Source organism: Streptomyces sp. NPDC002671 (assembly GCF_053592475.1).
Window position 1 is genome coordinate 1 of record NZ_JBSFVU010000005.1, and the last position, 54,047, is coordinate 54,047.

Sequence of the window (54,047 nt, forward strand, 5' to 3'; positions counted from 1 at the left end):
CGGTTACATTCCGAACCCGGAAGCTAAGCCTCACAGCGCCGATGGTACTGCAGGGGGGACCCTGTGGGAGAGTAGGACGCCGCCGAACTCCTTTTGAGAAAGAGCCCCAACTCCGGGTATGAACCCGTGAGTTGGGGCTTTTTCGCGTTCACGGCACGGTCATGCGCACTTCACTGAGGAGCCGCGGTCTCGTTGACGCTGCGTGCCAGCGTCGTGACCCATGGTCCTCAGACGCAGAAATCGACGTCGAGTTGTCACTGTGCTGGCTGGTACCGCCGTGCTCGCCACCGGAGCCGCCGTAGCGCTCGCGGCCGTCGGTGGGCAGGGCACCGCAGGTCCCAAGGGCGACGGGACCGCCGTAACTCCCGTCGGCTACAAGGTCACCCCGGCCGGCCACCAGGTCCAGTTGGGCAATCTCCCCCTCAACGCCGTTCTCTCGCCCGACAAGAGCATGCTCCTGGTGAGCAACGCCGGTCAGGGCACCCAGTCCCTCCAGGTCGTCGACCCCGCCGACTCGGAGGTCGTGCAGACCATCTCCTACCCGAGCCCCCAGGCCGTGTTCACCGGGCTCGCCTTCAGTCCCGACGGCAAGCGGGCCTACGCCAGCGGTGGTGGGCGCGAGATCATCCACACGTACGACGTGAGCGGTGGCCGGCTCACCGAGACCACCCCCATCAAGCTGCCCACGAAGAACCCCGACGGGCAGGCCGTGAACATGTATCCGGCCGGGCTCGCCGTGACGCCCGACGGGCAGCGGCTGGTCGTCGCCGACCGGCTCGCGGACGCGGCCACCGTGGTGAATCTCGCCGACGGATCCATGTCGACCGTGGCCGTGGGGCACGCGCCGTACGCCGTCGCCCTCGCCGAGGACGGGAAGACCGCGTTCGTCACCAACCAGGGCGGCGACACCGTCAGCGTCCTGGACCTCAGCGGGTCCGCGCCGGTGGTCTCGACGACCGTCAAGGTGGGGACGCACCCCAATGCCGTCGTCGCCGACGCGGGACAGCACACGCTCTACGTGGCCAATGGCGACAGCGACCAGGTGAGTGTCATCGACGTCGCCACGCGGAAGGTCACGCGGACCATCTCGCTCGCGCCGTACCCGAACGCGCCTGTCGGCAGCAATCCGGATGCCCTCGCGCTGTCCGGGGACGGCCGGCGGCTGTATGTCGCCAACTCCGGGAACAACGACCTCGCTGTCATCGACCTGAAGACCGGCCGGACCGCCGGGCTCATTCCCACCGCGTGGTATCCGACGGCCGTCGTCCCGCTGGACGACAAGCTGTACGTCACCAACGCCAAGGGGCTGGGCGCCGGTCCGAACAACGGGCCCGGTTACCCGAATCCGACCTCGACCTCGCCTCAGTCACCGGACCAGTACTCGGGCTCGATGATCAAGGGCACGCTGTCGGCCATCCCGCTCGACGGCGGGTGGAAGCAGTTGGAGCGCTGGACGCGGACCGTCGTCCTCAACAACGGTTTCGAGGACGGGAACAGCCCGCGGGCCGTGGGGGCCGTCGTGCCCCGGCGGGTCGGGGAGCGGACGCCGATCAAGCACGTGATCTACGTCGTCAAGGAGAACCGCACCTACGACCAGGAGTTCGGGTCGCTGGGGAGGGGGAACGGGGACGGCTCCCTGAACCTTTTCGGGGACGACTCGGCGCCCAACGCCCGTGCGCTGCAGCGGAAGTTCGTCACCCTCGACAACTTCTATGCCGACGCCGAGGTCAGCGCCCAGGGCTGGAACTGGACCGTGGCCGCCAACTCCAACCCGTACAGCGAGGAAGGGTGGCCGGCGAACTACTCGGGCCGTAACCACAGTTACCCGTCCGAGAACGGCGACCCGGCGATCGCGCCCAACAAGGACCCGGAGCACGCCTACATCTGGCAGCGGCTGGGCGACAAGGGCGTCTCCTTCCGCAACTACGGCTTCTACGTGAACACCGACGCGAGCGGGAAGTCCGTTGCCGCCGATCCCGTGCTCAACGCCGCCACCGACCACGACTTCGGGCCGTACAACCTGAGCTGCCCGGACTCGGCCGGTACCTTCACCGCGCGGTCGAAGACCTGTGGCGGGCCGCGGATCGAGGAGTGGAAGAAGGAGTTCGCCCAGTACGAGCAGAACGGGAGCCTGCCCGCCTTCGAGATGGTGCGGCTGCCCAACGACCACACCTCCGGCACCAGGGCCGGCATGCCCACCCCGCAGGCCTACGTCGCCGACAACGACTGGGCGCTGGGGCAGCTGGTGGACACGGTCTCCCACTCGAAGTACTGGAAGTCGACCGCGATCTTCGTGACCGAGGACGATGCGCAGAACGGCCCGGACCACGTGGATGCGCACCGGACGATCTCGCAGGTCATCAGCCCGTATACGCAGACCGGGCGGGTCGACTCGACCTTCTACTCGACCGCGTCCATGGTGCGCACGATCGAGCTGCTGCTGGGGCTGCGGCCCATGACGCAGTTCGACGCGTAGGCGACCCCGATGGTGAACTCCTTCACCGCCGAGCCGGACGCCGCGCCGTACACGGCCGTGAAACCGGGCACCGATCTGACGGCTGTGAACACGGTCAACTCGCCGATGGCCGGGGTGTCGGCGAAGCAGAACCTCACCAAGGAGGACCAGATCGACGAGCGGACCTTCAACGAGGCGATCTGGAAGAGCGTGCGCGGGGCCCGGAGCCGGATGCCCGAGCCGCGGCACGAGCTGTACGGGGCCGTCCCCGACGACCGGGCGCAGAAGCTGGACGCTGACGACGACTGACCGCTAGCCGGCGGTCGTGAAGTCGACGTCCGCCGTCTTCACCGTCCCGCCCCGGCGGCCGGGTACGTGCTGCCCGCTCCAGTAGAGGTTGGTGTGGGCTATCACCTGCTCCGGGGCGGGCGCGCCGTATTCGCCGAGGTCCTCCGTGGTGTGGGCGTCGGCGACCAGCGTGGCGTCGTACCCGCGGGTCTGGGCGCCCTGCAGCGTCGAGCGGATGCAGAAGTCGCTCTGGGCGCCCGTGACGACGAGCCGGCCCACGCCGTGCTCGGCCAGGACGGACTCCAGATCGGTGTCCTCGAAGGAGTCCCGGTAGCTCTTGGCGACGAGGGGTTCGATGTCGAGCCGTTTCAGCTCCGGGACGTACTCCCAGGCCTCGGTGCCGGCCACCAGTTCCTCGTCCTGGTGCTGCACCCAGACGACCGGCACGCCGGCCGTGCGGGCCTTGCCGAGCAGGGTGTTGATGTTCGCGATGACGCCGTCGCGGTTCGGGGAGCCCGGTACCACCACTCCGTTCTGGACGTCGATGACGAGCAAAGCCGTGTTGGGGCGATCGGGAAGCGTGGTCATGCGCCCACGGTAGGCCCCGCCGCTGACAGTCGGCCTCGTAGGCCGGCCCGTATTTCGGATGAGCGGGCCCGCGGGTGCGGGCTACGGTGGCCCCATGACCACCCTGACCAGCGACGACTACGTCGTCCGCGCCATACGCCCCGAGGACTGGCCCGCCGTGAAGCAGCTGCGGCTCGACGCGCTGCGGGACCCGGTCGCGCACATCGCCTTCCTGGAGACCTACGAGGACGCCGTGGGCAGGCCGGACTCGTTCTATCAGGAGCGGGCCATCGGGTCCGGGGTGGGCTCGACGGCGGCTCAGCAGTTCATCGCCGAGGCACCGGACGGCACTTGGGCCGGCAGCGTCACCGTGCTCGTCGAGGAAGCCGGGACGAAGGACTGGGCCGGGTATCCGGTCGAGCGGCGGCAGGGGCATGTCGTCGGGGTGTTCGTACGGCCGGAGCACCGCGGGAACGGGCTGATCCAGGAGCTGTTCGAAGCCGGTGTGGCCTGGGCGTGGGAGCGTGGTGCGGAGCGGGTACGGCTGCTCGTGCACGCGGACAACCCGCGGGCGCAGGGGGCGTACCGCAAGGCGGGGTTCGTGCCGAGCGGGGTGGTCGTGCCGTTCTTCAAGGACGAGGCGGAGAACGAGGTGGAGTTCGTGCGGGAGAGGTAGCTAGACCGGCAGTTCCCGGTGCGGCCAGCGGGAGCGGGCCTGTTCGCGGGAGCGGAGCAGGGCCAGGGTCGGCAGGCCCTGGTCGGTTCCCGTGGTGAGCAGGTCCGGGAGCTGGGGGACGGGGGCCACGGCCGCGATGTCGTCCAGGACCAGGGTGAGTGGTGGGTCGAGCCGACCGGAGGATGACCGTTCGGCCATGCGCCGGCCGCGCTCGACCACGCTTGCGGCGAGGGCCGTCAGGAGGGGCATCGCGCCCGGATTGGTCCTGGGGTCCTCGATGGATTCACCGACCACATAAAGCGTGCCCCCTTCCTGGACAAAGGAATCCAGGGCGAGCGCGTCGGTTCGGTTGGGATTGCAGGCTTCGCGGATGTTGACCGTGAAGAGGGCCGACAGGGCACGGCTCGTCAACTCCTGGGCCATGTCCTTGCGCTCGGGGTGCGCGGTGAGCGCGGCCTCCAGCTCGCCGGCGGCTCCAGGGGCGGCCTTGGGGTGCGTACGGAGGGTACGTACGGCCTCCTGGATCTGGGTGCCCTGGGACCAGCGGTGGACGTGGCGGATGGTGCGGTTCTCCAGGGCGGCGGCGTGGAGATAGCTGCGCAGAAGCGTTGTCGCGGTGTCGGCCACCGCCTGGTCGATCTTGGCTGTGGGCTGGACGGGGCTCAGGAGGGCGGTGGCCCTCTGCAGGGCTGTCTGCTTGTCCTCGCAGCCTGTGGTCGGGGACCAGTGGAGGCGGGCCGGGGTGTCGCAGAGATGGGTGGGGTCGTAGAGGAGGGTGGGGCCCAGTTTGGCTCTGGCGTCCTTCGTCTCCGCCCAGAGGGCCGGGTTCGAGGTGACGACCAGGGCGGGGCCCGAGGCGTCCTGGATGGCCTGGATCGCGGTGGCGTGGCGGCTTTCCCTGGGGGCGATGAGGATTTTCGCCCACCCGCCCGTCCGTTCACCGGTGGCGGGGAAGTGGCCGCCGGCCGGCTCCTGCGGTGCAGGTGCAGGCGCAGGCGTAGTTGCAGACGCAGTTGCAGGCTCAGGCTCCTGGCGAGGCACGGGTACCTCGTGCTGGGGCTGCGGGTACGGCTGGGGCAGAGGTTGTGTGTACGCCTGCGGCTCCGGCGCCGGAGTGGCGGCAGGAGGCTGTACTCGGCTGCCGTCCACCGCCTCCGTCTCGTAAGCCCGTTTCGCTCTCCCCGCCCGCCACCGCGCCAGCGAACCGATCGCGAACACGGTCAGGACGAACAGGATCATCAGCTGGCCGATGAACAGGCCCCAGAACAGGCCCCAGCCGGAAAGCTGCCCCGCAGGGGTGTTGGGCCAGGCTCCGGTGATGTCGTGCGGTTGGCCGATGAGGTGGCGCATGGCCAGCGGGGTGCGGGTGAAGCTGACGCCGTCGGGCCAGGCGCCGTTGGCGAACCAGGCCGCCAGGCCTGTGGCCGTCCACACCAGCAGGGTCATGCCGAGGAGGAAGGCGAGGATGCCGATCAGCAGGCCGTCCGGGATGCCGCCCTGGCCGCCCTGGCCCTCGCGCCGGTCCGCACGGCGATCGTGGCGCTCGTCCGGTCTCACGCCTCTCCCTCCCCTGCTCCTACGCCACCGTCGACTCGGAGTCGCCCAGGTGCTGTTCCACGAAGGCCGCCGCCCGCTGTTCAGCCTCCAGTTCGGCGGCGCGCAGCGCGTCGTCGGCCGTGAGGTCGCTGGAGGACTCGGTCATCGCGCGGTCGGTGAAGACCAGCGGGCGTTCGGTCTCCGTGATCAGGTGTTTGACCACCTGGACGTTGCCGTTGACGTCCCAGACGGCGATGCCGGGGGTGAGGGTGGGGATGATCTCCACCGCCCAGCGGGGCAGGCCGAGCACCCGCCCGGTCGAGCGTGCCTCATCCGCCTTCTGGGCGTAGATCGTCCTGGTGGACGCCATCTTCAGGATCGCCGCGGCCTCCTTGGCCGCCGCGCCGTCCACGACGTCGGACAGATGGTGGACGACCGCGACGAAGGACAGACCCAGCCGCCGGCCGAACTTCAGCAGGCGCTGGAACAGCTGGGCCACGAACGGGCTGTTGATGATGTGCCAGGCCTCCTCGACCAGGAAGATGCGCTTCTTCCGGTCGGGGCGGATCCAGGTGTGCTCCAGCCAGACGCCGACGATCGCCATCAGGATGGGCATGGCGATGGAGTTGCGGTCGATGTGGGACAGGTCGAAGACGATCAGCGGGGCGTCCAGGTCGATGCCGACCGTCGTCGGGCCGTCGAACATGCCGCGCAGGTCACCGTCGACCAGGCGGTCCAGCACCAGGGCGACGTCCAGGCCCCAGGCCCGTACGTCGTCTATGGCGACGTTCATCGCCTCCGCCGACTCCGGTTCGGGGTGGCGCAGTTGCTCCACGATGTCCGTCAGGACCGGCTGGCGGTCGACGATCGTCTCGTTGACGTACGAGTGGGCGACCTTCAGCGCGAAGCCGGAGCGCTCGTCGAGGCCGTGGCCCATCGCCACTTCGATGATGGTGCGGAGCAGGGCCAGCTGGCCGGTCGTCGTGATCGACGGGTCCAGCGGGTTCAGCCGGATCCCGTGGTTCAGGGCGGCCGTCGGGTCGAGCCGGATCGGCGTTATCCCCAGCTCTTCCGCGATCAGGTTCCATTCGCCGACGCCGTCCTCGCCCTGGGCGTCCAGAACGACGACCTGGCGGTCCCGGAAGCGCAGCTGGCGCAGGACGTACGTCTTCTCCAGGGCCGACTTGCCGTTCCCGGACTCGCCGAGGACGAGCCAGTGCGGGGCCGGGAGCTGCTGACCGTACAGCTGGAAGGGGTCGTAGATGTAGCCCTTCCCGGAGTACACCTCGCGGCCGATGATGACACCGGAGTCGCCTAGGCCGGGCGCGGCGGTCGGCAGGTAGACCGCCTGGGCCTGGCCGGTGGAGGTGCGCACCGGAAGCCGGGTGGTCTCGACCTTCCCGAAGAGGAAGGAGGCGAAGGCGTCGGTGAGGACGGACAGCGGATCCCGCATCGGCGAATCAGCCCCTACCTTCGGATGCCGGTGGCGAAGGGAAGTGTGTTCACGAAGGCCCGGTGGTGCTCGCGGTCGCACCACTCCAGCTTCAGATACGACTTGCCTGCGGAGGCCCTTATGGTGCGCTTGTCGCGGTTCAGTGCCTCCGGGGAGCGGGCGGAGACGGTGATGTAGCCGACCAGGTTGACGCCGGCGGCGCCGCTGGCGAGGTCCTCGCCGCGCTGGTCGAGGCGGGAGTGGGCGGCCACGTCCCGGGGGTCGACGGTGCGGTTCATCTTGGCGGCACGGGAGGCCTCGGCCTCGTCGTTGGTCTTCTCGGTCAGCATGCGCTCGATGGCGATCTCGGTGGGTTCGAGGTCCATCGTGACGGCGACCGTGCGGATGACGTCCGGGGTGTGGACGAGGAGGGGCGCGAGGAAGTTGACGCCGACGGGCGTCATCGGCCACTCCTTCACCCAGGCCGTGGCGTGGCACCAGGGTGCGCGGGTGTTGGACTCCCGGGTCTTGGCCTGGAGGTAGGTGGGCTCCATGGCGTCGAGCTCGGCCGGCCAGGCGTTGCGCTGGGTCATCGCCTGGATGTGGTCGATGGGGTGGTCGGGGTCGTACATGGAGTGGATGAGGGAGGCGAGCCGCCCCTGCCCGAGGGGCTGGCGGACGCGGATGTCCGCCTCCTGGAGGCGCGAGCAGATGTCGGTCAGCTCGCGGGCCATGACGACGGCGAGCCCCGCGTCCCGGTCCAGCTTGCGGCCGGCCTGGGGGCGTGCGGCCCGGGCCATGGCCTGGGCCTCGGCGGCCAGTTCACGGGTGTAGTGCATGCAGGCGACGAGGTAGGCGCGGTGCTGCTCGCTGCTGGTGGACACCATGGACTGGAGCTGGTCGTACGACTGCCGCAGCCACTGCGGTGAGCGCTCGTCGCCGCGCTGGGCGACGTCCTTGGCGTGCGCGTCGGGGTCGGCGGGCAGCGTACGGGCGAGCATCTGCAGCCGGGTGACGAAGCCGTCGCCGTTGGCGACGTGCTTGAGCAGCGTGCCGAAGCGGTCGACCAGGGCCTCCTGGTCCTCGGAGTCGCGCAGGCCGACGCCGGGGCCTTCGATCTCGATGGCGGCGGTGACGGTCCTGCGGTCGGCGTGCAGCAGTACGGCGATCTCGTCGGGCCCGAAGGGGGCGGCGAGCCAGCTGATCCGGCCGATGCCGGGCGGCGGTCCGATCTCGACCTCGCGTCCGTCGAGGCGGGTGCCGGCCTCCGTGGCGGTGGAGCGGTAGACGGCCGCGCGCTTGACGGTCCGCTTGTAGGAGCGGTTGATCTCGAACCACTTGTAGAAGGTGCGGCGCTTGTACGGCACGTACACGGCGGCGAGCGCGAGCAGCGGGAAGCCCGTCAGCAGCACGATCCGCAGGGGCAGCACCGGGACGAGGAGGCCGCACATCATGCCGAGGAACGCGCCCGCGATGATCAGCGCGATCTCGCCGGACTCGCGGTTCCGGCCGACGATCGCGTTCGGCCGGGCGCGGCCGATGAGATACGTACGGCGGGGCGTGACCGGATGGGACAGATGGGACTCGGTCGTCAACGCCCTTCACCTCCAGTGCGGTTGTTGCGGGTGTTGCCGGCGTGCGGGGTGTTGACCGGGCTGGCCGCGCGGGGCGCGGGCGTGGCGGAGGGGACGGCTCCGCCGTTGCCGCCCGGACGGCTGCCGTGGGCGGCGACGCCGCCGGAGGCGGGGTTGGCGGGGCGCGGCGTGCTGCTGCTCTGCGCTCCGCCGCCTCCGTTGTTGTCGGCGCGGCTGCTGTGGGTCTTGATGCCCTGGGCGACCAGGGTGGCGGGGGAGCTGATGACGGCGGCGGCCTTGCCCTCGGCGCCCTGCATGATGCGGTTGTTGCGGGAGCCGGCGATCTCGTCGCCGAAGCCGGGGACGAAGCGGTAGATCATCGCGCTGGCGAAGATGGCGAGCAGGATGATGGCGAGACCGGAGACGACGGCGGAGAAGGCGTCGGGGCCGTTGTCGGAGGACAGTGCTCCTGCCAGTCCCAGCACGATGACGATGACCGGCTTCACGAGGATGACAGCGATCATGATCCCGGCCCAGCGGCGGACGTGCCCCCACAGGTTCTTGTCGACCAGTCCGGCGTAGACGACGGTGCCGAGGAGGGCGCCGACGTAGAGCAGGGCGGCGCGGATGACCAGCTCCAGCCAGAGGATGCCGGCGGCGAGGATGCTGACGAGGGACACCACGATCAGCATGATCGGTCCGCCGCCGATGTCGTTGCCCTTGTTGAGGGCGCCGGAGAAGGTGCCGAAGAAGGTGTCCGCCTGGTCGCCGGTCGCCTTCGCGAGGACGTCGGTGACGCTGTCCGTGGCCGAGACGACGGTGTACAGGATCAGCGGGGTGAAGGCGGAGGCCAGCACCGTCAGCCACAGGAAGCCGACGGCTTCGGAGATGGCGGTGGTGAGCGGCACACCGCGCACCGCGCGCTTGGCGACGGCCAGCAGCCACAGCAGCAGCGTCAGGATCGTGGAGGCGGCGAAGACGACGGCGTACTGCTGCAGGAACTTCTGATTCGTGAAGTCGACGTTGGCGGTCTCCTTCACGGCGGCACTGAGCTTCGTGATGGTCCAGGAGGCGGCGTCGGCGCAGCCCTTGGCGAGGGAGGTGAGGGGGTCGAGGGTGCCGCCGAGAGGGTCGCCGGTGACGCCGCCCTTGGAGCCGTTGTCCTTCTCGCAGAACTTCTTGGCGGCGTCGCGGATCAGCGCACACGTGTCGCCGCTCTTCTCAGGAGACGGTGAGGGCGATGGAGAAGAGGGCGGAGTGGGGGCGGCGAAGGCTCGGGAGGCGAGCAGCACCGTGGCTGTCTGGACGGTTCCGAGGACTGCCGCGATCTTGAGGCCGCGGTGGTTAGCGGGCATACGTGAACCCTCCGTACTCCTCGACGGCCTTCGTCATGTCGTCGGCGGTGGACGCCTGCTGATCACGGCCCACGGGGACGGGACCGTCCTTCTGTCGATCGTCGGTGATCTTCCAGTCGTTGCCGGCCCACTTCAGTGCGTACGTCGTGGTGTACCAGCTCTCCGTCACCGGGTTTTTGGAGGCCTCACCGGAGAGGCCGAAGAGCTGGGTGTACCAGACCTCGACCGTGGCCGTGCTCGATCCTGACGAGGTGACCTTGGTGCCGACCGGGACGACCCTGGAGACGAACGTCTGGCCCTTCGGCGTGGTGCCATCGCTGGCCAGGCCGATGTTGGAGAGAAAACCTTCGTTGGAATAGGCGCTGTCCAGGGCCGGTTGCTTGGCGGCTGCCACATCCGAGGCGTAGACCGTGTTGACGATCTCGTGCCGACGTGCGGTGTTGAACATGTTGGCGGATCCCAGAGCCACCGCGTAGTTCGCTGCCGCGCTCTGCGCTCCCTGCGTGTTGTGGGCGAAGCCGGAGGGGATGGCGGCGGATGACTTGGTTTCCACCGGGCGCGTCCCGCTGGCTGCCGTAGGGGCGGCCTTCGGGCGGGAGTCCTTGGCTGCCGAGTCGTCGGACGGCGAATCGTCTCCGCGGTTCGCGAAGGCGATCGCGGCGATCAGGAGGACGACGACGCCGACGACCGTGACCAGGCTCCGCGAGGAGGAGCGGCTGGGTTTGCGGGGCGCGCCGCCGTAGGGGTCGCCCCCGGGCAGGCGGGTCCGGGTCTGGCCCGCTTCGGTGTAGCCCTGCTCGTCTCCGGGACTCATGCCGCGTACGCCCCCTCCACCTCGTAGACATACGACGGTAGCCGTGCTGGTTCCCGCGCGGGCGCGGTGTGGTGACTCGACATCAGGGAAACGCAACCTCAGCCGGTGGGCACGACGGGTGGGTGGGGTGGAGGGGACCAGGACCGGGCGTGCCCGGGAGGAAGTAGAAGGAAGGGAAAGGGAGGAGAAGGAGCGTCAGACCGCCATGCCGTACACGATCGTGAACAGCGTGCCCAGGGAGCCGATGATGAAGACTCCGGTGAGGCCGGCGATGATGAGGCCCTTGCCCTGTTCCGCGCTGAAGGTGTCCCGCAGGGCCGTCGCGCCGATGCGCTGTTTGGCCGCACCCCAGACCGCGATGCCGAGGCAGAGCAGAATGGCCACCGCCATCACCACCTCGATCATCACCTTGGCCTCGTTGCCCAGGCTGCCGAAGGGGCCCCAGTCCGGAGCGATCCCGCCGATGATGGTGTTGATGTCTCCCTTGTCGGCCGCAAAGAGCATGTAAGTCACCGCCCCTGGTGGGTAGTTCCGCAAGACCCTGCCGTGTGCAGGGGTCAGGTCTCATTCTCGCCGACAACGTCGCCGTCGTATGTCGACTTGACGTCATTGACTGGCGGGTTTCGTACGCATGGCTAGTACGGTCACTCTGTGTATCACGGCAGGTCACGCCGGGCAACGAGGCCCCAGCGAAACCTGCCGTGTGGTTCCGTCGTTGTCCTCTTTTACGGCCTCCGCCCCGACCTGGCACGGTTTTTGACGGCTGGTCGGGTGAGGTGCCGAGTCGATGGTCTCACGGAGCGCACGGGGTACTCCGTGTGCAGGCGGAGAGGCCGTAGTGCGAGCGGTACTCGGCGACTTGGGGGCGGGCGCCGGGTCAGCGAGGGCTCAGGCCGTGCAGCAGCAGGTGGACATGCGCGTCCAGGCCGGCCAGAGCCTCGTCCGCGTCGAGGGCGCAGCCGGCGATGAGTGCGGCGAGGCCGTGCAGGCTCGCGGCGGCGACCATGGTGATGCGCTCGGGGTCGCCCTGGATGATCTCTCCGCGCCCCTGGGCCTCGGCCACCAGCCTGGTGAAGGAGCCGAGGGAGCGGTCGACGGCCGCCGCGAGCTGCGCGGAGCTGTCGGGGTCGTGCTTGCGCGCGAACATCAGCTCCAGCAGTTCCGGGTGCGCGACGGCGAACCCGAGGTAGGCCCGCGCGAGCGCCGTCATGTGCTCCTCGAAGGTCTGGCCGGGGCTGCCGGCGGCGTCCAGGGCCTGGTTGAGGCGCTCGTATCCGTCCAGTGCGAGGGCGTCGAGCAGGGCCTGCTTGTCCTTGAAGTGCCGGCCCGGGGCGGCATGGCTCACGCCGGCGTCACGGGCCAGCTCGCGCAGCGAGAGCGCGCCGACGCCTTTCTCGCGCAGGGTGCGCTCGGCGCTCTTGAGGAGGGCGGTGCGCAGGTCGCCGTGGTGGTAGGGGCGGTTTGTGGACGGGCGCGGCATGCGGACCATCGTATCTCGATGTTGTCATTGACAGCATTGTTGGCGCTGCCTACATTGGCTTCCATGGCTGAGACGACCGAAGCGCGCGGTACGCGCACCAAGTGGAATGCGACCCACCTCCCCGACCTGACCGGCCGTACGGCCGTGGTCACCGGTGCCAACAGCGGCATCGGCTTCACCGCGGCCCAGGCGCTCGCACGGGCCGGGGCACACGTGGTGTTCGCCGTACGGGACCTCGCGCGGGGCGGGGCCGCGGCGGCGAAGGTGAGCGGCAGCACCGAGGTGCGCCGCCTGGACCTGGCGGATCTGGACTCGGTGCGCGAGTTCGCTGCCGGCTGGGACCGCCCGCTGGACCTGCTGATCAACAACGCGGGCGTGATGATGCTGCCGGAGCAGCGCACGAAGCAGGGCTTCGAGATGCAGTTCGGCACGAACCACCTGGGCCACTTCGCGCTCACGAACCTCCTGCTGCCGTACATCACCGACCGGGTGGTGACGGTCTCCTCCGCCGCCCACCGCTGGGGCGACGCCCGGATCGAGTTCGAGGACGTCAACCTCACCGGCCGCTACCACCCGCGGCGTGCCTACGCCCAGTCCAAGCTGGCCAACCTGCTCTTCACCCTGGAACTCCAGCGCCGCCTGACCGAGGCGGGCTCCCCGGTGCGCGCCCTGGCGGTCCACCCGGGCTGGGCGGCCACCAATCTGCAGAGCCACGCGGCGAACCCGGTCGCGCGGGTGTCCATGGTCGTCGGCAACAAGTTCCTCGCCCAGGACGACAAGGCCGGCGCCCTTCCCACGCTCTACGCCGCGAGCCAGGACCTCCCCGGGGCGGCCTACGTCGGCCCCGACGGGCTGGGCGAGTGGCGGGGCGCGCCGACGCTGGTGGGCCGCAGCGGGGCGGCGAGCGACCCGGAGTCGGCCCGCCGCCTGTGGACCCTGTCGGAGGAGCTGACGGGGGTGGCGTGGGGGCTCACGGCGGCACAGACGCCGTAGGCGCTTACGTCGTCATCGCAGCCGGGCTTGTGGTTTTCGACCGGGCAGTACAGGTCGTACCCCGCCGTCCCCGCCGGAGCTGGCGGGGACACGGGCGGGGGCGCCCCGGAGTTCAGTTCTCCGCGGCACGGCCGGATACGGTGACGCGTGGACGACTCCTCCAGGACCCACCAGGACTCACGGATGGCGGCAGGCATGGGCGGCGGCACCGGCCGGCTGAACTTCCGGCTCGACGGCCGTACAGCCCTCGTGACCAGCTCGGTGCGCGGGCTCGGGCTGGAGATGGCGCGGGGCCTGGCCGCCGCCGGGGCGCGGGTGATCCTCAACGGCCGGAACCCGGACACCGTCGAGGCTGTCGCGGCGCGCCTGCGGGAGGAGGGCTACGACGTCCTCGCCGCCGCCTTCGACGTCACGGACCGGGAGGCTGCCGAGCAGGCGGTGAGCGGGCTCGGCGACATCGATGTCCTGGTCAACAACGTGGGCCACTGCGACCCGCGGGCCGTGCACGAGATGACCCCGGACGAGCTGTCCGCGATGCTCGACGTCCACCTGACCTCGGCGTACGCGCTGAGCCAGACCATGGCTCAGGGCCTGGCCGCGCGCGGTGTGCCGGGCCGCATCATCAACGTCTCCTCGGCCGTCGGCCGACTGGCCCGCACCGGCGACGTCGCCTACGCGACCGCGAAGGCGGGCCTCGACGGCCTGACCCGGGCCCTCGCCGCCGACCTCGGCCCCAGCGGCACCACGGTCAACTCGGTGGCACCGGGCATCTTCGCGACCGACCTCGACACGGAGCCGGCCGACGACCCCGAGCGAGAGCACTGGCTGCGCACACGCACCGCCCTGGGCCGCTGGGGCCGGCCGGGAGAGCTCGCGGGGCTGGTGGTCTTCCTGGCGAGCGACGCGGCGTCCTTCATCACCGGGCAGACGATCGCGGTGGACGGGGGGATGACGACGCCCGCTTGAGCAAGGGGCCGGTTACGTGCCGTCGTCGACGCGCGCTGTACTGGTGCGGAGGCGGGACGGGAGGGTGCCCTTTACCGTGGGTACGAAGCCGGGCGCGGCATCGGGCCTCTCGTCATCGACCCTCGCACTGCCATGTGGGCCCTGCGCAACCGGCTGGACAACGGGCGTTTACCAGGCCGTACTGCCGGGAGGAGAAGCTCCACCGCCGCAGGGAGGTTTTACCGGAAAATCTCGGTGAAGTCGGAGCGGGTTTCTCACCTTCGGGGGGCAGAGTGAGGGCTGATGAAGCGCAACGTACGCATCTCGGTCACCTCGCGTCCCGCCTTGCTCGGCGCTGTGGTGCTGCTCGCCCTGACCTCGGCCTCCGTGGCCGCCGCCGATGACGGGCCGGGACCCCTCGGGGTCACCGCCGACGCGGTCGCGACCCGGCAGAGCGTGCGGGTCGGCGCGCTGTTCGGCGCGGACCGGGCCGACAGCCTGGCCGGGGGGCACTTCTGCACGGCCTCGGTGGTGCACAGCCCGCGGGGCGATCTCATCGTCACGGCGGCGCACTGCGCGGGCGGTGTCGACGGCGACCTGGTGTTCGTGCCGGGCTACCGGGACGGGCAGGCGCCGTTCGGGGTGTGGAAGGTGACGAAGCGGTACCTGCCCGACGGGTGGGCCAAGGAGCAGGACGAGGACAGCGACCTCGCGTTCGCCGTCGTGGAGGACCTGGGCGGCGAGCGGATCGAGGACGTGGTCGGGGGCAACCGGTTCGCGACCGGCGTGGCCACCGGCGCCACCGCGGTGACCGTCACCGGCTACCCCGACTCCCGCGAGGCGCCCATCAGTTGCACCAACAAGCCGACCCGGCACAGCAGCACCCAGCAGCGCATCGAGTGCCCCCGCTTCTCCGGCGGCACCAGCGGCAGCCCCTGGGTCAACGGCGACGGCCAGGTCGTCGGCGTCCTCGGCGGCCACGAGGCGGGCGGCGTCACGGCGGACACCTCCTACAGCGTGGTGCTGGGCCGCGAGGCCGCCGAGTTGTACCGGGACGCGACGAGCGACTGACCCCTGAGCTTCCGTCAGCTGTGGCATGCGCGGTGCCCTGCCTGTGAAATGACGCCACTTCATGCGGAAATCGCCTTTAACAGTGCCCGTATGGGGGAAAGTTGAAGCGTGCGGAAGGTATGGGTGGTCGGTGGGGCGGCGGTCGGGCTCGGGCTGAGCTTCGTCACGCTGTTGGTCGTCGGGGTCTACGTGATCTCCGGGAACCTCGTCAACGGGGTCGGTGCGGGCAGTCGCGGGCTGGCCAAGGGGGCCGTGCCTGCCGCCTACAAGCAGCTCGTGCAGAAGTGGGGCAATCTGTGTCCCGCGCTGAGCCCTGCCCTGCTCGCCGCGCAGCTGTACCAGGAGAGCGGCTGGAACCCCACCGTCGTCAGTCCCGCCGACGCCCGCGGCATCGCCCAGTTCATCCCGGGCACCTGGGCCACCCACGGCATCGACGGCAACGGGGACGGCAAGCGCGACATCTGGGATCCGAATGACGCGATCCCGTCGGCGGCTTCGTACGACTGCGAACTCGCGAAGTACGTGAAGGACGTTCCCGGGAACGTCTCCGACAACATGCTCGCCGCCTACAACGCGGGCGCCTACCGCGTCATAAGGGCGGGCGGGGTTCCCGCCATCAGCGAGACGCAGAACTACGTCAAGCGGATCCGCAGCCTGGAGCAGAGCTTTGCCGCGCCGGTCAGCAGGATCGACCCCACCCGGCAGGCCGCCGCCGCCATCGCCTTCGCGCAGAGCAAGCTCGGCACCCTCTATCTGTGGGGCGGCAACGGAGCCGCCGACCAGGGCGGACGCTTCGACTGCTCGGGGCTGACCAAGGCCGCGTACGACAAGGTGGGCATCAGCCTGCCCCGCGTCGCCAACGACCAGTACAACGCCGGGCCGCACCCCTCACGGGACCAACTGCTCCCCGGCGACCTCGTGTTCTTCTCCTACGACCCCACCGACTCGCGGGCCATCCATCACGTGGGCATCTATGTGGGGGGCGGGTACATGATCGACGCGCCGCGCACGGGTGCCGTGATCCGGTTCGACCCCATCGACACCCCGGACTACTTCGGTGCCACCCGGGTCACCGAAGATGGCGCAAAAGCGCTGCCCACGAAGGTGTGAGCCGGTGTGAGCCGACTGTGAATCCCACCCCTGAGCTGCGGCGATGAATCTCTCTTCGGTAACGTCTGAGTGATCATTCCGTGGAGTGTGGAACGTATGAGGGGGAGCCGTGCGTTCCTGTTGACGTATCCACCACGCACATGAGGTGCGTCCGGAAGACCGACGAAGGGGTCGCAGCGCATGGCTGTACTCGCCGAATCCGGATCGAACCCCGACGTCGACCTCCTCTACGACATCAACGGCCTGGCCAAGGACGCACCGCACTGGTTCGACCGGGTCATGGAGTTCGTCGGTGAGTACGGACTGCTGCTCGCCATGGTGCTGCTGGTCCTGTGGTGTTGGTGGTCCGTGCGGCGCCGGGGCGGTGAGAACGCGGCCTCCACGGTCGCCTCGCTCGTGTGGGCACCGCTCGCCGCCGGCATCGCCGTGCTGGTCAACATCCCCATCCGGGGCTTCGTGGCACGCCCCCGCCCGATCGTCGACCACCAGGGACTGGACGTCCTCGTCTCCGGCAAGACCGACTTCTCCTTCGTCAGCGACCACGCGACGATCACCATGGCGCTGGGGGTCGGGCTGTTCGTCGCCAACAGGGCGTTCGGCATCGCGGGCATCGCCCTTGCCCTGCTGGAGGGGTTCTGCCGTGTGTACATGGGCGTCCACTATCCGACGGACGTCGTCGGCGGGTTCGCGCTGGGCACGGCGGTCACCCTGCTGCTCTCTCCCCTGGCGACCGCCCTTCTCACCCCGCTGATGAAGGCGGTCGAGCGGTCGCCGCGGGCGGGCTGGATCGTCCGCCGTCGCTCGGCGTCGGTCGAACAGCGCAACGCCCTGCTTCCGAGCGCCCGTAAGCCGGCCGAGTCCGAGGAGCGGGACCTGGCGGCATAGCCGAGCCCCTACAGCCCCTGCCCGTAGGAGAAGAACCTCTCCGGGTCGTACGCCTTCTTCACCTGGCCGAGCCGGTTCACCGCATCCCCGTAGTACGCCTTCCGCCAGTCCCGCAGCGTCGGATCCGTGTAGTTCTGGTACGCCGCGCCGGAGGCGTACGGCTTCATCGCGTCGTGGGCCGACGTCAGCCACGACTGGGCCGTGGCGCCGGAGGCCCCCGCCCCCCAGGACGCGATGTACTGCGCCAGCATCCGCGAGCGGCGGTGGACGAAGGCCGTTGCCGTGGGGCTGACGCGGTTGACCGCGCCGCCGAGGGCCGTGAACGCGATGCTGCCCGCGCCGCCCCGGACGGAAGCGATCTGCTTCAGGGCCGTCTGGATACCCGCCGCCGTCAACGAACGGTCGAAGAAGTCGGAGCGGGCCGCGTACGTCTCCCGTCCCAGCGCGCCCTGGGGGGAGCGGCCGGGGGTGGAGCCGGGCAGGTGGCACTGGGCGGAGGTGGGGAAGGAGGAGCAGCCGGCGTAGATCTCCATGGCCTCCTCGTAGCCCCTGCGGTGCAGGGAGACGGAGGAGGCGTTCGCGCCGGCCTGGTGGGCGAGGCGGTCCACCGCGTTCTGGAGTTCGCCGTAGGTGCCCAGGGAGAAGCAGGCCACGGAGATCGTCGGCGTGCGGCCCGGCGTGGCCGCCAGGTGCAGGGAGGACCAGATCTCGTCCGGCTGGGTCGGGCCCCACTCCTGCCAGGCCTTCAGTACCGCTGCCGCCTTCGCCCACGGCCAGGTCAGGTATGCGGTCACCGCCTGGGGGGCCGGGTGGGTCTTGAAGACCAGCTCCGTCACCACGCCGAAGTTGCCGTTGCCCGCGCCGCGCAGCGCCCAGAAGAGGTCGGAGTGGGTCGTGGCGTTCGCGGTCAGCTGGGTGCCGTCCGCCGTTATCAGCGTTGCCTGGGTAAGGCTGTCGCAGGTCAGGCCGTACGCGCGGGAGACCACGCCGTGGCCGCCGCCCAGGACCAGGCCGGAGACGCCGACGGTGGGGCAGGAGCCCGCGGGTATGGTCACGCCCTTCGCGGCCAGCGCCCGGTAGACGTCGATCAGCTTGGAGCCGGCGCCGACGACCGCCTGGCCGCCGCTCACCCGGATCCGGTTCAGCTCGGAGACGTCGACGATCAGGCGGTTGTCGCCGGAGGAGTAGCCCGCGTAGGAGTGGCCGCCGTTGCGTATCGACACCTTGATGCCGTGGGCGCGGGCGTACGACAGGGTCGTGCGGATGTCGTCCGCGTGGGCGGCGTAGGCGACCGCGGCCGGCTTCAGTCCGTCGAAGCGGGTGTTGTACAGCTGGTGGGCCGTCTTCCAGGCCGTGTCGCCGGGGCGGACCAGGGGTCCGTCGAGGTCACGGGCGAGGGCGGCCCAGTCGGCGGCGGCGCTCGCGCTGGTGGTCTTGAGGGACGTACGGGAGGATGTTGTCGCGTTCGCCGAGAGACCGGCGGACCGACCCTCACCACCACTACCCGTGGTGCACGCGGTCAGCGCGGTCGCCGCCAGTGCGGCTGCGCCGCCCGAGATGAACGTACGCCGTTCCATGTCTGCCGCCTTTCCTCAGCTGTCGTGGAACGAGACGGCGTCGTGCGCGCATGGGTTCCCTCGATCGGGTGAACGGCTTCGCATACCTGTCCGCTACATGGCCACCACCCCGCCGCCACCCGTCCGCTACCTGTCCCCGAAGCGGTTTCGAACCGCTCGCGAACCGTCCGCGAGCCGTTCACGTGGCCCGATCGCCGGAACCTCCATGTGCCCTCCCCGTAAGCATTCCGTGACCTAACCAGGCCGACGGCAGGGGTTCACTCCCCGTTCACTTACGGCCTTCGGCGGCTTCACCTGTTCTGCCTAATTTCGGCGTTACCCGGTGCCGAGTGCGGCCAAGAAAAGCGCTCGGACCCAAAGACTTCGCGCGCCGCCGACAGCGGCGGCTCCTGGAAGGAACTTCCGAAAGTGATGCTTCAGCGCAAGAACCGGCTGCGCGCCCTTTCCCTCGGTGCTGTCGCCGTCACCGGCGCCCTGGCCCTGACTGCATGCGGCTCGGACGACAACGGCAACAACAACTCGGGCGGCAAGTCGGCGGCCCCGACCAACGCCAGCTCGATCAAGTGCGACAACGCCAAGGGTCAGCTGCTCGCGGACGGCTCTTCCGCGCAGAAGAACGCGATCGACGCCTGGGTGCAGCAGTTCACCGCCGCCTGCAAGGTGCAGATCAACTACAAGGGCGGCGGCTCCGGCGCCGGTGTGACCGCGTTCACGCAGGGCCAGGTTGCCTTCGCCGGTTCCGACTCCGCGCTGAAGCCCGAAGAGGTCGCGGCCTCCAAGAAGATCTGCTCCGGCGGCCAGGGCATCGACCTCCCGATGGTCGGCGGCCCGATCGCTCTCGGTTACAACGTTCCGGGTGTCGACAACCTGGTCCTGGACGCGCCGACGATCGCGAAGATCTTCGACAGCAAGATCTCCAAGTGGAACGACCCGGCGATCGCCAAGCTGAACCCGGGCGTCAAGCTGCCCGACCTCAAGATCCAGGCGTTCCACCGCTCGGACGAGTCCGGCACCACGGACAACTTCACCAAGTACCTGATCGCCACCACCCCGGCGAACTGGAAGTACTCCGGCGGCAAGGCCTGGCAGGCCAAGGGCGGCCAGTCCGCTCCGCAGTCCGCGGGTGTGGCCCAGCAGGTCAAGCAGACCGCCGGCGCCATCGGCTACTTCGAGCTGTCCTACGTCAAGGACGGCATGAAGGCCGTCTCCATCAACACCGGTGCCAGCAAGCCGGTCGCCCCCAGCTCCGAGAGCGCCACCGCCGACATCGCCGCCGCCAAGGTCGTCGGCACCGGCAAGGACCTGACGCTGAAGCTGGACTACAACACCAAGGCCGAGGGTGCCTACCCGATGACCCTGGTCACGTACGAGATCGTCTGCGACAAGGGCAACAAGGCGGACACCCTGCCCGCCACCAAGGCGTTCCTGCGCTACATCGCCTCCGAGGACGGCCAGAAGATGCTCTCGGGCATCGACTACGCGCCCGTCCCGGCCGACATCAACGCCAAGGTCCGCACCACCATCGAGGGCCTGAGCTGACCTGATCCCGAGTGCGGCCCGGTCCTCACGGCCTCCCCTGAGGACCGGGCCCGCGCCCGTCCGGTGCACCGCCGCCAGGAGCCGCAGCCCTACAGGGCACGCGGCTTCGCAGACCGGAGATCCCAGTGGACATATCTACGAAGACAACCGACGCACCTCCACCCACCCCCCAGCCCGTGGCCAAGCAGAAGGGCGCGGCCCGTGGCACCACCCGGCCCGGTGACCGCATCTTCCTCGGTCTCTCCCGCGGCTCGGGCATCCTGCTGCTGCTGATCATGGCCGCCATCGCGGCCTTCCTCGCCTATCGCGCCTCCCTCGCGATCAGTAAGGACCACGGCAACTTCCTGACCACCTTCGAGTGGAACACCAACCTCCTCGAGCCGACCTTCGGCATCGCGGTGCTGGCCTTCGGCACGATCGTCTCCTCGGTCATCGCCATGGTCCTCGCGGTCCCGGTCGCGGTCGCCATCGCGCTGTTCATCACGCACTACGCACCGCGCCGCATGGCCGGCCCCGTCGCGTACGTGATCGACCTCCTCTCCGCCGTGCCGTCCATCGTGTACGGCCTGTGGGGCGCGCTCGTGCTCGTACCGCACCTGAACGGCCTCTTCGGCTGGCTCAACACCTACTTCGGCTGGACCGGCCTGTTCTCCTGGGACCAGGGCGCCCCGCGCTCGATGCTCACCGTCGGCATCCTGCTCGCGATCATGATCCTGCCGATCATCACCAACGTGAGCCGCGAGGTCTTCCGCCAGGTCCCGCAGATGCACGAGGAGGCGGCCCTGGCCCTCGGCGCCACGCGCTGGGAGGTCATCCGCATGGCCGTCCTGCCCTTCGGCCGCTCCGGCGTGATCTCCGCCTCGATGCTCGGCCTCGGCCGCGCCCTCGGCGAGACCATGGCCGTGGCCACCGTGCTCTCCCCTGACTTCCTCATCCACGCCAGCCTGCTCAACCCGGGCGGCGGCACCTTCGCCCAGAACATCGCCAGCAAGTTCAGCGAGGCGACGGAATTCGGCCGGGACGCGCTGATCGCGTCCGGTCTGATCCTGTTCGTCATCACGCTGGTGGTCAACGGCGCGGCCCGGCTGATCATCGCCCGCCGCGCGGAGTACTCGGGGGCCAACGCATGAGCCACGCAGCCGTCGTCAACGACAAGCGCCCCAGCACGCTGCGCGGCGCCAGCCTGCCCCGCTGGTCGCCGTGGGCGATCGCGGGCGGCTCCCTCGTGCTCGGCATCGGCATCTCGCTGGCCGCCGGCCTGGACAGCAAGGTCCAGTGGGGTCTGATCGCCGCGGTCCTGTTCGTCCTCGGTACGTACGTGATCGCCGCCCGCGTCGAGGGCCGGCGCCAGGCCAAGGACCGCGTCGCCACCAGCCTCGTCTGGGTCGCCTTCCTGATCGCCGTCATCCCGCTGATCTCCCTGATCTGGGTGACCGTCGCGCGCGGTGTGAAGGTGCTCGACCCCTACTTCCTGAGCCACTCCATGGGTGTCGTCGCCGACACCGAGCCGGGCGGCGGCGCCTACGCCGCCATCATCGGCAGCCTGGAGCAGGTCGGCCTCGCCACCCTGATCGGCGCCCCGATCGGCATCCTCACCGCGATCTACCTGGTGGAGTACGGCCGGGGCAAGCTCGCCAAGGTCGTCACCTTCTTCGTCGACGTGATGACCGGTATCCCGTCGATCGTCGCGGGTCTGTTCATCCTCAGCCTCGTGCTGATCATGAACGAGGGGCCCTCCGGCTTCGCCGGCTCCCTCGCGCTGGCCATCCTGATGATGCCGGTCATCGTCCGCTCCACCGAGGAGATGCTCAAGCTCGTCCCGAACGAGCTGCGCGAGGCCTCCCTGGCGCTGGGCGTGCCGAAGTGGCGCACCATCCTGAAGGTGGTCCTGCCGACCTCCATCGGCGGCATCACGACCGGTGTCATGCTGGCCGTGGCCCGTATCGCGGGTGAGACCGCCCCGGTGCTGCTGCTCGTGTTCGGTAACCCGTTCATCAACAACGACCCCTTCCACGGGGCGCAGGCGTCGCTGCCGCTGTACATCTACCAGCAGTTCGCGAACAGTGCGGGTTCCGGCGCGGCGTACGACCGGGCCTGGGCGGCCTCGCTCACGCTGATCGCCTTCGTGATGATCCTCAACCTGGCGGCCCGCGGCATTGCCCGCTGGAAGTCCCCGAAGACCGGTCGCTAAGGCGACACTTTCCGGCTCCGCCGGGCGGGGCCCCTCAGCGACTGAAGACTTTGGAAGTGAAGCAGTAATGGCCAAGCGAATCGACGTAAGCGGACTGACCGCCTACTACGGCTCCCACAAGGCGATCGAGGACATCTCGATGACCGTCGAGCCGCGTTCGGTGACGGCGTTCATCGGCCCCTCCGGCTGCGGCAAGTCGACGTTCCTGCGCACCCTCAACCGCATGCACGAGGTCACCCCGGGTGGCCGCGTCGAGGGCAAGGTGCTCCTGGACGACGAGGACCTGTACGGCGCCGGCATCGACCCGGTGTCGGTGCGCCGCGAGGTCGGCATGGTGTTCCAGCGCCCGAACCCCTTCCCGACGATGTCGATCTACGACAACGTGGCGGCGGGTCTGCGCCTGAACGGCAGCTACAAGAAGAGCGAGCTGAACGACATCGTCGAGCGCTCGCTCAAGGGCGCGAACCTCTGGAACGAGGTCAAGGACCGCCTGAACAAGCCCGGCTCGGGCCTCTCCGGTGGTCAGCAGCAGCGTCTGTGCATCGCGCGGGCGATCGCCGTGGAGCCGAAGGTCCTGCTCATGGACGAGCCCTGCTCGGCCCTGGACCCGATCTCCACCCTCGCCATCGAGGACCTGATCGGCGAGCTGAAGGAGCGCTTCACGATCGTCATCGTGACGCACAACATGCAGCAGGCGGCCCGTGTCTCGGACCGTACGGCGTTCTTCAACCTCGCTGCCGTCGGCCAGCCCGGCCGGCTGATCGAGATCGACGACACGGAGCGCATCTTCTCCAACCCGTCGGTCCAGGCGACGGAGGACTACATCTCCGGCCGCTTCGGCTGATCCCCTGAACCCCTCGCGGTGCTGCATGGCGGTGCCACCGCGAGGACGCAAGAAAGGCCCGCCCCCGGATTCCCGGGGGCGGGCCCGCCGCTTTTCACGGCACGTTCTCAGCTTGTCCCCTACAGCGCGGTGAGCTTCACGACCCCGAAGGCGAGCGCGGCGACAAGCCCGGCGGCCGGCATCGTGATGAACCATCCCAGCACGATGTTCTTGGCCACCCCCCACCGCACGGCGTTGAGCCGCTTCGTCGCCCCGACACCCATGATCGCCGAGGTGATGACATGGGTGGTGGAGATCGGCGCCTTGAACAGATACGCCGTACCGAACATGATCGACGCACCCGTGGCCTCCGCGGCGAACCCCTGCGGCGGATCCAGCTCGATGATCTTCCGTCCCAGTGTCCGCATGATCCGCCAGCCACCGGCGTACGTGCCGAGCGACAGCATCACCGCGGAGACGATCTTCACCCAGACCGGGATCGGGTCGCCGAAGGTCTCGTGGCCGGAAATCACCAGGGCCATCACCACGACACCCATGGTCTTCTGGGCGTCCTGGAGACCGTGTCCGAGGGCCATGCCGGCCGCCGAGACGGTCTGGGCGATGCGGAAGCCCCGCTTGGCCTTGTGCGGGTTGGCGCGGCGGAACATCCACATGATCGCCGTCATGACCAGGTAGCCGCCGAGCAGGCCGACCACCGGCGACAGGAACATCGGGATGATGATCTTGTCGACGACGCCGTTCCAGTGCACGGCCGTGCCGCCCGCCAGGGCCGCGCCCACCAGGCCGCCGAACAGCGCGTGGGAGGACGAGGAAGGCAGGCCGAAGTACCAGGTGGCGAGGTTCCAGACGATCGCGCCGACCAGGGCGGCGAACAGGATGCCCATCCCGTGCGAGCCCGCGGGCGTCTCGATCAGGCCCTCGCTGACGGTCTTGGCGACCCCGGAGCCCAGGAAGGCGCCGGCGAGGTTCATCACGGCGGCCATCGCGAGGGCGGCGCGCGGGGTCAGCGCCCGCGTCGACACCGAGGTGGCGATCGCGTTCGCGGAGTCGTGGAAACCGTTGGTGTACGTGAAGAAGAGCGCGACCAGGATGGTCACGACAAGGGCGAAGGTGTCCATCGACGCCTCAGGACTCCTTGACGGCGATGGTCTCCACCGTGTTCGCCACGTGCTCGAACGCGTCCGCCGCCTCTTCCAGGACGTCCACGATCTGCTTGAGCTTCAGCACCTCGATCGCGTCGTACTTGCCGTTGAAGAGGTGGGCCAGCAGCTTGCGGTGTATCTGGTCCGCCTGGTTCTCCAGCCGGTTGACCTCGATCCAGTACTCGGTGAGGTTCTCCATCGTGCGCAGGTGCGGCATGGCCTCGGCGGTCAGCTCGGCCGCGCGCGCGAGAACCTCGATCTGCTGCTCGACGCCCTTGGGCAGTTCCTCGATGTTGTAGAGGACGACCAGGTCGACGGCCTCCTCCATGAAGTCCATGATGTCGTCGAGGGACGACGCGAGGGAGTAGATGTCCTCGCGGTCGAAGGGCGTGATGAAAGAGGAGTTCAGCTGGTGGAAGATCGCGTGCGTGGCGTCGTCACCTGCGTGTTCCGCGGCCCGCATACGCTCTGCGATCTCGGCTCGGCCGGAGGCGTCCGCCCCGAGCAGTTCCATCAGGAGCTTCGAGCCCGTGACGATGTTGTCCGCGGATGCGGCGAACATGTCGTAGAAGCTCGTCTCCCTGGGGGTCAGACGAAAGCGCACAAGGGGTCCTCGGGGTGCATCGGTTTCGGTCAGGCTGATGCTAGGCGCATCATCCGGCCACGGCTATCGGGCCGTCCCCCAGTGTCGCCCATCAGGCAGATTGATCAGTACGGGGGCGGACCAAGGGCCCCATACCCAGCAAAGTTCGCTACCATATACCCGCCTGGGGTATATGCAGGCTCGTCCGGAGAACAGGGAGGCCCGTGATGACGGCGACCGAGGCCCACGCGACCACGCACGGTTACCACAAGCAGAAGGACGAGCACCTCAAGCGGCTGCGCCGGATCGAGGGGCAGATCCGCGGGCTGCAGCGCATGGTCGACGAGGACACCTACTGCATCGACATACTGACGCAGGTTTCGGCCTCGACGAAGGCCCTGCAGTCCTTCGCCATGCAGCTGCTGGAGGAGCACCTGCGGCACTGTGTCGCGGACGCGGCCCTCAAGGGCGGTGACGAGATCGACGCGAAGGTGGACGAGGCGACGAAGGCGATCGGCCGCCTGCTGCGCTCCTGAGAGCGTTTACAGCGCCTCATAGGGGTCTCCCGGGGACCCTGGGGCGGTCTCCCGTTCCTCGGCCACCCGCAGCACCTCGTCGATGCTTTCCAGACTCAGGCGTTCCTCGGCGGCCGAGGCCGCGATGATCAGCTCCCCGCACAGCTCGATCTCGGCGAGAGCCACGTGGTCCTGGACCGCCGTACCGCCTGCCCGAGCCACGTGCCTCACCTCTTCTCCGCCGCCACCGACCTCCTAGGGTAGGCAGGGCTCTGCACACCGCGCATGGCACGGACGGGCTAGTCGGGGGTGACGGCACTGACTAGTTTCCGTCCTCGGTGATCCGGCCCGCGTAGATGTCCTGGGGGCGCGGCAGGAGTACGTCGACGGAGGCGCCGAAGCCGTACAGCAGCGTGGTCGAGGCGACCGCCACCGCGGTCTTCTGGCGGCCGTTGACGAAGCTGAAGTGTTGTCTGAGCTTGCGGATGCGGCCCTGGTCGTCGAGGTAGGCGTCGAACGGAACCTCGGTCGTGGCGAACCCTTTCGCCGCCGCCGCGAGGGAGGCCCGCACGTCCGCGGGCGCGCCGCGGGCCGCGAGGGCCAGGTCAGCCGTCCCCCGGTAGTGCCGCACCTCGGTCCCGCCCAGCTCGGTCGTGCCGAGGTACGTCGCCTCACGCGTCCCGCGCAGCACCTCGGCCGCCGCGTACGGGTCGGTGACGCCGCCGGTCACCAGGTTGCCGTCGGACAGGGCCGCCGTCTCCACCCGCACCCATTTGTCGGCGGGCACCCCGGCGCCCCGGTTCTTCATGAACAGCGCGCCCGGGGCGAGGAGTTCGGTGATGGGCCGGTGCCGCGAGGCACCCGTCGGGTCCTCGGGCAGTACGACGGTGAGCCGGCCGAGCCGGCGCCGGTAGTCGTAGACGCCCTGGCCGCGGATGGTGACCCGGGTGCCGCCCGTCGCCATCTCCATGGACGTGCTGGCCTTGGAACTGCCCGCGCCGGAGAGCGTGCCGACGGCCCGGTGCAGGACGGCGACCGGGTCGCCGCCGGGCCCGCTCACGCCCGCCGCGGCGGCCCCGCTGTTCGAACAGCCCGTGGCGGTCGCGCCGAGCCCTGCCATGGTCGCCATGATCCCCACCGCGACGACCGTTCTGCCCGCGTGCCTGTGCTGCCGCCGATCCATCGCCTGTCTACCCCCAGCCGGTGCGTCCGTGGGCGCCCTGTCGTTCCGGTTAACGACGGGTAGGGGGCGCCGTCACGCGTTGCGCGGGGACGCGCGGAAGCCGGGGGAGGTGAGGGGAGGCCGTAGGAACGCTTTGGCCGCGGGCTGGGTACCGTTGTCGGTGTGAGACAGGAGGACGGGCCGCAGCGGGTCCGGCAAGGGCAGGAACACCTCACTACGACGACCGAACGGGGCCGCTTCTGCGTGGCCAGCTGCATCTGCGGCTGGCGCGGACCGGCCCGCCGGGCCCGCAGCCAGGCCAGGACGGACGCTGCGGATCACACAGCGGGCCTGTGAGGCACCAGCGCGTCCACCAGGTCCCGGTCGCGGGGCTGGGTGAGCCGCTCGCGGGCCGCGGCGGGGGAGAGCCACAGGATCCGGTCGACCTCGGCGTTCGGCGTGAAGTGGCCGGAAACCGCCTCGGCCGCCCAGTAACGCACCTGCTTCGGGCGGCCGTTGGCCACATAGTGCATGGCCGGCAGCTCGGCGCCGGGGGCGGCGGTGTACCCGGTCTCCTCGGTCACCTCGCGCAGCGCGCCCGCGAGCGCGTCCTCGCCCCGCTTGAGCTTGCCCTTCGGGTGGGACCAGTCGTCGTACCTGGGCCGGTGGACCAGGCAGACCTCCAGGTCGCCCGAGACCGGGGAGCGGCGCCACAGCACGCAGCCCGCCGCCCGGACCAAGGTGTCCTTCACACCGCCTCCTCGGGAGGGTTCAGGGTGCGCTGACCGTCTGCTTGAGCCACGCCTGCTGGAAGCCGAACCGGGCCGCCTCCACCTCGTGCCGCTGGTCGGCGTGGAGCACGCCGAGGGCGTACGCCGTGGCCGGGGCGATGCGGGGTGTCCGGGCCGCCTGTGCCGCCGCCGCTGCCGCCTCCGAGGCGTCCCGGTGCTGGTTCAGCGCCTGGCCGGCCGTCAGCAGCCGTACGTCCACGGGCGCGTCGCCCCCGTGCAGGGCCTCGACGGCGTAGCGGTGCAGGCGCAGCAGCAGCCGGACCTGGTGCCAGGGGCCGTCCTGCGGGTGCGGGGAGAGGTCCGGGGACAGGCCGTGGATCAGGGCCTCCGCGTTGTAGGGGTGCCCGGCGGTGATCAGCGGCAGGGTGCCGATGGCGTCCGTGAGGCGCTCCTCGGCCGCGGCGGCCAGGGGACGCAGGTCCGTGGTGACCGCGGCCGGGGTCAGGGGCACCTCGCTGGCGAGTACGGCGACCTTGTCGGCGACGGCGTGAAAGCGGGAGGAGCCGAGGGCCTGGAGCGCGGTGGAGTGGGCACGGGTCCGGGCGAGGGTGAGCTGGCGTTCGAGCAAGGCGCCCGCTTTGGCCGCGCCTACGGTCAGGTTGCCGCGCTCTGTGGTTGCCGTCGGGCGGGTCGGGCCGCCGGTGTTCGACACCGTGGCCTGCGCCGGGATCACCGCCGCCCCCGAAAGCCTGTGCAGCGCCAGCAACAGCCGTTCCAGCCGGGCCTCGTACGCGTGCTCAAGGCCCAACGTGCCCGAGAGCCAGGCAAGTTCGGGGCGCATTTCCTCGGACCAGTCGGGGTCCAGGAGGGGGCGGAAGGTGTGCAGGCTGCCGCTGATGCGGCGGGCCGAGCGGCGCAGTGCCCGGGCCGCGTCGACGGCCTCCTTTGCGCTGCCGGCGGCGTTGCCGCCGGACTCCCCGTGCAGGCGCAGCGCGCGCAGGAACTCCGTGGCCTGCGCGCGCAGATAGCCCGCCAGGGCGTCCCCCATGGCCACTCTGGCCGGGGGGTCCGTCGGGTCAAGGTGTTGCATTGCCACGCCGGCGCCTCCGGGCGTCTATGAGCATCTCCTGAACGTTGCGCAGGGGCTGTCCGTCCGCGTCGGTCGCGTGCCGGGTCCACTCGCCGTCGGGGCCGAGGTGCCAGGAGGCGGTGGATTCGGACATGCCGGTGTCGAGCAGCCGGTTCAGGGCCGCCCGGTGGCCGGGGTCGACGACCCGGACCAGGGCCTCTATCCGGCGGTCGAGGTTGCGGTGCATCATGTCGGCGCTGCCTATCCACACCTCGGGTTCGCCGCCGTTGCCGAAGGCGAAGACCCGGGAGTGTTCGAGGAAGCGGCCGAGGATCGAGCGGACCCGGATGTTCTCCGACAGGCCCGCGACGCCCGGGCGGACGGCGCAGATGCCGCGCACCCAGATGTCGACCGGCACGCCCGCCTGGGACGCCCGGTAGCAGGCGTCGATGGTCGCCTCGTCGACCATCGAGTTGACCTTGATGCGGACGAAGGCCGGGCGGCCCGCGCGGTGGTGCTGGATCTCCTTGTGGATCCGCGAGATCAGGCCGTCCCGCAGGGACTTGGGGGCGACCAGGAGCCGGCGGTAGGTCTCCCGGCGGGAGTAGCCGGAGAGGCGGTTGAAGAGGTCGGAGAGGTCCGCGCCGACCTGCGGGTCGGCGGTGAGCAGGCCGAGGTCCTCGTACAGGCGGGCCGTCTTCGGGTGGTAGTTGCCGGTGCCGACGTGGCTGTAGCGGCGCAGCGTCTCGCCCTCCTGGCGGACCACCAGGGACAGCTTGCAGTGGGTCTTCAGACCGACCAGGCCGTACACGACGTGGCAGCCGGCCTCCTCCAGCCGCTTCGCCCACTTGATGTTCGCGTGCTCGTCGAAGCGCGCCTTGATCTCGACCAGCACGAGGACCTGCTTGCCGGCCTCGGCGGCGTCGATGAGCGCGTTGACTATGGGGGAGTCGCCGGAGGTCCGGTACAGGGTCTGCTTGATCGCGAGGACGTCCGGGTCCTCGGCCGCCTGCTCGACGAAGGCCTGCACGGACGTCGAGAAGGAGTCGTACGGGTGGTGCAGCAGGACGTCCCGGCTGCGCAGGGCGGCGAAGATGTCGGGCGCGGAGGCCGACTCGACCTCGGCGAGGTCGCGGTGGGTGCCCGCGACGAACTTCGGGTACTTCAGCTCGAGGCGGTCGATGCCGGCGATGCGGAAGAGACCGGTGAGGTCCAGGGGGCCCGGCAGCGGGTACACCTCGGCCTCGGAGATCTTCAGCTCGCGCACCAGCAGGTCGAGCACCTCGCGGTCGATGGACTCCTCGACCTCCAGGCGCACCGGCGGCCCGAAGCGGCGCCGCATGAGCTCCTTCTCCAGGGCCTGGAGCAGGTTCTCGGCGTCGTCCTCCTCGACCTCCAGGTCCTCGTTCCGGGTCAGGCGGAAGGCGTGGTGCTCGACCACCTCCATGCCCGGGAACAGCTCCTCCAGGTGCGCGGCGATGACGTCCTCCAGCGGGACGTACCGGCCGGGCGCGGCCTCCAGGAAGCGGGACAGCAGCGGCGGCACCTTCACGCGGGCGAAGTGCTTGTGGCCGCTCACCGGGTTGCGTACGACGACGGCCAGGTTCAGGGACAGGCCGGAGATGTACGGGAAGGGGTGCGCGGGGTCCACGGCCAGCGGGGTGAGGACCGGGAAGATCTGGTGCCTGAAGAGCGTGAAGAGGCGGGCCTGCTCCTTCTCGGTCAGCTCGTTCCAGCGGACCAGGTGGATGCCCTCCTCCGCGAGCGCGGGGGCGACGTCCTCGTGGTAGCAGGCGGCGTGCCGGGCCATCAGCTCGCGCGAGCGGGCCCAGATCATCTCCAGGACCTCGCGGGGCTGCAGGCCGGAGGCCGACCGGGTGGCGACCCCGGTCGCGATGCGGCGCTTCAGACCGGCCACCCGGACCATGAAGAACTCGTCCAGGTTGCTGGCGAAGATCGCCAGGAAGTTGGCGCGCTCCAGCAGGGGCGTGTTCGGGTCCTCGGCGAGCTCCAGGACACGCTCGTTGAAGGCGAGCCAGCTGCGCTCCCGGTCGAGGAACCGGCCGTGCGGCAGCGGTGCCCCTTCGCCGTGCGATTCCTCGTACGTGTCGAGGTCGGCGTCGATGTCGGGTTCCAGGTCGGAGACGACGGCGGCCACCGTGTGGGGGCGGTGCGCGGCGATGGAGCCCACGGAGGGCTGGGCGTGCTGGACCTCTGCCTGGGTGTCTGACTGGCTCATATACCCATTGTTCCGCGCCCAGGGCGTGACGGGCGCGTCGGAACGTGCGGGCGGGAGCGTCACTGCCCCGTTCCCCGCTGGCCCCTCGGGGGGCGGCGAAGGCTCTGGCACGGCGGGCTTCATTGGCCGAGCGTCGCAAGGTCGTCTGAATCAACGGTTACGGAGACATGACGTGCGGGATAGCGCGGAGCGGCCCCCGGGCGTATCTACCGCCCCGAGTGGATCACTGCGGCGGGATTTCCGGGGGCCGGAGGGTCACCGTGGGTGTGCAGCGGGCTGCTCCAGGTGAGTGAACGTCTCACGTTTCGGTGCGGTACATCAGGTCCGTCTCGTGGACCGTGAAGCCCAGCCGCTCGTACACCGACACGGCCGCCTTGTTGTCGGCGTCGACGTAGAGCATCACCGTCGCAAGGCCGAGACCGGCCAGATGGCGCAGCCCGATCGTGGTCAGCGCCTTGCCGAGGCCGCCGCCCTGCTCGCCCGGCAGGACCCCGAGGACGTACACCTCGCCGAGGCCCTCCGCCGCGTGCACCTTCGTCCAGTGGAAGCCGACCAGCTCCCCGTCCCGCTCGGCGAGGAAGAAGCCGGCCGGGTCGAACCATGGCTCGGCCTTGCGGTCGTCCAGGTCGCGCTGGGTCAGCGAGCCCTGCTCGGGGTGGTGGGCGAAGGCCGCCGCGTTCACCACGAGCCAGGCCGCGTCGTCCTTGCCGGGCACGAAGGTGCGGACGGTCACGCCCGCGGGCAGTACCGGGTCGGGCAGCTGCAGATCGGTCAACGGCCGCCGCATCTGGCGCAGTTCGCGGAACAGGGTCAGGCCCAGCACCTGGGCGAGGTGGCGGGCCGCGGAGTGCCCGCCGTGCGCCCACACCCGCAGCCGCTTGCCGGAGGCGGCGAGCAGCGCCGCGCCGAGCGCCCGGCCGTGCCCGTGTCCGCGGTGCCCGGGGTGGACGACCAGTTCGGCGGCCGGTGCCTCCACCGGGTCGGTGTCCTCCAGCTGTGCGTAGCCGACGAGTTCGCCGTCGATGGTCAGCAGCAGGTGCGAGACGCCCTCGCGCGGTGCCCCGCGCAGTTGCAGCCGCCCCTGTTCGGAGACCGGCTGCTGCCCGTCGACCCGGGCGGCCTCCGCGAGCAGTTCGCCCACGGCCTCGGCCTGGCTCGGCGTGAGTTCGGTGTAGGTCTCGATGGCACGGGAGGGGAAGGGCCGCACGGCGTCGTCGCTACTCATGCGTACGAGGGTACGACCAGCCCCCGACGGAGGGGCCGACATCGACCGCCCCGCGTCAGCCGGTCCGCGTAGGCCGCCCCGCGTCGGTCGGTCCGTGTCGGTCGGTCCGTGTCGGCCGTTCCCCGTCAGTCCTTCCGGCGGCGGTCGAACCAGATCGTGGCCGCTGTCGGCACCAGGCCCGCCCAGAAGATGAACTGCGGCACCGTCCGCGCCGTCCACGGCACCTGAGTGAGCAGCAGGGCGCAGAGCATGGCCCAGGCGGCCTGCCCCAGGACGATCCGCGGCCAGCGGCGACGGCGGATCAGGGAGCGCAGGTTGTACTGGACCCCGGTGCGCAGTCGCCGGTAGCGCAGCAGGGCGCCCACGGCCCAGATGGCCGCGAACGGGACGAGCGTCCACAGGCGTTGGGCCAGGGCAACCGGCAGCTCGCGCTGGACGTGGCCCTCGGTGGCGAACAGGTCGAGCATGGCGCCGGCCAGGCCCACGCACAGCAGGGCGAGCCAGCGCACCCCGCGCAGCAGCCGGTAGGAGGCGTCGTCCAGGCCCTGCAACATGGACGCCGACTCCGGGGCGGCGGCGAGGGCATCCGCGTAGAGGGTGGCGGCCTCGGCGGCCTTCACACCCGGCGCGGCGGCGGCCTTCTCGGTGCGCCGGGCCAGGGCCTGCTGGTGCATCGGGTCGAGGCGGAGGATGGCCTCGTCCATCATGTCGGCGACCGTCCGGTTGCCCGCCATGTCGGCGATCAGCCAGGCAGTCTCGTACGCCTGCACCTCCTCGGGCCCCAGCCGGATGGCCTCCTGGGCCAGCTCGCCGGCTTCCTGGAGGGCGGCGTCCATGGCGTGCCGGGGGACCTCCCCGCCGTTCGCCTGCCCGGCGGCGATGAACCTGATCCGCCACAGCCAGTTCGCGAGCAGCGCGTACCCGTACCAGTACTCCGGCGCGAGACGGATGACCTCCCGCAGCACGCCCTCGGTCTCCGGGAACCGGCCGACCTGGCGCAGGGCACTTGCGCGCGTGAGGAGCGCGCCGATGTCCTCGGGGTCGAGCGCGAGCGCCCGCTCGACCGCCTCCAGGGCCTCGGCCCCCTCCCGCTCGCCGATCAGGCGGGCGCGGGCGAGCTTGGCCCAGGCGCGGATGTCGTCCGGGTCCTCGGCGAGCCGCTGCCCGAGCAGCGCCTTGGCCTCGTCGAGGCGATCCAGCTGGATGAGCGCCTCGGCCTTTTCCACGGCGGGGTGCAGGGCGGTCACAGCTTGCGCCTCTTCTTCAGGTAGGTGATCAGGTCGTCGTACATGCCGCCCTCGTTGGCGAACATCGCCACGTTCCGGGCGGCGGCGAACCACGGTTCGCTCGACGGGGGGACTTCCTTCGCCGCGGCCAGGAGGTCCTTCATGCCGATCATGCGGACGGTGCCGGTGCGGGCCGAGTCGAGCAGCGCGCGTTCGGACGCCGCCTCGCACACATGGGCCAGGTCGGCGCCGGACAGGCCCTCGGTGACCTTGGCGAGCTTGGCCAGGTCGACGTTCTCGATGGGGCGCTCGCGCAGGTGGTAGTGGAGGATCGCCTCACGGGCCGCGGCGTCCGGCGGCAGCACGAGCAGGGTGCGGTCCAGGCGGCCGGGCCGGCGCAGGGCGTTGTCGACGTCCCAGGGCACGTTGGTGGCGGCCAGCACGAAGACGCCCTCGTTCGCCGCGGAGTCGACGCCGTCCAGCTCGGTCAGCAGCTGGTTGACGGTGTTGCGCATCCCGCTGTGCGCGGTACGGCTGCGCTTGGCGCCGAGCGCGTCCAGCTCGTCGAGGAAGATCACGCAGGGGGCCTGGCGGCGGGCGGTCTGGAAGATCTGGTGCATGTTGCGCTCGGAGTTGCCGATCCACATGTCGAGCACGTCGTTGACCGACACGGAGAGGAAGGACGCCCCGAGTTCCCCGGCGACGGCCCGCGCGATGAACGTCTTCCCGCAGCCGGGCGGCCCGTACAGCAGCAGGCCGCCGCGCAGGCTCTTGCCGTACAGCTTGCGCAGCTCGGGGTTGCGCAGCGGGGCGAGGAAGGCGGCCTCCAGCCGGTCCTTCACCTCCTGCATGCCGCCGACGTCCGCGAGCCGTACGCCGCCGGGGTGCTCCACGTCCCACGCCTCGGCGTCCCCGGGGTCACCCTCGCCGTCCGCCCGCAGCGGAGCCTCCGCCTCGACGAAGCGGGGCGGTACGACGTCCCCGACCTGCTGCTCGGCGGCCCGCCAGTCGAACCCGCCGCGCGCCTGGGCGGGCTGCTGCACCGCGGGCTGCTGCACGGCAGGAGGGGCCGGCTGCTGGGGCACCCCCATGGCCCGTGCCATGAGTTGCCGTGCCTTCTCGTCCCCGGGCGCGTGCTGCAGCGCGACGGCCACCTCGGCGACGGCGGCATCGGGCCGGCCCTCGTCCAGGAGGAGTTCGGCCAGGTGCAGTCGGAGCGGCACATCGGCGGGCGCGGCCTCAACTGCCGTGCGCAGGCTCTGTATCAGCGGGGATTCTCCGGGCATGGCCATACCCTACGGAACCCCACTGACAGAGCTTCAGGCCGTCTCCTGCGGAGCCGTCGGGGTCCCCGGCAGCCGTACGGTCACCAGCGTGCCGCCGCCGTCCGCGCGGGTCACGGTGACCGTGCCGCCCGCCTGCTGGACCGAACGCGCCACGATGGACAGGCCCAGGCCCGAGCCCGGCAGGGCGCGGGCGCTCGGGGAGCGCCAGAAGCGGTCGAAGACGTGCGGGAGTTCGTCCTCGGCGATGCCCGGACCGTGGTCGCGGACGGTCAGGACGCCCTTGCGCAGCTCGACCTCGACCGTGCCGCCCTCAGGGCTGAACTTCACCGCGTTGTCGAGGGTGTTGACGATGGCCCGCTCCAGCGCGGAGGGCTCCGCCTGGACGAACCACGGCTCCACGTCGGCCGTGATCGTCAGCTCCGGTCCGCGCAGCCGTGCGCGGCGCAGGGCGGCCTCCACGGTGTCCTGGAAGGAGACCACCTGGACGCGCTCGCCGCGCTGCCCCTCCGAGCGGGACAGCTCCTGAAGATCGCCGATCAGCGCGGACAGCTCCGCCATCTGCGCCGTCACCGAGGCCAGCAGGGCCTTGCGGTCCTCCGGCGGGAGCGGGCGGCCGGTCTCCTCACTGCGGGTGAGCAGCTCCAGGTTCGTCCGAAGCGAGGTGAGAGGAGTGCGCAGCTCGTGGCCGGCGTCCGCGATCAGCTGCTGCTGGAGGTCGCGGGAGCTGGCCAGGGCGGTGGTCATCGAGTTGAAGGAGCGCGAGAGCCGCGCCACCTCGTCCTCGCTGTCGTCCTCGACGGGGATGCGGATGGTCAGGTCCTCGGTCCGGGCCACGTGCTCCACGGCCTCGGTGAGCTTGTCGACCGGGCGGAGGCCCGCCCGCGCCACCGCCAGGCCCGCGGCGCCCGCTCCCACGACTCCGACGCCGGAGACGAGGAGGAGGATCAGGGCGAGGTCCTTGAGGGTCTTCTCGGTGTCCTTGAGCGACAGGGACACCAGGACGGCGACGCCCGGGTACGGCTCGATCGCGGGGGTCACTCCCACGCCGCCCACCGGGACGGCCGTGATCATCACCCGGACGTCGTTGCCCTTGCTGTCGGTGCTGTTGTGGAAGATGTGGTCGCGGAGGGTGGGGTTCCTCGCCGCGTTCCGGTCCGTGGCCGTCACGTTCACCGAGACGCCCTCGGAGTTCGACACGACGCAGGTCCGGCCGTCCGCCGTCACGACCTGGAGGAAGACGAGGGAGGGGCGGCCGTCCGTGTCCTGGGGGTTCTGGGGACACGCCGCCACCAGCGCGGCCACCTCGTCGGCGGTCAGCGTCCGGCTGCCGATGCCCGACAGGCGGTCGTCGGCCTGCTTGTACAGCTTGCCCTGCACGATGAACCAGCAGGTGACCGAGACGGCCGCCACCGCGAACGCCACCGCCGCCGCGACCAGCACCGCCAGCCGTGCCCGGATGGGGAGCGCCCGGTAGCGGCGCACCAGCTTCTTCACTCGGCGCCGCCCTGGCGGAGCACGTACCCGACGCCCCGCACGGTGTGCACGAGGCGCGGCTCGCCGCCCGACTCGGTCTTGCGGCGCAGGTACATGACGTAGACGTCCAGCGAGTTGGACGAGGGCTCGAAGTCGAAGCCCCACACGGCCTTCAGGATCTGCTCGCGGGTGAGCACCTGGCGCGGGTGCGCGAGGAACATCTCCAGCAACGTGAACTCCGTACGGGTCAGCTCCACCGGCCGCCCGCCCCGGGTGACCTCGCGGGTGGCGAGGTCCATGCGCAGGTCGGCGAAGCTGAGCCCCTCGTCCTGCCCGGCCTCGGCGGAGACGGCCCCCGCGTAGTTGCTGCGGCGCAGCAGCGCGCGGATACGGGCGAACAGCTCGTCCAGCTCGAACGGCTTGACCAGGTAGTCGTCCGCCCCTGCGTCGAGTCCGGTGACCCGGTCGCCGACCGTGTCGCGGGCCGTGAGCATCAGTATCGGGGTGGTGTCCCCGGTGCCCCGGATCCGCCGGGCCGCCGTCAGGCCGTCCATGCGGGGCATCTGGATGTCCAGCACGACCAGGTCCGGGCGGTACGCGGTCGCCTTCTCCAGCGCGTCCGCGCCGTCGACGGCGACCTGCGTGTCGTACCCCTCGAAGGCGAGGCTGCGCTGCAGCGCTTCGCGTACGGCGGGCTCGTCGTCCACGATCAGGATGCGCTGGGCGTCACGGTCGCCTTCGGCGGGGCTCATCGGTGGCGGTTCCTCGGGGTGGGATGGGGTGGGGGTGCGGTGGGGAAGCGGTGTGGATGCGGTGCGTGGGTGTCTCTCAGCGTCGCACGTTTCGGGGCCGGGAGGCGCGCTCACACCCGGACCGGACGCCTCTCATGCCCCGACGGTCGTCAGGCCGGTGACCGCGGTCAGGCGCTTGAGCGGCACCTTGCGGCGGTGGGTGCGCGCGGCCGGGGTGCGCAGGCCCATCAGCTGGGGGACCGGGACTTCCAGGAGCGGGAACGGGTCGAGCTCCGGTTCCGGGACCCGGACGGGGCGGAACGGGGTGGCGGGCGCGTGCAGCTCGTACGCCACGTCCAGGGCCAGGGTGACGACGGCCGGACCGGTGCCGGTGGCCTGGTGGGATACCTGCTTGATCATGACGTACTCCCTGCCGACTTGCTGGCTTCCTGATGGAGACCGGGGGTGGGTGAGGAGAGGGGATCAGTTGGTGGCGCCCGACCGCAGCTTGGCCAGGTCGGACTTGACGGTGTTGACCGGGATGGCGAAGCCGAGGCCGATGCTGCCCGCGTCCGAGGACGAGGACTGCTGCGAACCCGACGAGTACATCGCGGAGTTGATGCCGATGACGGCACCGCTCGCGTCGATCAGCGCACCGCCGGAGTTGCCGGGGTTGAGCGAGGCGTCCGTCTGGATCGCCTTGTACGTCGTCGTGGACGAACCGGTGTCGCCGTTGAACTGCCGGCCGCCGAACTGGAACGGCCACTGGCCGTCGCCGTCCTGGTTCTGCCCCTGGTTCTCGTCCGTGGAGACGGTGACGTCCCGGTCGAGCGCGGAGACGATGCCGCTGGTGACGGTGCCGGTCAGGCCCTCGGGGGAGCCGATCGCCACGACCGAGTCGCCGACCTGGACGCCGTTCGAGTTGCCGAGCGCGGCCGGCTTGAGGCCGGAGGCGCCCTTCAGCTTGATCAGCGCGAGGTCCTTGGAGCTGTCGGTGCCGACGAGTTCGGCGGTGTAGCTCCTGCCGTCGCTGGTGCGCGCCTTGATGGCGGTGGCACCGGAGATGACGTGGTTGTTGGTGACGATCTCGCCGTCACGGCTGATGACCACGCCGGAGCCGGTGGAGGAGCCGTTGTCCAGGGTCGCGTTGATCTCGACCACGCTCGGGGTGACCGCGGAGGCGATCGCGGCGACGTTGCCCTTCTTGCCCGAGGGCACCACGTTCGTGGTGGCCCCGGCGGAGGAGACCGGGTCCTTGGTCAGTTCCTCGAACAGGTACGCCGTGCCGCCGCCGACCGCAGCCGCGACGATCGCGACCGCCGCGAGGAGGCTGATCGAACCACGGGTGCGCTTCTTGTGACGGGTGGGTTCCGGACCCGCCGGAGCCGCGAAGGGCAGGCCGTGCTGCACGGGCTGCGCCGGCTGTCCGGGCTGGACGGGCTGTCCGGGCTGGACGGGCTCGTATGAGGGCGGCGGAGGCCACTCGGGGTTCACGGTCATGCCATTCAATATGTCCCGTGACCATGAGAGCTTCCTGAGTGCCCGCTGAGAAGCCCGACAGAAGCGCGTTTGCCCCACATAAAGACGCTCGGCGCCGCTGTGGGGTCGCTCAGTGCACGCAGCCGCAGCTCGTGCGGACCGCCAGCCGGGACGGGAACGTCTTCAGCCGCTCGCGCCGGGAGCCCGCCACCCGCAGCCCGTCGTCCAGGACGAGGTCGACCGCGGCCCGGGCCATCGCCGAGCGGTCCGAGGCGACCGTGGTCAGCGGCGGGTCGGCGAACGCCGCCTCCTTGATGTCGTCGAAGCCGGCCACCGCCAGCTCCCCGGGCACGTCGATGCGCAGCTCGCGCGCGGCCCGCAGCAGGCCGATGGCCTGGTCGTCGGTGGAGCAGAAGACCGCGGGCGGCCGGTTCGGCCCGGACAGCAGCTCCAGGGCCACGAGGTAGGCGTCGTAGCGGTTGTACGGCGCCTCGAAGAGCCGGCCCTCGGTGGGCAGGCCCGCCTCCTCCATGGCCCGCTTCCAGCCCTCGACGTGGTCGGAGACCGGGTCGCCCACGGCCGGCGTCTCCGCCGTACCGCCCATACAGGCGACGTACTCGTGGCCGTGCTCCAGCAGGTGGCGTACGGCGAGCTGGGCGCCGCCCAGGTCGTCCGTGACGACGGCGACGTCGTCGATGGCCTCGGGCCGCTCGTGCAGCAGCACCACCCGGGCGTCCCAGGCGTCGATCTCGGCGGCGGCGAGGTCGTTCAGCGCGTGCGAGACGAGGATCAGGCCGGAGACCCGCATACCGAGGAACGCGCGCAGGTAGTGGACCTCGCGTTCGCCGACGTAATCGGTGTTGCCGACGAGGACCATCTTTCCGCGCTCGGCGGCGGCCTGCTCGACCGCGTGCGCCATCTCCCCGAAGAAGGGCTGGCGGGCGTCCGGGATGATCAGGCCTATGAGGTCCGTGCGCCGGGACGCCATCGCCTGGGCGACCCGGTCCGGCCGGTACCCCAGTTCCTTGATCGCCGCGAGGACACGCTCGCGCGTGGCCGGGGCGACCGGCCGGGGTCCGTTGTTGATGACATAACTGACGACGGCGGTGGAGGTTCCCGCCAGCCGTGCCACATCATCCCGAGTCACCTTGGCCACGCGCGGAGTCTACGCGGATGGACCCACTCTGGGCAGGGCGTATCAAAGCCTGGATATGCGATCGCAATGCTCCGACCGGGGGACGGCCGCGCTCCGGATGTGCCGTCGCTAGGCGTCCGCGTGGGCGTCGGCGGCGTCCAGGGCGGCCGATCCGTCCCTGTCGTCCACATTCGCCCGCCCCGCCCTGGCCTTGGCGTCCTCGCCGCCCCGGTCGCCCTTCTCGGGTGTAACGAATCGATAACCGACGTTGCGGACGGTGCCGATCAGCGACTCGTGCTCCGGGCCGAGCTTGGCGCGCAGCCGCCGTACGTGGACGTCGACCGTCCGGGTGCCGCCGAAGTAGTCGTAGCCCCACACCTCCTGCAGCAGCTGGGCGCGGGTGAAGACCCGGCCCGGGTGCTGGGCGAGGTACTTCAGCAGCTCGAACTCCTTGAAGGTGAGGTCGAGGACCCGCCCCTTGAGCTTCGCGCTGTAGGTCGCCTCGTCCACCGACAGATCGCCGTTGCGGATCTCCATCGGGGAGTCGTCGCTGACGATCTGCTGCCGCCCCATGGCCAGGCGCAGCCGCGCCTCGACCTCGGCGGGACCGGCGGTGTCGAGCAGGACGTCGTCGATGCCCCAGTCGGCGGTGACGGCGGCGAGGCCGCCCTCGGTGACGACGAGGATGAGCGGGCAGCCGGGCCCGGTGGAGCGCAGCAGCTGGCACAGGCTGCGCACCTGGGGCAGGTCGCGGCGGCCGTCGACCAGGATGACGTCGGCGCCCGGGGTGTCGACCAGTGCGGGGCCCTCGGCGGGGGCGACCCGCACGTTGTGCAGGAGCAGGCCGAGCGCGGGCAGCACTTCGGCCGACGGCTGGAGAGCGTTGGTCAGCAGCAGCAGAGAACTCATACGTCTGGTTCCTCCTCGGTCCCTGCGAGGACATGGCGTCGGTGCGGCACTGCTCTGCGATCCCGGGGCGCTTCGTATACAACGCTTCCGAAAGCACAAAAGGACCCGGGGGCTACGCTGCCCGAGTCCTCTGCCCAGCAGAATAGCCCACATGAGCAACGGTCCGGCAGGTCGTGTGGCGCGTTCCACCGTAAGTCCATATCCCGAGACGCGCAGGCCTGCGTCTATCCGGACGTATCTGCGCACAGCCGACGGAATTCCGATTGATTCCGTATACAACCCGGGCTCGGCTGTATACGAAACGCATTCGGATGTGGATGTGTTCGTGATCGCTCACGGCTTCACCGGATGCGTGGACCGGCCGCATGTTCGACGGGTGGCCAGCGTCCTCGCCCGTTACGGCGCCGTCGTCACCTTCTCCTTCCGCGGCCACGGGGCCTCCGGCGGCCGGTCCACGGTCGGCGACCGGGAGGTGCTGGACCTCGCCGCCGCGGTGGAGTGGGCGCGCGGCTTCGGGCACGCGCGGGTGGTGACCGTGGGCTTCTCCATGGGCGGCTCGGTGGTGCTGCGGCACGCGGCCCTCAACCCCGGCGCGGTCGACGCGGTGGTCTCGGTCAGCGCCCCCGCCCGCTGGTACTACCGGGGGACGGCCCCCATGCGCCGCCTGCACTGGCTGGTCACCCGCCCCGAGGGCCGCCTGGTGGGCCGCTACGGCCTGCGCACCCGCATCCACCACCGTGAGTGGGACCCCATCCCGCTCTCTCCGGTGGAGTCGGTCCCGAAGATCGCCCCGACCCCGCTGCTGATCATCCACGGCGACCGTGACGGCTACTTCCCCCTCGATCACCCGCGCATGCTGGCCGAGGCGGCCGGTGACCACGGCGAACTGTGGCTGGAGCCGGGCATGGGCCACGCCGAGCACGCGGCCGAGGACGCGCTCGTCGCCCGGATCGGGGACTGGGCGGTGTCGAGGGCGGACTAACCTGACCCCGAACTGTCTTTGAGTTTCTTCACTGTCTTCTTGCCGCCGATTGAGGAATGAGATGCCCAAGGTCACGGTGCGCTACTGGGCCGCCGCCAAGGCCGCGGCCGGGGTCGCCGAGGAGCCGTACGAAGCGGCCACGCTCGCCGACGCGCTCGCCGCCGTGCGCGAGCGACACCCCGGTGAACTCACCAGCGTGCTCCAGCGTTGCTCCTTCCTCATCGACGGTGACCCCGTCGGGACCCGCGCGCATGAGACGGTACGGCTGGCCGAGGGCGGCACGGTCGAGGTGCTCCCGCCGTTCGCAGGAGGGTGAGCATGACCGACCAGCCGTATCAGGGCGGCCCGTACGAGGGCTACGACCCGTACCAGCAGCAGCAGCACCAGCAACAGCAGCAGCAGTGGCCTGGGCAGGAGCAGTACGACCAGTACGGGCAGCAGGGGCAGCACGGGCAGTACGTCCAGCAGCCCGGTTACGACCCCCAGCTCACCCAGCAGTGGCAGGGCCAGACCTGGGAGACGCAGACGCACGGTTCGCTGCAGACGCCGATGCAGGCGCAGGCGCCGGAGACGGCATATCTGCCGCAGCAGGAGCAGCAGCCGTATCAGCAGCAGTACCAGCAGTACGAGCAGCAGTACGCGCCCGAGGCGGCCCCGGTACAGCAGCCGCAGCCTGTCGCTGAACCCGGCCCCGCTCCCGCCCCCGAGCCGGAGTCCGTCTCCGGCCCCGAGTACGGCCCCGCCACGCTCGCAGGCAACGCCCGGATCACCGACGCCCAGCGGGCCCGGCTGGAGGGCCGCTCGCCGATCATCGAGCCGGGCATGCAGCCGGCGCTGCTCACCGCGCTCCTGGGCGTGCTGCTCGCGGCCACCGCGCCCGTCGCCTCGTACGCCCTGGCCGCCCCGCTGGTGCTGCTCCAGGCCGTGACGGCCGCGGGCTGGTTCCGGCTCAACGGCATGTGGCCCGCCCGCCAGGGCATCGCCCTCGCGTTCCTCGGGGGCCTCGCGGCGGACGTGGCGGTGCTCGCCGCGGGCCGCGACCACGCGCCCGCCGCGATCCTGGGCCCCCTCGGCGTCTGGGTCCTGCTGTCGCTGGTCCTCCAGCTGCGCTCGCACGCCTCGCCGGACGAGCGGATGTACGGCCTGATGGCCACGGTCGTCTCGGCGGCCCTGGCGATCCTCGCCACCGGCTACCTGGGCGCGACCCCGCACGCGGTCTCCGTGGGCGCGGCGGCGGTGGCGGTGGCCGTCCTGGCCCGGGTCCTGCCGCTGCCGGGCCCGGCCTCACTCGTGGTCTCGCTCCTCGCCGCGGCAGGCGCGGGAATCGCGGTCGGCGGCATGACAGGCCTGGGCGCGAAGGGCGCGCTGCTGGGTCTGGCGGCCGGGGCGTGCGCGCTGATCGGCCACCGGGTCGCGAGCTACGACTACCCGTCCCGCTTCGTCCACTTCACGGCGGGCGTGGCCCTACCGCTGTCGGCGGCGGCGCCGGTGGTGTGGGTACTGGGGCGCGCGCTGGCCTAGCGGCCGAGGCCCCCGCCCTTGACCCCGTCCACGAAGGCAGCCCAGGCGCTCGCCTCGAAAAGGAGGGCGTCGAGGGCGGGGGCCTTGCTGTCGCGGACGGGGACGACGGGGAGGTTGTCGGCGACCTCGACGCAGGCGCCGCCGTCCTGGTTGCTGTAGCTGCTCTTGCGCCACGTGATGTTGCTCAGGTCAATGGCTCGCATGGCGCTTCCTCCAACATCCGACGGATGAACTCCCGCGATTCGTCCGGAGATAGGGCCAAATCGCGTACCCGATCGTATCGGAGCTGGAGCTGCTCAACGGTGGTGGTTTCCTGGACCAGTTCGCCCGAGTAGCCGGTCTCGATCCAGGCGACGATCCGGCCAGCTCCCTGCAGGAACATCGTGTCGGTGTTCGTCAGCCCGTGCAGCCCCTTCGTCCATGGCAGCACCTGGATGGTGATGTTGGGGCGCTCGCTCATCACCAAGAGATGGCGCAATTGCGCGCGCCATTCATCGGGGTTACGAAGCGGGCTGCGCAGCACCGTCTCCGAGAGGATTGTGCGGAACTGCGGCCCACCGTCCATCAGCAGCAGTTCACGACGTCCCATGCGGGCGGCAACCTGAGCGTCCAACTCCGCCCCGGTCAGCCCGCCTTGCGTAAGCAGTTCGGTGGCGTACTCGGGTGTTTGCAGCAGGCCGTGGATGATGCTCGGCGCGTAGTGCCAAATGCTCACCGCCTCGGCCTCCAGCAACATGTACTGCCGATACCGCTCCTTGAACTGCGTCGGGTCGGCCATGGCCAGCTCCCACAGCGTGATCAGCAACTCGCCCGTGCCGTAGTACTGGTCCAGCGCCTCGACCACCTCCGGGCCGCCCAGCGTCTGGCCCTTCTCCAACTTCCCGAACAGGGACGCGTCCCAGCCCACCGCATCCGCCAGCGCTCGCAGGGACACGCCCCGCGCGGCCCGTCGCAGCCGCAGCTCCTCCGCAAAACGCGCCCTCGGCTCCTGGCTCCGCCCCGTGATCGCCCTCCGCTGCGGCACGGCACACCTCCCTGGCTGTGGAATTTGTGGAATTTAGGCCGCCCGGCATGGAACTACCAGCGGTTCTGGGTGTGTTGGCCTCCGGACTGGGCCATCCTCGTATCACCCAGGAATACGCAGAGTATGGCAACTGCCACATTCCGTATAGATGGTGAGCAAAGGAGCAAAGCCTATGCGAACGGAATCGGCCACCTACGACGACCTGAGCCGGCCGCCCCAGCCCGTCCCCGGCTGCGCCGCGTGCGCGGAGCTGGTGGCGCGGCGGGAGAAGGCGCACGCCGAGTACGACCGCAGCGCGGAGACCGACGCGAACGTCCTGATGCGCCAGCACCTGCGGCGGGAGCACCGCGCATGACGCGCGGCGGCGGTCTGCCGTACGAGGAGTGCAGGCGGGAGCGGGAACGGCGGGAGGAGCAGGGGGCGCCGCGCGACCGGGAGCCCCTGTATCCCGCCTACGCGCTGCCGCCCTTCCACCCCGGCACCCGCCCCCGGCACCGGCGGAAGCGGAAGGTGGACGGTGACCTCGTGAGCGGCGTGCTCAGCCTGCTGTGTGTGGCCACGCTCCTCGTGACCGTCGTCCTCGCGGCTACGCTTCCAGCATGACCAAGAAGCTCGTGATCAAGGTGACGGCCGGGGCGGACGCCCCCGAGCGCTGCTCGCAGGCGTTCACGGTGGCGGCGGTGGCCGTGGCCAGCGGGGTCGAGGTGTCGCTGTGGCTGACCGGGGAGTCGTCCTGGTTCGCGCTGCCGGGGCGGGCCGCCGAGTTCGAGCTGCCGCATGCCGCGCCGCTGCCGGACCTGATCGAGTCCATCCTCGCGGGCGGCGGGATCACCCTGTGCACGCAGTGCGCCGCCCGTCGGGAGATCACGGAGAAGGACGTCATCGAAGGCGTACGGATCGCGGGCGCGCAGGTCTTCGTACAGGAAGCCCTCGGGGACGGCACCCAGGCGCTCGTGTACTGAGCGCCCCCGCCTCGCCCGCACCCCTTACAACTTGGGCGGCTTCTTTCCGTCCAGCTCGTCCCACCACTCGTCGGACTGCGGGTCGCCGGAGGGGTCGTCCCACCAGCGGTCCTCCGGCCCCCGCCGGTTCGCGATCACCGCGGCGACCGGCGGGATGATCATGGCGACGACGCACATGCCGACGGCCACGGGGATCGACCAGAAACGCACAAACCCCCAGGCCATGACGAAGAGCACGATGCACGTGCCCATCATGGCGAAGTAGATGTGGCGCCGCCGCGCGTACATGCTTCCAGGGTAGATCCCGCGACCCCTGTCACAACTGATCCACAAACGCCCGGCCGCCGACGTTCGCAGGGTTACCGTGGCGTTGCGCAACGACCACCGACCCGGGGGAACACCACATGCCTCGCGCCCTGCGAATAACACTGATCGTCGTCGTGATCCTGGGCGGGCTCTTCGTGGTCGCGGACCGGCTCGCCGTCCACTTCGCCGAGGGCGAGGCCGCCGACAAGCTGAAGTCGACGGAGAACCTGGCCTCGACCCCGGACGTGAGCATCAAGGGCTTCCCGTTCCTCACCCAGGCCGCCTCCGGCTCCCTGGACGACGTCGAGGTCGGCATCAAGGACTACGAGGCGGCGACCGGCACCCCCGGCAAGACCATCAGGGTCGACAACCTGAAGGCCGACATGAAGGACGTCGAGTTCTCCGGCGACTACAGCTCGGCCACCGCGGCCACCGCCACCGGTACCGCGACGATCTCGTACGGCGAACTCCTCAAGACGGCCAAGTCCGAGCCGACCGAGGTCGCCCCGGGCATCATGGCCCGCGTCGTCGGCCTCTCCGACGGCGGCAACGGCAAGATCAAGGTCGCGGTGGAGGGGACGGTCTCGTCCCTCGGGATCAAGCAGACGGTGTACGTCCTGTCCACGGTGACCGTCGAGGACAACCACGTGCGGGTGCACGCGGACAGCCTGCCCAAGCTGGGCGCCGCCGCGGTCGCCGAGGGCCGTATCCGGCAGATCACCGACTTCCAGCAGGCCGTCGACCGGCTGCCGGGCGGCATCAAGCTGGACAAGGTGCAGGCTGCTCCGGACGGCGTGGAGATCAGCGTGAAGGGTGCGGACGTCAAGCTGGCGGGGTAGCTGTGAGGCATCAACGGAACAACGGCGGGCAAAAGCGGAGAAAACACCTCGAATGAACGCGGGGTGTCCGACTGGCGAGACGGCCGTGTCCGTAGTGCAGATGTACTGACCCATACGAGCGTCCGGGGATCGCGTCAAGACCCCCGGACGCTTTTTCGATCCCGCGATGCGGACGATCGTGTCTCGCTATATGACACACCGGTGACACGCCCGCCCGGACGTCCCTACGATCGAGCGCATGAAGCGACAGGCGGATCTCACAAAGCGGCGGGCAGTGGACCTGTGCCGCGTTGCCGCCATGCTCTGTCGCACCTTCTGAGCGGAACCGTCCCCCGGCCTCCGCGTTCCCCAGTCGCCCTGCTCGAAGGGCACCCGTGCACTTCCTCCGGCTCGAACCGGAGCCCGCACTCGTACGCATTCGCACCCCCGCCGCAACTGCCCCGGAGGAGAAACACCATGAGCCGCAGCGACGTCCTCGTAGACGCCGACTGGGTCCAGGAGCACCTGGACGACCCGACCATCGCCCTGGTCGAGGTGGACGAGGACACGTCCGCCTACGAGAAGAACCACATCCGGAACGCGATCCGCATCGACTGGACCAAGGACCTCCAGGACCCGGTCCGCCGCGACTTCGTCGACCAGGAGGGCTTCGAGAAGCTCCTGTCGGAGAAGGGCATCGCCAACGACCACACGGTGATCCTCTACGGCGGCAACAACAACTGGTTCGCCTCGTACGCCTACTGGTACTTCAAGCTGTACGGCCACGAGAACGTCAAGCTCCTCGACGGCGGCCGTAAGAAGTGGGAGCTGGACGCCCGCGAGCTGGTCGCCGGCGACGAGGTCCCGGAGCGCCCGAAGACGGACTACAAGGCCAAGGCGCAGGACACCTCCATCCGCGCCTTCCGCGACGACGTCGTGGCCGCCATCGGCTCGCAGAACCTGGTCGACGTCCGCTCGCCCGACGAGTTCTCCGGCAAGCTGCTCGCCCCGGCCCACCTGCCGCAGGAGCAGTCGCAGCGTCCGGGCCACGTGCCGACCGCCCGCAACATCCCGTGGTCGAAGAACGCCAACGACGACGGCACGTTCAAGTCGGACGAGGCGCTGCAGGCCCTCTACGCCGACGAGAAGGTCGACCTGGCCAAGGACACGATCGCCTACTGCCGCATCGGTGAGCGCTCGGCCCTGACCTGGTTCGTGCTGCACGAGCTGCTGGGCGTGGAGAACGTCAGGAACTACGACGGCTCCTGGACCGAGTACGGCTCCCTCGTCGGCGTGCCGATCGAGCTCGGCGCCAACAAGTAAGACCTTCGACCTTTACCCCTCAAGGAGTTCAACATGTGCGGAGCGAAGGCGGGCGGCCCCGACGCCTCGACGATCAAGCCCGGTGAGACCACGATCCAGGGCCAGGTGACCCGCGGCGGCGAGCCGGTGACCGGCTACGTCCGTCTGCTCGACTCGACCGGTGAGTTCACCGCGGAGGTCCCCACCTCCGCCACGGGCCAGTTCCGCTTCTACGCGGCCGAGGGCACGTGGACCGTGCGCGCGCTGGTGCCCGGCGGCACCGCCGACCGCACCGTGGTCGCCCAGAAGGGCGGCCTGGCGGAGGTCGCCATCGCGGTCTGAGTAGCTTCTCGGGCTCACTGTGACGGCTGAAGGGCCGCATCCCCTGGGTTGGACGCCGGCGGGGGTGCGGCCCTTCGGCATGCGCTTCTTGGGTCTTGCCGGGTCTTGATCGACTCGTAACCGGTTTCTTTACAACTCCATGCCCATGTCATGAGTCTCCTGTGGAGCGCGGATCACGGAATCCGTGCTTCCCGTTCTTGAGGGGACTTCATGGAAGTACCAGAAAGACCTGTGCCGGAGGGCCCGGAGAGCCTGGAGGTCCCGGAGATTCCGGAGAGCCCTGCGGCGCCGGTGCGGCGGCGGGGGCGTACCGCCTGGCTGGTGGCCGGAGCCGCCGTGCTCGGGCTGGTCGCCGGCACCTGCGCCGGCTACCTCGTCCAGGCCGACCGTGAGCCCACCGCGCTGCCCCCGCTCTCCCAGCCGACGCTCCCGCAGGCCAAGGGCAAGGGCCCCGCACCCCTGGCCGCCGCACAGGACCGCAAGGTCAAGATGGACGGCGACCTGCGGAAACTGCTGCTGAAGAAGCCGAGCGGCGCCCGTAAGGGCAGGTTCGACGAGAGCAACGACGGCCGGCTGAGCCTCGCCGGTTACGCGGAGGAATTCGGCAGGCCGAGCGGGGCCTTCAGAGAACTCGTCGCGACGGAGTTCCGCCGCGGGGCCGTCGTCGACTGGCGCGAGAGCGACACCCGTTACGTCGAGATCCGCCTGATCCAGTACCGCCAGGAGGAGACCCGGGGCGCCGCCCAGGCGGTCGACACCAACAACAACTGGGCCGAGGAAGAGGGCGACACCCGGAGCTGGCCGATCCCGGGCACGGGCGACGGCATGGCCTACGTCCACAAGCGGTCCACGACCGTCTCCGGCGTGAGTTTCTACCTCGCGGAGGCACACGCCTGGCGCGGGGACGTCGCCATGGAGATCTGGATCTTCGACAACAAGCCGATCCCGTCCGGGAAGATCCGGGACCTGGCGAAGCGGCAGATGGAGCGGCTGTGACCAGTGAGAACACGGAGAACGCCGAGAGCCCCGCGACCCCCGAGGTGGTCGACGCCGCTCCCGAGGTGCCCGCACCCCGGCGTCGCCTTCGGCCCCGCCGGCTCGCCGCCGTCGCCGGGGGTGCCGCGCTGGTCCTCGTCACCGCCGCGGGTGTCGGCTACACCGCCGTCACCGTGAACGGCGCCGACCGGTCCCCGGGCGCGCCCAGCTGGCGGCTGCCCAAGGCCGCGAAGGGCAAGCCGGTGGCGGAGAAGGCCACCGGTCTGCGCGCGATGCTGCTGTCCTACGGCGACGACCAGTACGGCCGCGGCCCGGACATCGCCGAGTTCGGCTCGGACGTCGAGTTGTCCGGCCGGCAGGCCACTGACCTGCGCAAGCAGCAGCTGCGGAACCTGCCCCGGTCCCAGCGGCGGCTGATGGAGCGGGAGATCGACAAGAACCCGGTCAAAGGCCTGGCGATGCGCAGCTACCTGAGCACCGCCCACGCGGCCGACTCCATGGCCTACTCCGACGACGCGTTCACCGTGGAGATCGCGCTGTCGCAGATGGCGAACGAGCGGACCCTGCACTCGTCGGTCGCCGCCCAGCATCGGCTCTTCGACGCCATGAAGGGCGTCCGCAAGGGGCCGGAGATCGAGGGCCACAAGAACGCCGCGTGCTTCCTGCCGCCGGTCGAGTCGGGCGAGGGCCTCGACACGATGGTGTGCTCCGGTTACGTCGGTGACGTCCTGGTCATGGCCACGGTTGCCGCGGCCAAGCCGCTCGACAAGAAGGGCGCGGCGGAGATGATCCGCGCCCAGTTCGACCGCATCAAGGACCCGGGGAAGGCCGTATGACCGACCACCAGACCCACATCGAGCCTCCGGCGGTCACGGAGCCCCCGGCCGCCGTGGAGCCCCCGGCGGTCACCGAGCCGCCCACTGCGGTCACCGAGCCGCTCGCGGCGCCTCCCCGTCCCAGGAAGGACCGCCGTACCCTCCGCGCGGCCCTGCGCTGGACCGCTGCCGTCGCCGTCTTCGCGGTGGTCGGGGCCGGGACGGCGTACGGGATCACCCGGATGGACCGCACGGACGTGCCGGGGCTCGCCACCGCCTCCGACGGGCGCTGGGACTACCCGGAACTGGTGAAGCCGCCGCTGCCGGCGGGCAGCCCGGGGCCCTTTGCGACCGGGAACAAGGCCGGCGCGCACTACGCCGACCTGCGCGCCCTGCTGCTGCCCGCGCCCAAGGGCGCCACGGAGGACCGGACGCTGCGCGGCGCCGGCGGCTGGCTGGCGACGAAGGACTTCCTGGCGCAGTACCACAAGGAGGACCGCCGGGAACTGGGACAGAAGCTCACGGACAACGGCCTGCGGCACATCGCGGCCCGCGGCTGGACCACCCAGGACGGCACCCGCACCCGGATCTACCTGCTCCAGTTCGACACGGCCGCCGTGGCCGAGAACCTGATGAACGCCGACCTCACCAACTACTCGGCCCCCACCTACCTGGTGCGTGGCGCCGACCTCTACGAGCGCGACGAGAAGTTCCCGGACGCGGCCCGGATCGCCGACGTCGCGCTCGCGCCGTACGCCGAGACCGAGCCGTACGGCCGCGAGCAGATCCGGCAGGCGTACCTGACCGCCGGGGACACCCTGGCGGTGATCACGCAGTCCCGCGAGGGCTCCGCGAAGGCCGTGCCGTTCCGGCAGACCGTGACCCTGCAGAGCGAACTGCTCGGCTGAGGCCCACCTCGCCAAGAGAGCGGGGCCCGGGCCGCGTAAGCTGGGCCCCGGCCCTGCCGTACGCCCGCCCCCGCCCGTTCAAGGAGCTCTCGTGGAACTCTTCTTCGAAATCCTGCTGTCCCTGGCCGTCGTCGGCGTGCTCGCCTTCACCGGGCTGGCCGTGATGAAGCTGTACCAGGGCCAGCGCTGACCCCCACCTAGGAAATACTGCCGCTCATGATCGAGATCCCGTCCGACCTGCACAAGGACCTCGTCCCGCTCGTCTTCCTGCTCGGTGACTGGGCCGGTGCGGGCGTATTCGACTTCCCCGGCGCGGAGAAGTGCAACTTCGGGCAGGAAGTCAGCTTCAGCCACGACGGCCGGGACTTCCTGGAGTACCACTCGCACACCTGGGTCCTGGACAAGGACGGCAACAAGGTGCGCCCGCTGGAGTCGGAGTCCGGCTTCTGGCGGATCGACGCCAACCGCAAGGTCGAGGTCACGATGACCCGCGACGACGGCACGGTGGAGATCTGGTACGGCGAGCTGGCCGACAAGAAGCCGCAGATCGACCTGGTGACGGACGCCGTCGCCCGGACGGCGGCCTCCCAGCCCTACACCGGCGGCAAGCGCCTGTACGGCTACGTCAAGAGCGACCTCATGTGGGTCGGCGAGAAGCAGACCCCCGAGGTCGAGCTGCGCCCCTACATGTCGGCCCACCTGAAGAAGGTCGTCACCCCGGAGGACGTCGAGCGCTGGGCCAAGGCCCTCCCGGACGACCTGCCGGACGGCATCTCGTTCTTCAAGTAGGCCCAAGCAGACGAGCGGGGCAACAAGGAGGGCGCCGGATCCACTGAGGGCGGCGCCCTACACCGCGTCGCCGGTGATGGCGAGGGCGAGCCGCCACATGCGCGTCGAGGGATTGCTGTCGGGCAGGTGCTCCGTTCCCTCCTCCGCGAGTGCGCGGGCCCGCCGCACCGCGTCCTTCCACAGCTCCCCGCCGTAGTCGCGGATCCACCCGCGGTGCTCGGTGTGGTGCAGTAACAGCCACAGTTCGAAGCACGGATTGGACACGGCGAGTTCGATGCGCTCCCGCCGGGCGCACCGCACGGCCTGCTCCAGGTCCTGGAAGTCGTCGACGTCGACGACGCACCAGACCTGGTCGAACTCCTCCCCGGCGCCGCCCCAGCACTCGGCCGCGTGCTGCACCACCTGAAGCGGTGAGCCGGGCTTCCGGGTGACCTTGACGGACAGGTTCCGGCGCTTGAAGTGCGCCTTGAAGCCGTTGAGGTAGTCGTACTCCGTCGTCTCGGCGCCGCAGACGACCATGAGCTGGTCGGCGCTGTCCCTGACGTTCGTGTGGCGCGTCAGGTCAGTGTCGCGACTCGGCCGCTTCGGGGAGCATGTCGGCTTGGGCCTGCCGCTGGGTTTCGGTGTCCTGGCCAGTGGTCCCCCCACCCCTCCTCAGCAGTGCATCGGCGAAGCTCTCGTCGATGAACGGGATGCCACCGTAACTGCCCCCCAGATAGCGGCGCTCCCGGTTCTCGTCCTTGCGCGGCTTGAAGTCCGCGAGTGAGTAGAGGGAGGTCTCGCCGAAGGAGTCCTTCTCCACGAACCAGACCTGGTCACGCTTGAGGATGTCCTCGCCGTCGCGTCGGCCGAGCAGGCTCGGGTCATGGCTGGTGAACAGCAGCTGGGCGCCGTGCGGATTCGTGTCCTGGTTCTGGAAGAGTCCGATGAGGCGGGCGGTGAGCAGGGAGTGGAGGCTGGCGTCGATCTCGTCCACGACGAAGGTGCCACCCCTGCGCAGTACGGAGAGAAAGCGCGGAGCCTGCTCCAACAAGGCCTGCGTACCGGCCGACTCCTCGTAGAGGTCCATCTGGACGACGCCGTTGCGACCGCGGTGCCCGACCCAGGGCCGGACCATCTCCCGTGGGCCCTCGTCCTCCAGTTCGCGCAGCAGCCGGGAGGGGATCCGCCTCCCGTACTGCCGGCGCAGGCTCTCCTCGTCCATCAGGACCCGTTCCATGCCGCATCCCTCGATGCCCAGGTCCGCGGCCTGGAGGAGGTGCATGATCTCCGGGTACCGGTCGGCGTTCTCCAGCGCGCGCACGGCGGACAGACCGTACGGCCGCGTCTCGTTCGCGCGGCGGAACTGGAGCTCTCGCGCGAACCAGTCGTACACCGGCCGGAAGTCCCGCTGGCGTGAGCGCGCGGCCAGGGAGAGGAAGAGGACGTTGGGCTCCGTGATGCTCTCGACCAGCTCCAGTTCCCGGGCCTCCTGCGAGGCTCCGGGCTTGACGCTGTCGCCTTCGCGGGAGAAGAGCTGGCGTTTCTTGCCCTTGGGATAGCTGTCCAGCCACTCCTCGGTGACCCGGTCGTCGTCCACGGCGAAGCCGTACGTGTAGCGCACCCCGTCCAGCAGGAGGTCGGCGACGTACCAGGAGGGTTCGTCCTTGGCCTCGTCGTCGAGGAGGAACGGGTGGCGGAGGATGCCGCCGTCCGGTTCGGCGTCCCGGTGCGAGGACACCACCATGCGGGCCATGTACTGGAGGGCGTCCAGCAGGTTCGTCTTGCCGGACGCGTTGGCACCGAAGACGCCCGCGACCGGTACAGCCTGCCATTCAGTGCCGGCGGGGCGGTCGTCCTCGTAGACCGGATGAAGGTTGAGCTGTTGCTCCTGCCGGATGGAACGGTGGTTCGCCACACGGAAGCTGAGCAGCACGATCACACACCTCCGGCTTCGCTCTCATAGCTGTACTATTTCCATTACCTGCCAGTAAATCTCGCAGATGCCTATCTGGCAACGCCAATGGCGGCCACTCCAGCCCTTTCGTGTGAAAAGTTCACGCCGGGTTGCCGTACCGTTGGCGCCCGTAGACTTGGGTCCGTGGTGAGCACCGACTGGAAGAGCGACCTCAGGCAGCGTGGCTACCGGCTGACGCCGCAGCGGCAGCTTGTCCTCGAAGCCGTCGACACCCTTGAGCACGCGACCCCCGACGACATCCTCGTGGAAGTGAGGAAGACAGCGTCGGGGGTCAACATCTCCACCGTCTACCGCACGCTGGAGCTGCTGGAGGAGCTGGGCCTGGTCAGCCACGCCCACCTCGGGCACGGCGCGCCCACCTACCACCTCGCCGACCGCCACCGGCATCTGCACCTGGTGTGCCGGGACTGCGAGAACGTCATCGAGGCCGATGTGGCGGTGGCCGCGGAGTTCACGGCCAAGCTGCGCGAACAGTTCGGCTTCGAGACCGACATGAAGCACTTCGCGATCTTCGGCCGCTGCAAGGACTGTTCGCTGAAGGGTTCAAGCACCACGTCGTAGGCTTGCCCGTATGAAGAGCCCCCTGCTGTCCCTGCCTGGCGCCGTCCCCGCCGAGGGCGTGGACGAAGGCGTCGCCGCCCACTATGGCGACCTGTTCCGCGAGCAGCGCGCCCTCGCCGAGGGCACCGGTTTCGTCGACCTCTCCCACCGCGGCGTCCTCGCCGTCACCGGCGAGGACCGGCTGAGCTGGCTGCACCTGCTGCTCACCCAGCACGTCAGCGAACTGCCCGTCGGCGAAGCCACCGAGGCGCTGATCCTCTCCGCCCACGGGCACATCGAACACGCCCTGTACCTGGTGGACGACGGTACGACCGTCTGGGCGCACATCGAGCCCGGCACCCAGGACGCGCTGATCGCGTACCTGGAGTCGATGAAGTTCTTCTACCGGGTCGAGGTCGCCGACCGCACCGCCGATTTCGCCGTGGTGCACCTGCCCGCCGGCTCCATCGCCGAGGTGCCGGACGGCGTCGTCGTACGCGAGACGGCGTACGGCCGTGATCTGTTCCTGCCGCGCGCGGACCTGGAGG

Annotated in this window: 59 protein-coding genes and 1 rRNA gene (1 of these 60 running past the window's edge); 30 read left to right on the forward strand and 30 right to left on the reverse strand. The window is 70.1% G+C overall.

The genetic code is table 11. The features are described 5' to 3' along the window. The 3 genes from rrf to ACWD35_RS08715 all read left to right on the forward strand — a co-directional run. Window positions 1-88: ribosomal RNA gene (rrf, locus tag ACWD35_RS08705) — 5S ribosomal RNA — on the forward strand; the annotation flags it as partial. Between the two features lie 171 nt (window positions 89-259). Then, window positions 260-2,476, forward strand: a complete 2,217-nt coding sequence (locus ACWD35_RS08710) for a beta-propeller fold lactonase family protein (RefSeq protein WP_451350438.1) — start codon at window positions 260-262, stop codon at window positions 2,474-2,476. A 9-nt stretch (window positions 2,477-2,485) separates the two neighbouring features. Beyond that, window positions 2,486-2,764: a hypothetical protein gene (locus tag ACWD35_RS08715; RefSeq protein ID WP_451350439.1), complete on the forward strand. Its 279-nt coding sequence runs from the start codon at window positions 2,486-2,488 to the stop codon at window positions 2,762-2,764. Between the two features lie 3 nt (window positions 2,765-2,767). On the opposite strand, the gene ACWD35_RS08720 is transcribed toward ACWD35_RS08715, so the two are convergent. Further along, on the reverse strand, window positions 2,768-3,331 hold the full coding sequence (locus ACWD35_RS08720; protein WP_451350440.1) for a cysteine hydrolase family protein: 564 nt from the start codon (window positions 3,329-3,331) through the stop codon (window positions 2,768-2,770). Between the two features lie 94 nt (window positions 3,332-3,425). On the opposite strand from ACWD35_RS08720, the gene ACWD35_RS08725 reads away from it, so the two are divergent. Then, complete coding sequence (locus ACWD35_RS08725; protein WP_451350441.1) at window positions 3,426-3,986, forward strand: GNAT family N-acetyltransferase; 561 nt, start codon at window positions 3,426-3,428, stop codon at window positions 3,984-3,986. Here ACWD35_RS08725 and ACWD35_RS08730 read toward each other — a convergent pair whose 3' ends face one another. From ACWD35_RS08730 to ACWD35_RS08760, 7 genes are all read right to left on the reverse strand, one after another. Next, window positions 3,987-5,543: a type IV secretory system conjugative DNA transfer family protein gene (locus ACWD35_RS08730; RefSeq protein WP_451350442.1), complete on the reverse strand. Its 1,557-nt coding sequence runs from the start codon at window positions 5,541-5,543 to the stop codon at window positions 3,987-3,989. Between the two features lie 19 nt (window positions 5,544-5,562). Continuing rightward, entirely contained in the window at window positions 5,563-6,975 is a 1,413-nt protein-coding gene (locus ACWD35_RS08735; RefSeq protein ID WP_451350443.1) for an ATP-binding protein, read from the reverse strand. Between the two features lie 14 nt (window positions 6,976-6,989). Further along, window positions 6,990-8,549 carry an SCO6880 family protein gene (locus ACWD35_RS08740; RefSeq protein WP_451350444.1) on the reverse strand — a complete coding sequence of 520 codons (1,560 nt, stop codon included), beginning with the start codon at window positions 8,547-8,549 and terminating at the stop codon, window positions 6,990-6,992. Beyond that, a complete protein-coding gene (locus tag ACWD35_RS08745; protein WP_451350445.1) occupies window positions 8,546-9,883 on the reverse strand; it encodes a hypothetical protein in 1,338 nt (445 codons plus the stop codon). The genes ACWD35_RS08740 and ACWD35_RS08745 overlap by 4 nt, the downstream gene beginning before the upstream one ends. Then, complete coding sequence (locus ACWD35_RS08750; RefSeq protein WP_451350446.1) at window positions 9,873-10,697, reverse strand: hypothetical protein; 825 nt, start codon at window positions 10,695-10,697, stop codon at window positions 9,873-9,875. The genes ACWD35_RS08745 and ACWD35_RS08750 overlap by 11 nt, the downstream gene beginning before the upstream one ends. Before the next feature lie 195 nt (window positions 10,698-10,892). Then, the gene (locus ACWD35_RS08755; RefSeq protein WP_014673544.1) at window positions 10,893-11,201 is read right to left on the reverse strand and encodes a hypothetical protein; all 309 of its coding nucleotides are present in this window, start codon (window positions 11,199-11,201) and stop codon (window positions 10,893-10,895) included. A 373-nt stretch (window positions 11,202-11,574) separates the two neighbouring features. Next, window positions 11,575-12,186: a TetR/AcrR family transcriptional regulator gene (locus ACWD35_RS08760; protein ID WP_451350447.1), complete on the reverse strand. Its 612-nt coding sequence runs from the start codon at window positions 12,184-12,186 to the stop codon at window positions 11,575-11,577. A gap of 54 nt (window positions 12,187-12,240) precedes the next feature. On the opposite strand from ACWD35_RS08760, the gene ACWD35_RS08765 reads away from it, so the two are divergent. The 5 genes from ACWD35_RS08765 (at window position 12,241) to ACWD35_RS08785 (ending at window position 17,181) form a co-directional block, all read left to right on the forward strand. Beyond that, window positions 12,241-13,170 carry an oxidoreductase gene (locus ACWD35_RS08765; protein WP_451350448.1) on the forward strand — a complete coding sequence of 310 codons (930 nt, stop codon included), beginning with the start codon at window positions 12,241-12,243 and terminating at the stop codon, window positions 13,168-13,170. A gap of 183 nt (window positions 13,171-13,353) precedes the next feature. Beyond that, window positions 13,354-14,136, forward strand: coding sequence for an SDR family oxidoreductase (locus ACWD35_RS08770; protein WP_451350449.1), 783 nt, complete (start codon window positions 13,354-13,356; stop codon window positions 14,134-14,136). Window positions 14,137-14,418: 282 nt separating this feature from the next. Continuing rightward, window positions 14,419-15,186 (forward strand): trypsin-like serine peptidase, encoded by a 768-nt coding sequence (locus ACWD35_RS08775; RefSeq protein WP_451350450.1) that lies wholly within the window; start codon window positions 14,419-14,421, stop codon window positions 15,184-15,186. A 108-nt stretch (window positions 15,187-15,294) separates the two neighbouring features. Then, window positions 15,295-16,296, forward strand: coding sequence for a C40 family peptidase (locus ACWD35_RS08780; protein WP_451350451.1), 1,002 nt, complete (start codon window positions 15,295-15,297; stop codon window positions 16,294-16,296). 180 nt (window positions 16,297-16,476) lie between these two features. Beyond that, window positions 16,477-17,181 (forward strand): phosphatase PAP2 family protein, encoded by a 705-nt coding sequence (locus tag ACWD35_RS08785; protein WP_451350452.1) that lies wholly within the window; start codon window positions 16,477-16,479, stop codon window positions 17,179-17,181. 8 nt (window positions 17,182-17,189) lie between these two features. Here ACWD35_RS08785 and ACWD35_RS08790 read toward each other — a convergent pair whose 3' ends face one another. Then, entirely contained in the window at window positions 17,190-18,758 is a 1,569-nt protein-coding gene (locus tag ACWD35_RS08790; protein ID WP_451350453.1) for an FAD-binding oxidoreductase, read from the reverse strand. A 408-nt stretch (window positions 18,759-19,166) separates the two neighbouring features. Between ACWD35_RS08790 and pstS the strand changes: the two genes are divergently transcribed. The 4 genes from pstS to pstB all read left to right on the forward strand — a co-directional run bounded on the left by pstS (window position 19,167) and on the right by pstB (window position 23,332). Further along, window positions 19,167-20,297 carry a phosphate ABC transporter substrate-binding protein PstS gene (pstS, locus tag ACWD35_RS08795; RefSeq protein ID WP_451350454.1) on the forward strand — a complete coding sequence of 377 codons (1,131 nt, stop codon included), beginning with the start codon at window positions 19,167-19,169 and terminating at the stop codon, window positions 20,295-20,297. Between the two features lie 125 nt (window positions 20,298-20,422). After that, on the forward strand, window positions 20,423-21,427 hold the full coding sequence (pstC, locus tag ACWD35_RS08800) for a phosphate ABC transporter permease subunit PstC (protein WP_451350455.1): 1,005 nt from the start codon (window positions 20,423-20,425) through the stop codon (window positions 21,425-21,427). Next, a complete protein-coding gene (gene pstA / locus ACWD35_RS08805) occupies window positions 21,424-22,488 on the forward strand; it encodes a phosphate ABC transporter permease PstA (RefSeq protein WP_451350456.1) in 1,065 nt (354 codons plus the stop codon). The genes pstC and pstA overlap by 4 nt, the downstream gene beginning before the upstream one ends. A 67-nt stretch (window positions 22,489-22,555) precedes the next feature. After that, a complete protein-coding gene (pstB, locus tag ACWD35_RS08810; protein ID WP_451350457.1) occupies window positions 22,556-23,332 on the forward strand; it encodes a phosphate ABC transporter ATP-binding protein PstB in 777 nt (258 codons plus the stop codon). Window positions 23,333-23,451: 119 nt separating this feature from the next. Here the strand turns inward: pstB and ACWD35_RS08815 are convergent, their stop codons facing one another. Both ACWD35_RS08815 and ACWD35_RS08820 read right to left on the reverse strand, forming a co-directional pair. Beyond that, window positions 23,452-24,450: an anion permease gene (locus ACWD35_RS08815; protein ID WP_451350458.1), complete on the reverse strand. Its 999-nt coding sequence runs from the start codon at window positions 24,448-24,450 to the stop codon at window positions 23,452-23,454. A 7-nt stretch (window positions 24,451-24,457) separates the two neighbouring features. Next, window positions 24,458-25,078: a DUF47 domain-containing protein gene (locus tag ACWD35_RS08820; RefSeq protein WP_451350459.1), complete on the reverse strand. Its 621-nt coding sequence runs from the start codon at window positions 25,076-25,078 to the stop codon at window positions 24,458-24,460. Between the two features lie 206 nt (window positions 25,079-25,284). Here ACWD35_RS08820 and ACWD35_RS08825 point away from each other — a divergent pair, with 206 nt between their 5' ends. Further along, the gene (locus ACWD35_RS08825; protein WP_451350460.1) at window positions 25,285-25,593 is read left to right on the forward strand and encodes a metal-sensitive transcriptional regulator; all 309 of its coding nucleotides are present in this window, start codon (window positions 25,285-25,287) and stop codon (window positions 25,591-25,593) included. A gap of 6 nt (window positions 25,594-25,599) precedes the next feature. On the opposite strand, the gene ACWD35_RS08830 is transcribed toward ACWD35_RS08825, so the two are convergent. The 14 genes from ACWD35_RS08830 to ACWD35_RS08895 all read right to left on the reverse strand — a co-directional run bounded on the left by ACWD35_RS08830 (window position 25,600) and on the right by ACWD35_RS08895 (window position 40,237). Then, entirely contained in the window at window positions 25,600-25,803 is a 204-nt protein-coding gene (locus ACWD35_RS08830; protein WP_451350461.1) for a hypothetical protein, read from the reverse strand. A gap of 91 nt (window positions 25,804-25,894) precedes the next feature. After that, window positions 25,895-26,701 carry a hypothetical protein gene (locus tag ACWD35_RS08835; protein ID WP_451350462.1) on the reverse strand — a complete coding sequence of 269 codons (807 nt, stop codon included), beginning with the start codon at window positions 26,699-26,701 and terminating at the stop codon, window positions 25,895-25,897. Window positions 26,702-27,072: 371 nt separating this feature from the next. Next, window positions 27,073-27,486 (reverse strand): NUDIX hydrolase, encoded by a 414-nt coding sequence (locus tag ACWD35_RS08840; RefSeq protein ID WP_451350463.1) that lies wholly within the window; start codon window positions 27,484-27,486, stop codon window positions 27,073-27,075. Between the two features lie 19 nt (window positions 27,487-27,505). Next, window positions 27,506-28,561, reverse strand: a complete 1,056-nt coding sequence (locus ACWD35_RS08845; RefSeq protein ID WP_451350464.1) for a CHAD domain-containing protein — start codon at window positions 28,559-28,561, stop codon at window positions 27,506-27,508. Continuing rightward, window positions 28,542-30,896, reverse strand: a complete 2,355-nt coding sequence (locus ACWD35_RS08850; RefSeq protein WP_451350465.1) for an RNA degradosome polyphosphate kinase — start codon at window positions 30,894-30,896, stop codon at window positions 28,542-28,544. The genes ACWD35_RS08845 and ACWD35_RS08850 overlap by 20 nt, the downstream gene beginning before the upstream one ends. A gap of 175 nt (window positions 30,897-31,071) precedes the next feature. Beyond that, the gene (gene mshD, locus ACWD35_RS08855; protein ID WP_451350466.1) at window positions 31,072-31,998 is read right to left on the reverse strand and encodes a mycothiol synthase; all 927 of its coding nucleotides are present in this window, start codon (window positions 31,996-31,998) and stop codon (window positions 31,072-31,074) included. Between the two features lie 125 nt (window positions 31,999-32,123). Continuing rightward, window positions 32,124-33,245, reverse strand: coding sequence for a tetratricopeptide repeat protein (locus ACWD35_RS08860; RefSeq protein ID WP_451350467.1), 1,122 nt, complete (start codon window positions 33,243-33,245; stop codon window positions 32,124-32,126). Then, on the reverse strand, window positions 33,242-34,510 hold the full coding sequence (locus ACWD35_RS08865) for an ATP-binding protein (RefSeq protein ID WP_451350468.1): 1,269 nt from the start codon (window positions 34,508-34,510) through the stop codon (window positions 33,242-33,244). Before ACWD35_RS08865 ends, ACWD35_RS08860 begins: the two co-directional genes overlap by 4 nt. 33 nt (window positions 34,511-34,543) lie before the next feature. Continuing rightward, the gene (locus tag ACWD35_RS08870) at window positions 34,544-36,004 is read right to left on the reverse strand and encodes a sensor histidine kinase (RefSeq protein WP_451350469.1); all 1,461 of its coding nucleotides are present in this window, start codon (window positions 36,002-36,004) and stop codon (window positions 34,544-34,546) included. Continuing rightward, window positions 36,001-36,735 (reverse strand): response regulator transcription factor, encoded by a 735-nt coding sequence (locus ACWD35_RS08875; RefSeq protein WP_451350470.1) that lies wholly within the window; start codon window positions 36,733-36,735, stop codon window positions 36,001-36,003. Before ACWD35_RS08875 ends, ACWD35_RS08870 begins: the two co-directional genes overlap by 4 nt. 132 nt (window positions 36,736-36,867) lie before the next feature. Continuing rightward, on the reverse strand, window positions 36,868-37,134 hold the full coding sequence (locus ACWD35_RS08880; RefSeq protein ID WP_451350471.1) for a hypothetical protein: 267 nt from the start codon (window positions 37,132-37,134) through the stop codon (window positions 36,868-36,870). Window positions 37,135-37,197: 63 nt separating this feature from the next. After that, on the reverse strand, window positions 37,198-38,214 hold the full coding sequence (locus ACWD35_RS08885) for a S1C family serine protease (RefSeq protein ID WP_451350472.1): 1,017 nt from the start codon (window positions 38,212-38,214) through the stop codon (window positions 37,198-37,200). Window positions 38,215-38,323: 109 nt separating this feature from the next. After that, window positions 38,324-39,349, reverse strand: coding sequence for a LacI family DNA-binding transcriptional regulator (locus ACWD35_RS08890; protein ID WP_451350473.1), 1,026 nt, complete (start codon window positions 39,347-39,349; stop codon window positions 38,324-38,326). A 108-nt stretch (window positions 39,350-39,457) separates the two neighbouring features. After that, window positions 39,458-40,237 (reverse strand): response regulator transcription factor, encoded by a 780-nt coding sequence (locus ACWD35_RS08895; RefSeq protein ID WP_451350474.1) that lies wholly within the window; start codon window positions 40,235-40,237, stop codon window positions 39,458-39,460. A gap of 151 nt (window positions 40,238-40,388) precedes the next feature. On the opposite strand from ACWD35_RS08895, the gene ACWD35_RS08900 reads away from it, so the two are divergent. From ACWD35_RS08900 to ACWD35_RS08910, 3 genes are all read left to right on the forward strand, one after another. Then, window positions 40,389-41,219: an alpha/beta hydrolase gene (locus ACWD35_RS08900; RefSeq protein ID WP_451350475.1), complete on the forward strand. Its 831-nt coding sequence runs from the start codon at window positions 40,389-40,391 to the stop codon at window positions 41,217-41,219. Window positions 41,220-41,280: 61 nt separating this feature from the next. After that, on the forward strand, window positions 41,281-41,535 hold the full coding sequence (locus ACWD35_RS08905) for a MoaD/ThiS family protein (RefSeq protein WP_451350476.1): 255 nt from the start codon (window positions 41,281-41,283) through the stop codon (window positions 41,533-41,535). A gap of 2 nt (window positions 41,536-41,537) precedes the next feature. Next, window positions 41,538-42,740 carry a hypothetical protein gene (locus tag ACWD35_RS08910; protein ID WP_451350477.1) on the forward strand — a complete coding sequence of 401 codons (1,203 nt, stop codon included), beginning with the start codon at window positions 41,538-41,540 and terminating at the stop codon, window positions 42,738-42,740. On the opposite strand, the gene ACWD35_RS08915 is transcribed toward ACWD35_RS08910, so the two are convergent. Together ACWD35_RS08915 and ACWD35_RS08920 are read right to left on the reverse strand one after the other, a co-directional pair. Then, on the reverse strand, window positions 42,737-42,943 hold the full coding sequence (locus tag ACWD35_RS08915) for a DUF397 domain-containing protein (RefSeq protein ID WP_451350478.1): 207 nt from the start codon (window positions 42,941-42,943) through the stop codon (window positions 42,737-42,739). The genes ACWD35_RS08910 and ACWD35_RS08915 overlap by 4 nt on opposite strands. Beyond that, a complete protein-coding gene (locus ACWD35_RS08920) occupies window positions 42,925-43,764 on the reverse strand; it encodes a helix-turn-helix domain-containing protein (protein WP_451350479.1) in 840 nt (279 codons plus the stop codon). Before ACWD35_RS08920 ends, ACWD35_RS08915 begins: the two co-directional genes overlap by 19 nt. Window positions 43,765-43,936: 172 nt before the next feature. On the opposite strand from ACWD35_RS08920, the gene ACWD35_RS08925 reads away from it, so the two are divergent. From ACWD35_RS08925 to ACWD35_RS08935, 3 genes are read left to right on the forward strand one after another with little or no spacing between them, the layout of a single operon-like run. Further along, window positions 43,937-44,119 (forward strand): hypothetical protein, encoded by a 183-nt coding sequence (locus ACWD35_RS08925; RefSeq protein WP_451350480.1) that lies wholly within the window; start codon window positions 43,937-43,939, stop codon window positions 44,117-44,119. Beyond that, the gene (locus ACWD35_RS08930) at window positions 44,116-44,367 is read left to right on the forward strand and encodes a hypothetical protein (RefSeq protein ID WP_451350481.1); all 252 of its coding nucleotides are present in this window, start codon (window positions 44,116-44,118) and stop codon (window positions 44,365-44,367) included. The genes ACWD35_RS08925 and ACWD35_RS08930 overlap by 4 nt, the downstream gene beginning before the upstream one ends. Next, on the forward strand, window positions 44,364-44,726 hold the full coding sequence (locus ACWD35_RS08935; protein ID WP_451350482.1) for a DsrE family protein: 363 nt from the start codon (window positions 44,364-44,366) through the stop codon (window positions 44,724-44,726). The genes ACWD35_RS08930 and ACWD35_RS08935 overlap by 4 nt, the downstream gene beginning before the upstream one ends. A gap of 24 nt (window positions 44,727-44,750) precedes the next feature. Here ACWD35_RS08935 and ACWD35_RS08940 read toward each other — a convergent pair whose 3' ends face one another. Next, window positions 44,751-45,014, reverse strand: a complete 264-nt coding sequence (locus tag ACWD35_RS08940) for a DUF3099 domain-containing protein (RefSeq protein ID WP_451350483.1) — start codon at window positions 45,012-45,014, stop codon at window positions 44,751-44,753. 116 nt (window positions 45,015-45,130) lie between these two features. On the opposite strand from ACWD35_RS08940, the gene ACWD35_RS08945 reads away from it, so the two are divergent. The 8 genes from ACWD35_RS08945 (at window position 45,131) to ACWD35_RS08980 (ending at window position 51,002) form a co-directional block, all read left to right on the forward strand. Further along, on the forward strand, window positions 45,131-45,871 hold the full coding sequence (locus ACWD35_RS08945; protein WP_451350484.1) for an LmeA family phospholipid-binding protein: 741 nt from the start codon (window positions 45,131-45,133) through the stop codon (window positions 45,869-45,871). A gap of 238 nt (window positions 45,872-46,109) precedes the next feature. Further along, the gene (locus tag ACWD35_RS08950; RefSeq protein WP_350310325.1) at window positions 46,110-46,190 is read left to right on the forward strand and encodes a putative leader peptide; all 81 of its coding nucleotides are present in this window, start codon (window positions 46,110-46,112) and stop codon (window positions 46,188-46,190) included. Window positions 46,191-46,327: 137 nt separating this feature from the next. Beyond that, the gene (locus ACWD35_RS08955) at window positions 46,328-47,173 is read left to right on the forward strand and encodes a sulfurtransferase (protein WP_451350485.1); all 846 of its coding nucleotides are present in this window, start codon (window positions 46,328-46,330) and stop codon (window positions 47,171-47,173) included. Between the two features lie 33 nt (window positions 47,174-47,206). Beyond that, window positions 47,207-47,494 carry a DUF1416 domain-containing protein gene (locus ACWD35_RS08960; protein ID WP_451350486.1) on the forward strand — a complete coding sequence of 96 codons (288 nt, stop codon included), beginning with the start codon at window positions 47,207-47,209 and terminating at the stop codon, window positions 47,492-47,494. 210 nt (window positions 47,495-47,704) lie between these two features. Next, window positions 47,705-48,490 carry a hypothetical protein gene (locus ACWD35_RS08965; protein WP_451350487.1) on the forward strand — a complete coding sequence of 262 codons (786 nt, stop codon included), beginning with the start codon at window positions 47,705-47,707 and terminating at the stop codon, window positions 48,488-48,490. Beyond that, window positions 48,487-49,326, forward strand: coding sequence for a hypothetical protein (locus ACWD35_RS08970; protein ID WP_451350488.1), 840 nt, complete (start codon window positions 48,487-48,489; stop codon window positions 49,324-49,326). Before ACWD35_RS08965 ends, ACWD35_RS08970 begins: the two co-directional genes overlap by 4 nt. Then, entirely contained in the window at window positions 49,323-50,213 is an 891-nt protein-coding gene (locus tag ACWD35_RS08975; protein WP_451350489.1) for a hypothetical protein, read from the forward strand. Before ACWD35_RS08970 ends, ACWD35_RS08975 begins: the two co-directional genes overlap by 4 nt. 216 nt (window positions 50,214-50,429) lie before the next feature. Next, on the forward strand, window positions 50,430-51,002 hold the full coding sequence (locus ACWD35_RS08980) for an FABP family protein (RefSeq protein WP_451350490.1): 573 nt from the start codon (window positions 50,430-50,432) through the stop codon (window positions 51,000-51,002). Window positions 51,003-51,059: 57 nt separating this feature from the next. On the opposite strand, the gene ACWD35_RS08985 is transcribed toward ACWD35_RS08980, so the two are convergent. Continuing rightward, complete coding sequence (locus ACWD35_RS08985; RefSeq protein WP_451350491.1) at window positions 51,060-51,521, reverse strand: RloB family protein; 462 nt, start codon at window positions 51,519-51,521, stop codon at window positions 51,060-51,062. A 43-nt stretch (window positions 51,522-51,564) separates the two neighbouring features. Then, complete coding sequence (locus ACWD35_RS08990) at window positions 51,565-52,917, reverse strand: AAA family ATPase (protein ID WP_451350492.1); 1,353 nt, start codon at window positions 52,915-52,917, stop codon at window positions 51,565-51,567. Window positions 52,918-53,082: 165 nt separating this feature from the next. On the opposite strand from ACWD35_RS08990, the gene ACWD35_RS08995 reads away from it, so the two are divergent. Then, window positions 53,083-53,520 carry a Fur family transcriptional regulator gene (locus ACWD35_RS08995; protein ID WP_451350493.1) on the forward strand — a complete coding sequence of 146 codons (438 nt, stop codon included), beginning with the start codon at window positions 53,083-53,085 and terminating at the stop codon, window positions 53,518-53,520. A 10-nt stretch (window positions 53,521-53,530) separates the two neighbouring features. Then, a protein-coding gene (gene ygfZ / locus ACWD35_RS09000) for a CAF17-like 4Fe-4S cluster assembly/insertion protein YgfZ (RefSeq protein WP_451350494.1) crosses the window boundary here: on the forward strand, window positions 53,531-54,047 show its 5' portion. The gene runs 449 nt beyond the window's last position; 517 of the gene's 966 nt are visible here — the first part of the coding sequence; it begins with the start codon at window positions 53,531-53,533; the stop codon falls past the right edge of the window.

Bases quoted from the DNA above. Each gene is read 5' to 3' on its own strand.
- ACWD35_RS08865 (WP_451350468.1), bottom strand. From the start codon at position 34,510: ATGCCCGGAGAATCCCCGCTGATACAGAGCCTGCGCACGGCAGTTGAG.
- ACWD35_RS08900 (WP_451350475.1), top strand. From the start codon at position 40,389: ATGAGCAACGGTCCGGCAGGTCGTGTGGCGCGTTCCACCGTAAGTCCA.
- pstA (WP_451350456.1), top strand. From the start codon at position 21,424: ATGAGCCACGCAGCCGTCGTCAACGACAAGCGCCCCAGCACGCTGCGC.
- ACWD35_RS08925 (WP_451350480.1), top strand. From the start codon at position 43,937: ATGCGAACGGAATCGGCCACCTACGACGACCTGAGCCGGCCGCCCCAG.
- ACWD35_RS08835 (WP_451350462.1), bottom strand. From the start codon at position 26,701: ATGGCGACCATGGCAGGGCTCGGCGCGACCGCCACGGGCTGTTCGAAC.
- ACWD35_RS08895 (WP_451350474.1), bottom strand. From the start codon at position 40,237: ATGAGTTCTCTGCTGCTGCTGACCAACGCTCTCCAGCCGTCGGCCGAA.
- ACWD35_RS08960 (WP_451350486.1), top strand. From the start codon at position 47,207: ATGTGCGGAGCGAAGGCGGGCGGCCCCGACGCCTCGACGATCAAGCCC.
- ACWD35_RS08725 (WP_451350441.1), top strand. From the start codon at position 3,426: ATGACCACCCTGACCAGCGACGACTACGTCGTCCGCGCCATACGCCCC.
- ACWD35_RS08760 (WP_451350447.1), bottom strand. From the start codon at position 12,186: ATGGTCCGCATGCCGCGCCCGTCCACAAACCGCCCCTACCACCACGGC.
- ACWD35_RS08750 (WP_451350446.1), bottom strand. From the start codon at position 10,697: ATGAGTCCCGGAGACGAGCAGGGCTACACCGAAGCGGGCCAGACCCGG.
- ACWD35_RS08905 (WP_451350476.1), top strand. From the start codon at position 41,281: ATGCCCAAGGTCACGGTGCGCTACTGGGCCGCCGCCAAGGCCGCGGCC.
- ACWD35_RS08965 (WP_451350487.1), top strand. From the start codon at position 47,705: ATGGAAGTACCAGAAAGACCTGTGCCGGAGGGCCCGGAGAGCCTGGAG.
- ACWD35_RS08715 (WP_451350439.1), top strand. From the start codon at position 2,486: ATGGTGAACTCCTTCACCGCCGAGCCGGACGCCGCGCCGTACACGGCC.
- ACWD35_RS08915 (WP_451350478.1), bottom strand. From the start codon at position 42,943: ATGCGAGCCATTGACCTGAGCAACATCACGTGGCGCAAGAGCAGCTAC.
- ACWD35_RS08770 (WP_451350449.1), top strand. From the start codon at position 13,354: ATGGCGGCAGGCATGGGCGGCGGCACCGGCCGGCTGAACTTCCGGCTC.
- ACWD35_RS08980 (WP_451350490.1), top strand. From the start codon at position 50,430: ATGATCGAGATCCCGTCCGACCTGCACAAGGACCTCGTCCCGCTCGTC.
- ACWD35_RS08945 (WP_451350484.1), top strand. From the start codon at position 45,131: ATGCCTCGCGCCCTGCGAATAACACTGATCGTCGTCGTGATCCTGGGC.
- ACWD35_RS08975 (WP_451350489.1), top strand. From the start codon at position 49,323: ATGACCGACCACCAGACCCACATCGAGCCTCCGGCGGTCACGGAGCCC.
- ACWD35_RS08755 (WP_014673544.1), bottom strand. From the start codon at position 11,201: ATGCTCTTTGCGGCCGACAAGGGAGACATCAACACCATCATCGGCGGG.
- ACWD35_RS08950 (WP_350310325.1), top strand. From the start codon at position 46,110: ATGAAGCGACAGGCGGATCTCACAAAGCGGCGGGCAGTGGACCTGTGC.
- ACWD35_RS08985 (WP_451350491.1), bottom strand. From the start codon at position 51,521: ATGGTCGTCTGCGGCGCCGAGACGACGGAGTACGACTACCTCAACGGC.
- ACWD35_RS08875 (WP_451350470.1), bottom strand. From the start codon at position 36,735: ATGAGCCCCGCCGAAGGCGACCGTGACGCCCAGCGCATCCTGATCGTG.
- ACWD35_RS08955 (WP_451350485.1), top strand. From the start codon at position 46,328: ATGAGCCGCAGCGACGTCCTCGTAGACGCCGACTGGGTCCAGGAGCAC.
- ACWD35_RS08910 (WP_451350477.1), top strand. From the start codon at position 41,538: ATGACCGACCAGCCGTATCAGGGCGGCCCGTACGAGGGCTACGACCCG.
- ACWD35_RS08930 (WP_451350481.1), top strand. From the start codon at position 44,116: ATGACGCGCGGCGGCGGTCTGCCGTACGAGGAGTGCAGGCGGGAGCGG.
- ACWD35_RS08785 (WP_451350452.1), top strand. From the start codon at position 16,477: ATGGCTGTACTCGCCGAATCCGGATCGAACCCCGACGTCGACCTCCTC.
- ACWD35_RS08825 (WP_451350460.1), top strand. From the start codon at position 25,285: ATGACGGCGACCGAGGCCCACGCGACCACGCACGGTTACCACAAGCAG.
- pstB (WP_451350457.1), top strand. From the start codon at position 22,556: ATGGCCAAGCGAATCGACGTAAGCGGACTGACCGCCTACTACGGCTCC.
- ACWD35_RS08745 (WP_451350445.1), bottom strand. From the start codon at position 9,883: ATGCCCGCTAACCACCGCGGCCTCAAGATCGCGGCAGTCCTCGGAACC.
- ACWD35_RS08935 (WP_451350482.1), top strand. From the start codon at position 44,364: ATGACCAAGAAGCTCGTGATCAAGGTGACGGCCGGGGCGGACGCCCCC.
- ACWD35_RS08720 (WP_451350440.1), bottom strand. From the start codon at position 3,331: ATGACCACGCTTCCCGATCGCCCCAACACGGCTTTGCTCGTCATCGAC.
- ACWD35_RS08765 (WP_451350448.1), top strand. From the start codon at position 12,241: ATGGCTGAGACGACCGAAGCGCGCGGTACGCGCACCAAGTGGAATGCG.
- ACWD35_RS08940 (WP_451350483.1), bottom strand. From the start codon at position 45,014: ATGTACGCGCGGCGGCGCCACATCTACTTCGCCATGATGGGCACGTGC.
- ACWD35_RS08735 (WP_451350443.1), bottom strand. From the start codon at position 6,975: ATGCGGGATCCGCTGTCCGTCCTCACCGACGCCTTCGCCTCCTTCCTC.
- ACWD35_RS08775 (WP_451350450.1), top strand. From the start codon at position 14,419: ATGAAGCGCAACGTACGCATCTCGGTCACCTCGCGTCCCGCCTTGCTC.
- ACWD35_RS08815 (WP_451350458.1), bottom strand. From the start codon at position 24,450: ATGGACACCTTCGCCCTTGTCGTGACCATCCTGGTCGCGCTCTTCTTC.
- mshD (WP_451350466.1), bottom strand. From the start codon at position 31,998: ATGAGTAGCGACGACGCCGTGCGGCCCTTCCCCTCCCGTGCCATCGAG.
- ACWD35_RS08790 (WP_451350453.1), bottom strand. From the start codon at position 18,758: ATGGAACGGCGTACGTTCATCTCGGGCGGCGCAGCCGCACTGGCGGCG.
- ACWD35_RS08880 (WP_451350471.1), bottom strand. From the start codon at position 37,134: ATGATCAAGCAGGTATCCCACCAGGCCACCGGCACCGGTCCGGCCGTC.
- ACWD35_RS08885 (WP_451350472.1), bottom strand. From the start codon at position 38,214: ATGACCGTGAACCCCGAGTGGCCTCCGCCGCCCTCATACGAGCCCGTC.
- ACWD35_RS08850 (WP_451350465.1), bottom strand. From the start codon at position 30,896: ATGAAGCCCGCCGTGCCAGAGCCTTCGCCGCCCCCCGAGGGGCCAGCG.